Below are 57,671 nucleotides of genomic sequence, written 5' to 3'. Positions count from 1 at the left end.
ACGTGCTACAATGGTCGGTACAAAGGGTTGCTACCTAGCGATAGGATGCTAATCTCAAAAAGCCGATCGTAGTCCGGATTGGAGTCTGCAACTCGACTCCATGAAGTCGGAATCGCTAGTAATCGCGGATCAGAATGCCGCGGTGAATACGTTCCCGGGCCTTGTACACACCGCCCGTCACACCATGGGAGTTTGTTGCACCAGAAGTAGGTAGTCTAACCGTAAGGAGGACGCTTACCACGGTGTGGCCGATGACTGGGGTGAAGTCGTAACAAGGTAGCCGTAGGGGAACCTGCGGCTGGATCACCTCCTTAACGAAAGATTGGTGACTGGTAAGAATCCACAACAAGTTGTTCTTCGAAGATGTATCTGAGGGTCTGTAGCTCAGTTGGTTAGAGCACACGCTTGATAAGCGTGGGGTCACAAGTTCAAGTCTTGTCAGACCCACCAAATCTGATTGCAGTAGCTTGGATTGAAAGATATGTCGTTCATTAAGTGATAAGCTGGGGACTTAGCTTAGTTGGTAGAGCGCCTGCTTTGCACGCAGGAGGTCAGGAGTTCGACTCTCCTAGTCTCCACCATACATTACGAAGTAATGTAAAAAACGAAAGTTAAATTCCAAGATAGCTTATAGAATTTAGTAAGTAGATAGCTTATTAAGTTCTGTGATTTATCACAGTTTACTACGCACCGACGAGGTGGTAGTTAATCATTAACAGATTAGTAGAATTGAGTCTGAAATAAATTGTTCACTCATTCTTTGATTTAAACGTTTCGATGTTTAAGTTGAATGAAATGAGAACTAGCAAAAACACTGAATCAAGCGTTTTGGTATATGAATTTAGATTGAAGCTGTACGGTGATTAAGTTCACGAAACAACAAGCTGTATGAATTAATGTTTACATTGATTCTGTTGCTACACCCACTTGTAGGTGTAACGACTGTTTGGGGTTGTATAGTCAAGTAATTAAGTGCATGTGGTGGATGCCTTGGCAGTCAGAGGCGATGAAAGACGTGATAGCCTGCGAAAAGCTCCGGGGAGGCGGCAAATATCCTTTGATCCGGAGATTTCTGAATGGGGGAACCCACCCGCTATAAGGCGGGTATCATAAGCTGAATACATAGGCTTATGAAGCGAACGAGGGGAAGTGAAACATCTCAGTACCCTTAGGAAAAGAAATCAATTGAGATTCCCTTAGTAGCGGCGAGCGAACGGGGAGCAGCCCATTAAGTTGTGTGTGTTCTAGTGGAACGCTCTGGGAAGTGCGAACGTAGAGGGGGATATTCCCGTACACGAAAGGGCACACACAATGATGACGAGTAGGGCGAGGCACGTGAAACCTTGTCTGAATATGGGGGGACCATCCTCCAAGGCTAAATACTCCTGACTGACCGATAGTGAACCAGTACCGTGAGGGAAAGGCGAAAAGAACCCCTGTGAGGGGAGTGAAATAGATCCTGAAACCGCATGCATACAAGCAGTGGGAGCCGACTTGTTCGGTGACTGCGTACCTTTTGTATAATGGGTCAGCGACTTATATTCAGTAGCAAGGTTAACCGCATAGGGGAGCCGTAGAGAAATCGAGTCTTAATAGGGCGTTTAGTTGCTGGGTATAGACCCGAAACCAGGCGATCTATCCATGAGCAGGTTGAAGGTTGGGTAACACTAACTGGAGGACCGAACCCACTGTCGTTGAAAAGCCAGGGGATGACTTGTGGATAGGGGTGAAAGGCTAATCAAGCCTGGTGATAGCTGGTTCTCCCCGAAAGCTATTTAGGTAGCGCCTCGGACGAATACCATTGGGGGTAGAGCACTGTTTCGGCTAGGGGGTCATCCCGACTTACCAAACCGATGCAAACTCCGAATACCAATGAGTACTATCCGGGAGACAGACTGCGGGTGCTAACGTCCGTAGTCAAGAGGAAAACAATCCAGACCGCCAGCTAAGGCCCCAAAATCATAGTTAAGTGGGAAACGATGTGGGAAGGCATAGACAGCTAGGAGGTTGGCTTAGAAGCAGCCACCCTTTAAAGAAAGCGTAATAGCTCACTAGTCGAGTCGGCCTGCGCGGAAGATGTAACGGGGCTAAAACTATGTGCCGAAGCTGCGGATTTGACTTTAAGTCAAGTGGTAGGGGAGCGTTCTGTAAGCCGATGAAGGTGTATTGAGAAGTATGCTGGAGGTATCAGAAGTGCGAATGCTGACGTGAGTAACGACAAAACGGGTGAAAAACCCGTTCGCTGAAAGACCAAGGGTTCCAGTCCAACGTTAATCGGGGCTGGGTGAGTCGACCCCTAAGGCGAGGCCGAGAGGCGTAGTCGATGGGAAATTGGTTAATATTCCAATACTTCTGTGTAATGCGATGAGAGGACGGAGAAGGTTAAGTCAGCCTGGCGTTGGTTGTCCAGGTGGAAGGTTGTAGGCATGTATCTTAGGCAAATCCGGGGTACTCTATGCTGAGAACTGATAGCAAGCTGTACTTGTACAGTGAAGTGGCTGATACCATGCTTCCAGGAAAAGTCTCTAAGCTTCAGTTACACAGGAATCGTACCCGAAACCGACACAGGTGGTCAGGTCGAGTAGACCAAAGCGCTTGAGAGAACTCTGCTGAAGGAACTAGGCAAAATGGTACCGTAACTTCGGGAGAAGGTACGCTGCTGACGGTGATGGGACTTGCTCCCTGAGCTATTGGCAGCCACAGAAACCAGGCCGCTGCAACTGTTTATTAAAAACATAGCACTCTGCAAACACGAAAGTGGACGTATAGGGTGTGATGCCTGCCCGGTGCTGGAAGGTTAATTGATGGGGTTAGCGTAAGCGAAGCTCTTGATCGAAGCCCCAGTAAACGGCGGCCGTAACTATAACGGTCCTAAGGTAGCGAAATTCCTTGTCGGGTAAGTTCCGACCTGCACGAATGGCATAATGATGGCGGCGCTGTCTCCAGCAGAGGCTCAGTGAAATCGAAATCGCTGTGAAGATGCAGTGTACCCGCGGCTAGACGGAAAGACCCCGTGAACCTTTACTGCAGCTTGACATTGAACTTTGACCTTACTTGTGTAGGATAGGTGGGAGGCTTTGAAGTACGAACGCTAGTTTGTATGGAGCCGTCCTTGAAATACCACCCTGGTAATGTTGAGGTTCTAACTCTGCCCCGTAATCCGGGGCGAGGACCATGTCTGGTGGGTAGTTTGACTGGGGCGGTCTCCTCCTAAAGAGTAACGGAGGAGTACGAAGGTGCGCTCAGCGTGGTCGGAAATCACGCGTAGAGTATAAAGGCAAAAGCGCGCTTAACTGCGAGACCCACAAGTCGAGCAGGTACGAAAGTAGGTCTTAGTGATCCGGTGGTTCTGTATGGAAGGGCCATCGCTCAACGGATAAAAGGTACTCTGGGGATAACAGGCTGATACCGCCCAAGAGTTCATATCGACGGCGGTGTTTGGCACCTCGATGTCGGCTCATCTCATCCTGGGGCTGAAGCAGGTCCCAAGGGTATGGCTGTTCGCCATTTAAAGAGGTACGCGAGCTGGGTTTAGAACGTCGTGAGACAGTTCGGTCCCTATCTACCGTGGGCGCTGGAAATTTGAGAGGATCTGCTCCTAGTACGAGAGGACCAGAGTGGACGAACCTCTGGTGTACCGGTTGTGACGCCAGTCGCATCGCCGGGTAGCTATGTTCGGAAGGGATAACCGCTGAAAGCATCTAAGCGGGAAGCCTACCTCAAGATAAGATTTCCCTAGGAATTTATTCCTCTAAAGAGCCGTTCGAGACTAGGACGTTGATAGGTTGGGTGTGGAAGCACGGTGACGTGTGAAGCTGACCAATACTAATTGCTCGTGAGGCTTGACTATACAACACCCAAACAGTTGTTGTATTCAAGATAAATTCAATACATAACTTGATTTAGTGTCAAAACTAGTTACAATACCGACTCGATTAAACTAATCCGTTAATAACTCTTTCGGTACTAAGTGGCAAAAAACGTAAGACCACCCAAAACCAAAACAGTTTGCTGGCGACAATAGCAAGAGTGAACCACCTGATCCCTTCCCGAACTCAGAAGTGAAACCTCTTAGCGCTGATGGTAGTGTGGCACTTGCCATGTGAGAGTAAGTCATCGCCAGCTTTTAAATCTAAACACCCCCTCCGCTTACGCTGAGGGGATGTTTTTTTATTGCGGGGGCGAAAATAACTGGCGACAATTTATAACTTAGTTAAATGAAATAGAAATTATTTTAGGGTTGCCTTAGTCCTTATTCAATCATGTTTGATTTAACTTAATCTCAAATTATTTCATTCATTATTTATTTGTTAAAAGTTATAGAAAATCTCTCGATTTAATAAAATAGTTTGATTAAGTTCACTTTAATCCTCCTTACTTGAAGATAAACTTTATTTACATAAAATCTATATTATGGTTACATTAGACATATTTTTATAATGAAAAATCTAATTCCATTTGGGGATTTGATCGGGGTTAAAAGGAATGAGTATGAATAAAAAACAACTTACTTTAAAGTTGTCTGCAATTGCTGTCTCTGTGTTATTAGCTAGTTGTGGTGGTGGTGGCGGTGGCTATTACGGTTCAAATGATAATAGTTCCTCTGGCGGCAATGGACAGACTCCTGTAACAGCAGTAAATATTACCAATATTACTTTATATGATACGAATAATACCGTAACAAACTCGATTACTGCGGCTGGTGCAACTGCTAAAGTAAAAGTGACGGATACATCAGGGAAGGGCATCAGTGGAGCAATCGTTACTTTCGCTGGTGAAGGTGTCTCTTTTGGTACAACAAATGGTGCAGTACTGACGAATGCTGATGGGGAAGCAAGCATTTCGATAAAACCGCAAGATTTAAATGCAACAGGCGCATATCAGCTTTCTGCGACAACAAACTATAATGGTGCTTCTGCTGCGACGAAGCCTTATAGCTTTGTATTACAAGCTGCAAATATTGTTTTAGTTGGAATGGCTGCCGCTGCAACACAGTTAGAATCAGGTGCATCCACAAATATTACTTTGAAAACGCAAGACGCAAGTACGAAGGTTAATCAAAATAATGTTACTGTAAGCTTTAGTGCGACATGTGGAACCTTTGAGCCAGCCAGTGTTGTTTCATCAAATCAGGGTGACGTAACAACGTCATACAAGTCGATTGGTAGCGATGGAAAGTTATGTGAGGGTCAACAAACGATTCGAGCATCAGGTTCAAATATTCCAGAATCAAAAGTTGATGTAAATATTGCTGCGATTGAAGCAAATTCTTTAGTTTATACAACATCAAATTCAGTAAATTTAGGGATTAAGAGTAGTGGAACGGCTGCTTCAGGCCAAATAGAGTTTACACTTTATGCAAATGGAACACCTGCAGCAAATAAAGATGTGAATATTGAACTTGTACGTGGGGCTCCTGAAGATCTAAGCTTTATTTCTTTAGGTAATCGTGCAGTTAAGACCGTGAAAAGTGATCCTAGTGGTAAAGTTGTTGTTACTTTATATCCAGGAAATATACCTGGTCCAGTAGAAATAAAAGCTACTCTAGTTTCAAATCCGACAGTCTCTGCTTTATCTAAAAATGTTTCGGTTTCAACAGGTCGAGTGACACAGTCAGGTTTAAGCCTGTCAATGTCTAAAAATTCTTTACAGAATGATAAAGATGGGGATACTGCGACAATTGTTGCAAGAATGGTTGATCGTACTGGAAATCCTGTACCAAATGGTACAGTAATTAGTTTCGTGTCTGAAGGTGGCAGTATTACTCCAAATTGTGCATCTGTGAATGGTTCATGCTCGGTGACCTTATCTACTCAGAATCCTCGTCCGCTTGATAATCGTGTTACTGTATTAGCATATGTAGAAGGTGACAAAGCATTTACGGATGTGAATGGTGACAATATTTATACTGCTGGCGTTGATACATTGGTCAGTAATATTGGTGATTTTTTCCGTGATGACAATGAAGATAATACATACAATGCCAATTTTGGTGAGTTTATCTACAAGCGTAGTGCAGGTATTCTAGATTGTGCAGCATCTTATATTGAGCAACCGAATATTCCTAAAACCTGTGATAACAATCTAGGTGGTATTGTTCGTCAGCAATTATTGTTTGCTTTTGCGCATGATACTCCAACGTTTGTTTGGAATAGCGGATTTGACACAAGAACAGGAAGAATTTTAAGTGGAAATGGGGATTTCAGTTTCCAAATCTTTGGTAATAGTGAAAAGAAAGTCCCTATGCCTTCTGGTACGACCGTTGCCGTAACAGTGAAAGACAATACTGATTTTAAACCTTCTGCTACTTTGAAAGAAAAAGTAGGGGATACAACCAAAAAGATTCTTACCGTTTCTAATTCAGAGCCTAATAAAGCTGTGACTGTAAAAATTAATGGGACAGAATATTTGGTGGATGTTGGTGTAAATGGTACTGGGACGAAAGAATTAGATTCTAGTATTAGTGGTACACCTGAAGTTGTATATGAGAATCAAACTTGTGAAGCAGAAATGAGAAGTGGAAATCTTCCTGTGCCAGCTCTCATGGAGTTATTGACCCCATCTACATTTGGTAGTCCTAATAATGATATTGTCAAATATACAGTTCGATTAAGAAAATGTACGGCTGGTGATGATGTGAAAATTATAGTTGGTGCTCCGAATAAAACCACGACTTTGCCATTAGATATAAATTAATTTACTAGTTAAATAAAAAGGAAGCTAAAAGCTTCCTTTTTATTTAAAGTGGTTAATATTAGGCAATCTTCGTTGAACCTTATAAAGTTGTAAATATTTTAATTTTATCAAAGAATGTTGCTGGAGCTAGATAGATATTTTTAATGGTTTTACAACCCTGTACCGACACTCACCGTCGCTGTCGGGCGAACTTGGAAAGAGCTACAAGCTGAGATAGAGAGAATACATAACAGGACAATGGCGAGTTTTGACATGGTTCTTGATCTATTGAAAAAGAACCATCATCTTATAAAAACAAAGGTTTAACTATTTAGATCAGGTAATAAAATGTAATGAATTTAATCGTCCAGTAAATCCATTTGTTTCGCAATTTGATATAGATTATTTGAACGGTTACCCGTACGGCAGAACATTAAAATTGGTTTTGGCAGTTCATTATAATGATTGGCGAATGTACGGACATCGAGTTCAGTGATTTGCCCAGCAACAACCGGTTGATAGACATAGTCTAGACCTGCAGTACGCGCTGATTCTTCAATCTGTGCACTGGTTGGCTGCTCAGGACCGCCTTCCATATCTGGACGGTTGTTAATAATCGATCTAAATCCTTTCTCAACCACTTGCTCAATATGCTCAGGGCCAATTTGACCTGCAAAACCAACATTCTCTGTCATCTTGTCACTCCAAAAACAAACAAAACATTTTATGCTCTATCATAGCATTAAGCTCGATCTTGAGTTTAAATGTCTGTAGTAAATAAATGATGATAAGTAAAAGATAAGGCAATGGAGCGCGCATGCACACCTACACTGTTGAGCCGTTGTATGTTCCAAGTGGCGATGAAACCATCGCTGCGGATTTTTATCTGCCTAAAGCCAATACCAAAGCTGCGGTGATTATCATGGCGCACGGTTTTGCAGGCTTGCGTCAATTCAAACTGGTTCAATATGCACAGCGCTTTGCTCAGGCCGGTTATGCAGTCATTTTATTCGATTATCGTAATTGGGGGGGCAGTACAGGCAAGCCGCGTGAATTGGTTTCACTCAGTGCCCAGCTTGATGATTGGAAGACCATGATTCAATATGCCTCGAATTGTAAATTGATCGATAATCGACGTATTGTTTTATGGGGAACCTCTTTAAGTGGTGGATATGCCCTAAGCTTGGCGACGGATCTGAAAAACATTCAAGCCGTTATGGTGCAAGTGCCTTATGTTGATGGGGCTGAAACAGCTAAGCTTTATCCCCTACAGCGCTATCCAGAGGCATTGAAGCGTTCCAGTCAGGACTATATGGGTTCCAAGATGGGACTGGTGCCTAAAACGTTGCCTGTGGTCGATCAATATCGATTGTGCTTTCTACCGACTTCAGATAGCTACTACGGATATCACTCGATTGTAAATCCAGATTACTACTGGAGTGGGGAAGTTCCGGCACGGGTGTTCTTTAATTTAATGCGTTATCGCCCGATTCAGTTTGTACGTAAAATTAATATCCCTGTTTTATTTATCGCGGCTAAGCATGACTCCCTGATTCCAATTGAATCGAGTCGGGAAGCTGCGACCAATATTGCGCCATTTGTGAGCTATCACGAATGGGAAATGAAACATTTTGATGTTTATCATGGTTCTTGGTTTGAAAAAGCAGTCACAACCCAATTAGAATTTTTACATCAACATATTGGAGTGATGTAGATGATTATTGTCTGTGCATCATGTGGTGCAAAAAATCGTGTACCCGAAGAAAAATTGGCGGTTCATCCCAACTGTGGGCAATGCCATAAAGCGTTATTGCCTTTAGAGCCGATTGAACTCAATGAACAAAATTTCAGTAATTTCATCAGCAATTCAGATCTGCCTGTATTGATTGACTTGTGGGCTGAGTGGTGTGGTCCCTGCAAGATGATGGCACCTCACTTTGCTCAAGTGGCAAAGCAAAATCCCTATGTGGTTTTTGCCAAAATTGATACTGAAGCCAATCCACGTTTAAGTGCTGCATTTAATGTACGTAGCATCCCAACGTTGGTGCTGATGAATAAGACCACTGAATTGGCGAGAATCAGCGGGGCATTACGTGCACCCGAGTTACAACAATGGCTAGACCAGCAATTACAGCAACACCAAGGACATTAACATGAGCGAACGCCCAACTCATCCAGAAGGGACTTTATCACTACAAAACATTGCCATGCCCGCAGATACCAATTGGAGTGGTGATGTTTTTGGCGGCTGGATCGTCTCTCAGATGGATCTCGCAGGAGCGATTCATGTTGAACGTTTTAGTAAAGGACGCTGTGCGACAATTGCGATCAATCAGATGACCTTTCTGGTACCTGTTAAGGTCGGGAATGTGATTAGCTGTTATACAAAAATTTTGAAAGTTGGCAGTAGTTCTGTACAAGTCCAAATTGAGGTATGGAACAGTCATGATGATTCGCGTGAGCCAGTTCGTATTACCGAAGGCGTATTTACTTTTGTTGCGGTGGATGTAAATGGTAAGAAACGCTTGATTTCAGAAGAGATTAAACAGGCATTTGCGGCAAGCTAAGTTCTCTTTTATCGAGTGAATGAAGCCAAGACTATTTTTGATTTGGAATGAAGCATGGCAGAAGAATTAGTTTTGCAGCAAGGCCATAAGGCCGAGCAATATCAAAGTATCCTTCCTCAGATTCAGGCAATTGTTGAAGATGAAAGCGATGTGATTGCCAATCTCGCCAATATCTGCGCGGCGTTAAAACAGCAATTTGGCTGGTTTTGGATTGGCTTTTATCTAGTCAAAGACAATGAATTGGTTCTAGGACCATTCCAAGGCCCAATTGCCTGTACCCGTATTGCCAAAGGTCGTGGCGTATGTGGTGCAGCATGGCAACAACAGCAAGTGATAGTGGTGCCAGATGTAGATCAGTTCCCAGGACATATTGCCTGTAGTTCTGCCTCAAGATCGGAAATTGTTTTGCCGATTATGAAGGCTGGGGAATGTGTGGGCGTGTTGGATGTCGATAGTGATGAACTGAATCAATTTGATCAGATTGATGCGGAATATTTGCAGCAGCTGATGCTGATCATTGAAAAATTTATTTAAGTATTTAAAAAATAAAGCCCAAATTCGTTTGGGCTTTATTTTTTGTGTGCTGCTTAGAACATAGTATTGGAATTCTGGCTCTTTTCAGGAATATTTTGTATCACATCCCAATGCTCTACAATTTTGCCATTTTCTACACGGAATATATCAATAATCGCTCGACCTCGATCGCTGTCATTCTCTGTAGAATGCACATGCAGGACGACTAAATCTCCTTCAGCAATTACTTTCTTGATGACATTCTTTGCCTGAGGGTTATTGCTAAATTTTTGGCTAAAGAAGTTTACAAATGGTGCCTTACCGTCAGGTACATTCGGATTATGTTGAATATATTGATCCCCAATATAACGATCGGCATATTGTTTCACTTGGTGTTTCAAGAAAACACCTTCATAAAAATCAGTGACAATTTTCTTGTTTTGTTCAGCTAAAGAAGGGATCTGTTTTGAAGGAGTTGAAACGGATGAATCAGCGGCGAGTGCTTGAGCAGAATAACTTGCTAGATTGAGCGCTATCAGAAAATGAGAAAGGAGGAGTATTTTTTTCATTTTTAGCATCAGAACACAAAGAGTGATCTTTGCATCCTGATGCTAATACTGTCACTAGAATAGTCTAGATCGGTTATTATTTTTTACGTTTTGGTAACCAAGCCCAAAGCATTTGGCATTGGATTGGTTCATTGCCAGAATCATCAATCACGGTAATAGGGACCAATAACTCGCCTTTTTCATTATCTGCGATAAACTTTTGTTGATCAGCTGATAATGTTGCCGTTGCTGTTAAACCGCCTTGCGCAACTTTTAAGTAATCAACATGCAATGATTTGATCAACAAAATCCGATCATCTGGTACATGTAAACCCGTTAAAAATCCAGTCGCAGTTTCACCCAGTAGTGCCATGGCTGCAGCATGTACACCTTTAATATGATTTTGCATATTACGCTGGTTTTCAATACGAACAGTCACGTGGTCTTTATCGACTTCTAAATAACGAATATTCGCTGTTCCGACCATTGGAACTACACGACCAAATGCCTTGCTCCAGAGCGTGCTACGAATGCCTTTCGGAAATTTAGATGTGGTTTTAACCAGCTTATAAAGACGGTTATCTTTTGCCATAGTGAACCTATTGCTTAATCTTTGAAATTATTAAATTGCAGTGGCAGACCAAATTGTTGTTCACGTAAAAAGTTCATCACTTGTTGCAAAGTATCGCGCTTTTTATCCGTAACACGGATTTTGTCTCCTTGGATAGAAGATTGCGCTTTGATGCCGCTTTCTTTAATGGCTTTATTAATTTTTTTTGCGGTATCTGAGTCAAGTCCATCTTTTAACTTGATCACTTGCACCACATTTTTACCCGAAGCGGTGGCTTTTTGTGGATCTAAAGCCTGTACATCAATTTTGCGTTTATAAAAATGGTTTTCAAGCATGGTATAGACTTGTTCACATTGGAAATCGCTTTCAGTTGAAATTTTGATTTCTTTATTTTTTTCATTTAACTCAATTGAAACGTCTTGTCCACGGAAGTCAAAACGAGTCGCAATCTCTTTTTCTGTGTTTTGCACAGCATGATTGACTTCAAATAACTCTAATTCAGAAACAATATCAAAAGAAGGCATGGTTAGACCTTTACAAAGGGAAAGAATATTTGAGATGCTAAGGGGGTTTTCTTCATTTGCCAAGTGTTGTTTACATCAAAGGAGTGCACAATGATCCGTAAACAAGAAATTACAACATTTGAGTTCCCAGAAGGCGCAGTCATCTGGGATGTCCGTGATACCAAAGCGTATGCAGAGGCTCATGTTAAGGGGGCGGTGAATCGTCCAATTGCTGAGATCACTGCGGACAGTCTGACTCAAGTTACAGCGGATCAACCGATTTATATTCTATGTGGTGGCGGCAGCAAAGCACCGCGTGCAGCAGAGCTTTTAGACGGTATTGATGGTTCTCGTGAATATGTTGTATTGATGGGTGGCACACGCGCAGCGCGTGATGCGGGCTTGCCTTTAGAACAAGGTGCTTAAATCACTCAAAAGATTGGCCAAAATACAGCTGTATTTTGGCCAATTCAACATTCTAGATTTCAGTTATTTTAAAATTAAAAATATTTAACCAGAATAATAAGGCTTCTTGGCTTTTACTTTCTTCTGAAAGCGTTGAGGATTCAACTTATCCAACAGGTTTTGAGGCACTGGACAAAGCTCACCTAAAACAAGGGCTGCCAATACTTCGCTACACAACGGCGCAAACAAGAATCCCTTTGAACCTAGGCCTGCAAAGGTAAATATCTGTCTATCATTTTGTATTTTTCCGACCAAAGGGAAATAATCTAGACTTTGTGCACGCACAGACGCACGACCTTGCCAATGTTCTACCGTAGGGAGTTGCTGCGCATATTCTGGGAACACGCTGTGGATAAGTTCATAGTTATGCACATGGTCTTCAGCCAAGACGTCAACATCGTCTCGATTGGGATAAAAAGATGCACCTAAGATCAGTTGTGCAGCATCCAGTTGCATACAATAACCGCCATAACTATAGGCTTGATCTAGAGCTAAAGCTTGCTCGCGATTTTCAACCCAACTGACCTGTCCACGAATTGGTTTTAATGGGGGATAGTTTTCAAAGAGCTCAGCACTTTGCTTGGCACAGCAAACAATCACATCATCGGCTGTTGCGATGAGTTGCTGTTCTTGCCAAAGCTCAGTTTGCTTGTCTGTGCTTTTTAAGCGAGAAATTTTTGCTTTTATGCATTGAATATTCGGATGCTGCAATATTTCATCACGCAGTTGCTGTGGAGAAACTGCACCTGCCTGATGAAGCGTCAAGCTTGGATAATCTGTTTCAGGTGTAGCATTCTGCTGATCGTGTACCGATAACACCGCTTCAGGATATTGTTCCGCTAAGCCAAGCAATTCATCTGCATTTTTTAAAGCCATTTGCTGGACTTGAATGGATCTAAATGCTTTGAAACGTGAATAGAAATTCAAGGCATGTTGCCAGCTTAAGGTCATCAGATGTTCATGGGCTTGCTCAATTGGACACAGCTTGGGGTTGAGTAGAGCAAGGGGATTGCCCGATGCACCTGAGAGTGGCTCATCTTGTTCGTAGATCGTGACTTGATGGCCACGTTGAGCAAAGGCCCATGCGCAGCTTAAACCTGCGATTCCAGCGCCAATGATGGCAATTTGACGAGGTCTTGAACTAGATGCTATTGGTGCTCGTTCAGATTGAACCTTAATTTCTGCTGCATCAGCAGGGTCGGTTAGCGTTTGTGACGGATCAGACCAAATGGCTTTCAACATTTCACGTTTATGCCCGAAGCCACGTGGGCGGCTAATGTGCACACCATGTTGCTTGAGTCCACGTTTCAGTACACCAGCCACACTAAAGGACGCAAATGTCGTTCCGTAGTCTGATAAACGCACGATGTGATTGAGTACATTTTCCTGCCACATGTCAGGATTACATGAAGGCGCAAAACCATCAAGAAACCATGCATTCACGGCTTGGGTTTTCGGGATACTAGGGAAAATATCCTGTGCATCTCCCAACCATAAATCAATACTAAAACGTTGTTCTGGAAAACTTAAGCGATGGCAGCCTGCAATGGGCAATGGATATTGCTGAATCAGCTGTTCTGCAAGTGGCTTAAGTTCAGGCCAGACATTCAGTGCGCGGATCAGATCGGCTTTGCTCAGTGGAAATTTTTCGACGCTGATCACATGTAAATGGCTGTGATTATCTGGACGAACCTGCTGCCAAAGTTGCCACAGGGTCAGAATGTTTAAGCCCGTACCAAAACCTGTTTCGCCCACACAGAAGTATTGAAAATCTTCCAGTTCTGACAGACGTTCAGTGAGGTCATTGCCATTTAAAAACACATGCCGTGTTTCAAGCAGGCCGTTATCTTTAGAAAAGTAGACATCACCGAACTGTTTAGAAATGGGAACTTCGATAGCATCGATCAGTTCCCAATCTAATTCGGCTGTTTGTATTTTTGCGGAATGAGACATAAATAAAGAAGTGGTTTTTACCACTGACGGCGACGTTTAGTATGAATATAACTGGCAATCAAGAAGCCCAGAATCACACCCACAGCAATGGTCATTGCGCCGTATAAAAACATTTGTGCGCTGCGTTCACTTTGTAATACCTGAACCTGTACGGTGAGGTTGTCATTTTTTAACTGTAATTCTTGATTTTGAGAGAGTGCTTCCAGATTGGCGTGCTCAAGTTGCTTCAAGCGGCTGGCCTGATCTTGAATCATGGCTTTGACTTTTGCATCTTGTTGTTGCTTGGCTTTGGCAATTTGCTCGGCGGTCAGTGGTTTGGCCGCTGTCGCAGTTGTATTGGTGGGTGCAGCGGCAGGTGCATTGGCTGCTGGGGTTGGACTTGCTGCGACTGGGGCAGCAGGTGTTGCAGGCTCAACCGCCCAAGCAGTAGAGCTGAGTAAGCATAAAGCCAATACGCTTTTGACGACAAATTGCATGACTTACCCTTTTGGAAAAGCTTTGTTGAATGGTTTTACATCAATATTGCTGTAAATCCCTTCCTTTAAAAATGGCTCTTCTTCAATCCACAGATCCAATGCTTCACGGCTGTCAAATTCGACAATCATGGTACTGCCCCAAAAACCAGCTTGTGGATCATTTGGATCTTTCGGATGTGCACCTGCCGCAATTAAACGTCCTTCATCATCTAACTTTTGCAGACGTTCAATATGTTGTGGGCGGGTGGCTAAACGTTTTTCCAAAGTACCTTCGCGATCAGTACAAGTCAGCACAAAATATGGCATGGCAGTAGCTCGATGATTTAAAATCTATTCAGTGGTTTTAAAATGCTTTCTTAAGAAAAACAGTATAGCAGCTAGGTAACTGATAGAAACGATAATATCGCCGAAAGCGGTGAATTCGCCCCAATATTTTCCTTGCATATAGACAAAACCAAAGAAGAAATGCAAAGCCGCAAGCAAAAAGAATTGTCCGCACCACGCCCAGTTCAATTTGATCCAGCCTCTTGGGCTGAGTTCGAGCAACGAGCCTAAAAGTTTTTGGATAATTGGCATGCGTTCTTTATTAAATAATGGCGTCACCAGGAAGCCTAATCCAATGCCGATATTGATAATGATGGCTTTCATTTTGATGTAGGTCACATCGCTGAAAATCAGGGTGATTCCACCAAAAACCACCGACATGACGACAATAAACCACTGCATTTTTTCCAATTTAAATTTTTGGAAAAAGAACAGACAACCATAAACGACAAGCGTCGAGATCAGTAATGCACAAGTTGCAACAAGAATATGATTTTGATCGAGATTTCCAGAACTACCCACTAACTGTAGCAGCGGATGATGACTATCTTTAGGATCGGTGGTTTTATAAAAATAAAAGAAGATAATAATCGGTAGATAGTCGAGCAACGCTTTCATGTTACAGTACGATGATGAAATAGGTCAGATAGCATAATACAAACCATGTTCGGTGTCGATTTACACACACATACACTCATTTCCGATGGTACCTTCTTCCCAGAGCAACTGGTACAGACGGCTGTCGACTTAAAAATTCATACTCTTGCCATCACAGACCATGACACTATGGATGGCTTGCTGCGCGCTCAAGATTATGCACAAGCACATGATATTCAAATTATTTCTGGGGTGGAAATTTCTAGTCAATGGTCTCGACCAAATACCAAGAAGAGTTATGGTGTACATATCGTTGCCTTGAATATGCAAGATGACGCGCCGATCAAAGCCATGCTGGAACAGCAAAAAAAAGTCCGTGCTGAACGGGCAAAAGTGATTTGTCAGCTCTTAGAAAAATGTATCGATTTTGATATTTATCCTGATGTGATTGCCCAAGTCGATGGGGAAGCAGATCGGGTGACTCGAACCCATATTGCCAAAGCCTTAGTCGACAAGAATATTGTCAGTCGTCCACAGCAGGCCTTTGATCGATTTCTGAAAGAAGGTAAAAAGGCTTTTGTGAAATTTGAAGGTATGGGCTTAAAAGAAACCATTGATGTGATTCATGCCAGTCAGGGTTTCGCCGTGCTTGCTCATCCGACCCGTTATGATCTGTCTGCCACCAATATCCGTTATTTGATTGAGCTCTTTGCCGAGTCGGGTGGTGATGCGGTGGAACTACCACCGAGTATCGAACCTGCTTCGACACGTCAAATGGTGGATCGGATGATTCAGCAATTTGATCTGGCGGTTTCAATTGGCAGTGATTTCCACGGTGAGAATATGCCGTGGATTAAATTGGGACAAACCCCACATGTAAAAGAAGGGCAAAAAGGGATTTGGGAACGCTTTAAATCATCGGTGATATGAAAAATTAGAATCTGCTCTGAGCATCATTATTTTAGTAATTATGCTGTTGAAAGTAATCGGTTAAATAATCTAAAAAATGCTGCACTTTTGGCGCGATCAGTTGCCGATGTGGAAACACGGCATAAATTGCCGTTGCTTCAACAGGATAGTCGGGCAAAATCTGCACCAGTTTGCCTGCGGCAAGATCATCCGCAACATGCCAGATCGAATGATTGGAAATACCCAGGCCGGCTAAGGCCGCTTGCCGAACGCCTTCTCCTGAATTGGTCGCAAAATATCCCTCGACATGAATCTGTTCAACTTGACCTTCTGCATTGACTAAATGCCAGTGATTGGTCAGACCCTGACCATGCTGTTGCAAGATACAGCGATGCAATTTGAGTTCTGCCAAGCTATGGGGCTGACCATATTTTTCCAGATAGCTGGGTGAAGCACAGAGTAAGCGTTGATTGGTACTCAAGCGTTTGGCGATCAAGCTGGAACTTCTTAACTGACCAATGCGAATGGCCAAGTCCATGCCTTGCTGAATCAGGTCGATGTTTTGATCATTTAAATCTAAGTAAATCTTCAGCTCAGGATGTAAGTGGGAAAATGTGGCAATCACGGGCATTAACACCTGAGTACCAAACGTGGCTGAAGTGCTAATCCGCAAAGTCCCCGTTAAGGCTTGATTTTGGGAGGTGAGAGCTTGCTGTAAATGAACAAAATCGTTGATCCAGCCACGTCCATGCTCAAGTACGGTTTTGCCTTCCTCTGTTAAAGTCAATTTTCGTGTGGTGCGATGAAATAAACGCAGTTGTAGGCTTTGTTCTAGACGTTGTAATTTCTGACTGGCCACTGACACCGAGATATTGGCATCCTGTGCGGCTTTGCTGATCGAGCCCAAGTCTGCAACACGAATAAAAAACTGAAAATCTTCTGTATTCATTATCAATAAAATCAGAAAAGTATTTCTTGATTATCGTGGTTTTTCGAATAAATCCCTAGCGCTATTTTTGTACTTAAGCAATCACAGGTTGAAGAGACAGATCATGAAATATCATTTCTTAGGAAACTCAGGTTTAAACGTTTCAGAACTGGGATTTGGCGCAGGAACCTTAGGTGGGCAGGGGCAAATCTTCTCTGCTTGGGGACAAGCCAGTCAAACAGAAGCCAATCAAATGATCGGGGCTTGTCTGGATGCCGGTATTAATTACTTTGATACGGCCGATGTGTATTCTGATGGGGAGTCTGAACGGATGTTGGGCAAGGCTTTGGCATCTGAACGTCAACACAATATTATTTCCACTAAAGTCGGAATTCGTAGTTCAGAGCATCTAAATGATGCAGGATTTAGCCGACATTATTTATTGTCCGCAGTTGAACAGTCCTTAACTCGCTTGGGAACGGATTATATCGATGTGTTGCAGTTACATCAGTTTGATAGTTTTACTGCATTGCCTCAGTTAATGAAAACTTTAGATGAGTTAGTGCGTAGTGGCAAAGTACGTTACATCGGCGCGTCTAATTTTGCAGGCTGGCAATTGATGAAAGCCCAAGCGATTGCTGAACAATATGGCTATGAAAAGTTTGTGGTCAATCAGGTTTATTATTCATTGATCGGCCGCGATTATGAATGGGAACTGATGCCCTTAAATGATGACCAGCACATTGGCGCAGTAGTGTGGAGTCCTTTGGGTTGGGGCAGATTGACAGGTAAATTTGATCGAGAGAATCCGATTCCAGCACAAAGCCGCTTACATGATACCGCGCAATTTGCGCCACCAGTGAATGAAGCGCATCTCTATGCTGTGATTGATGTGCTCAAACAGATTGCAGTTGAAACTGGCGATACGATTCCGCAAATTGCCTTAAACTGGTTATTACAGCGCCCAACGGTGTCCAGTGTATTGATTGGCGCACGTAATCAAACTCAACTGCAAGATAACCTTGTTGCCAAAGATATTCAGTTGTCGATTGAACAGATTGAACGTTTAAATCAGGTCAGTGCGGTCTATCCGCCCTATCCTTATTATCCCTATTGGAATGGACAGTTTACTGAGCGTTTTAAATCCATCGTCCCGTCCCAATTTATTTAACTGATGTTAAGTCGCATAAAAATGCCCTCATTGGAGGGCATTGCAATTAGAGTAAGTTATGGTCATGCGCCTGAATCGGCGGTGGGGTTGGTCGACCTAAAGTTCCAAGTAATTCAATTTCAATCGAACGGACCATCGCATCCAGCGGTAAGTCATTGCTTTGTGTACCGAAAGGCTCTTCTATTTCAGTACTTAAAGCATCCAGACCTAAAAAGGTATAGGCCAAAATACCGACCAATAGCGGTGTCACCAAGCCCAATAACGAGCCAAGACTGAATGGCAGCATAAAGCAGAAGAAATACACGGTACGGTTCAGTAAAACCGAATAGGCGAATGGAATTGGGGTGTTGGCAATCCGATCACAACCCGTTTGCATTTCACTTAATGCGGCCACATGGCGGTTCATCTGGGTATAAATAATATCCGAGATTTCACCTTCTTTCATGGCCTGTAACAGTTCCCATTGAATTAGACTCAAGGTGTACTGTGGCGCATTATGTTGTTGATAAAGTTGGGTCAGTGCTTGTTGGCTCAGACCACTGGTTTCAGTCAACTCGGTTGGATTGGCGGTTTGATGACGCAGACGATCACGTAGCACATTGGCAAACACAATCACGTTTTGAATGATACGTTCACGACGTGCCTGAGTCAGCACGCGGCAATCACGGTCAAAATGGCGCGCCGTGGCAATCAACACGCCCCAGAGTTTACGTGCTTCCCACCAGCGGTCATAACAAGCGGTATTCTTAAATCCCAAGAAAATGGACAGCACCACACCAATCAACGTGAAGCCGACTAATGGAATTTCCGGGAAACGATATAGATTGACATACTCGACCCCACCAATGATGGCAGAGATCAGCATCACGAAACCGAGAGAGGGCAAAATTTTGGGTAAAATTGTCCCTCGCCATGAGAATAAAACTTTAAAAATACTCGGCTGGTCACGGACAATCATGTTATTTGAATCATTAATTTTATGTCTTGATATTCCTGTTTGATTTAAGCTTTGTCAAGGCGAGATTGCTTGGTTTTAATAGGGTTGAGTAGTTGTTGTTCAGAAAATGAAAAATAGCCTTCAGTTGAAATAATAAAATGATCGATCAGGTGAATTTCCAGCAGTTTGCAGGCTTGTTTGAGTTGTTGGGTCAGATAAATATCTTCAGTTGATGGTTGGGCAGTGCCATAGGGATGATTGTGTGCCACCACGATTTGACAGGCTTGTTGCTGCAGGGCATAGCGTAGGGTTTGATTCAGTGAAACAGCGCAGGAATGATGGGAACCGAAGAATAGCTTTTTAAAATGCAATTTTCTGAGTTCGGCATCTAAACACAGTACCGCAAAAACCTCCTGTTTTTCACCTTGCAGTTCATAACGTAAATAGTCGAGCACTAGGGTTGACGTATCCAGACAAAGCCGTTGTTGCTGGAAATGATTATTCAGATAACGCCGCCCAAGTTCCTTCACGGCCATCAGCTGTGCATATTTGGTGGAGGCTATGCCATTAAATTGTGATAAATCTTCAAAATTGGCATCAAATATCAAATTAAGTCCGCCAAAATGTTGAATCAAAATACGCGCCAATTCCACCGCAGAGTGCTGTTTTGAGCCTGAACGCAGAAAAATCGCCAACAGTTCCGCATCGGATAAGCTTTGCGGTCCTTGCGACAAAAGTCGTTCTCTTGGGCGCTCTTGTTCAGGCCAAGTTTTAATAGATTGGTTCAATTGTTAATTTCCTTTTGATTTTATTGTGATTATTTTTTTAACGGGCAAAAATAATTACGCGCCTTTTCCTTTTATATTGCATCATGTCAACACGATTTTCGATCATCGTCAGTGCTGAAATGTTGAGGGTGCTACTTGGGTATCCACTTATTTAATGCTATTGTGAGCGCCACTGCAACAGTAAGGTATCCTGTTTGTGAGCTTCGATCTAAGTGTTATTCCCCATAAAAACATTATTTTAGCGGTTACAGGTGGTATTGCTGCCTATAAAAGTGCCATCTTGGTGCGCCGTTTAAAAGATTTCGGTTTTGATGTCCGAGTGGTCATGACCCATGGCGCACAAGCATTTATTACCCCACTTACTTTTCAAGCACTTTCAGGCAATCCTGTGCATACCGAATTGCTTGATCCTGAAGCCGAAGCAGGCATGGGACATATTGAATTGGCACGTTGGGCCGATTTGGTTCTAGTGGCACCTGCCAGCTGTGACAGCATTGCAAAATTTGCCAATGGCTTGGCGGATGATCTGCTCAGTACTTTATATCTGGCAACCAAAGCACCTGTATGGGTTGCACCGGCCATGAATCAGCAAATGTGGGCAGCAAAAGCCACACAGCGCAATCTGCAAACGTTGGTCGAAGATGGTGTTCATGTGATCATGCCAGATGCGGGTGAACAAGCCTGTGGAGATGTGGGTCTAGGCCGTATGCCTGAGCCCGAAGATTTGGCTCGCCAAGTTGCAGCCTATTTCCATAAAGCACAACGTGCCTTGGCCGAAAAGTTTGGTTTATTAGCAGGCAAGCGCGTCACCATTACTGCTGGGCCAACGCGTGAAGCGATTGATCCTGTACGTTATATCTCAAACCACAGCACTGGAAAAATGGGCTTTGCTCTGGCAGCGGCGTGTTATGCAGCAGGGGCAAAAGTCACCTTGGTGGCTGGCCCTGTTAGCTTGGATACGCCGAATGGTGTGCAACGTATTAATGTCAGTTCTGCAATGCAGATGCTTGATGTCAGCATGAACCAACTCAAAGACGGTTGTGACATCTTTATTGCAACGGCAGCAGTGGCGGATTATCGTGTGGCACAAGTGGCTGAGCATAAGATTAAGAAAGCCGGTGATGAGCTTGCGGTGGCTTTGGTCAAAAATCCAGATATCGTAGCGACCATTGCACAGCAGGAACAACGTCCATTCATGGTTGGCTTTGCTGCTGAAACACAAAATGTTGAAGAATACGCTGCTGGTAAGTTAGTGGCGAAAAAACTCGACATGATTGCCTGCAATGATGTGTCACGTCCAGATATCGGCTTTGCCTCAGATGAAAATGCCATGACTGTATTTTTTGCCCAGTCTTATCACATGAAAAAGCGTGAGTTGGAGAAGGCATCAAAGCAAGAGATTTCGCAGCAGTTGGTCGAGTCGATTGCCGATGCTTTACGCCGTCGTCTATAAACCTGAACACGATCTTTTTTTATCAAAATGCAACGATTCCGTTGCATTTTTTATGTATGCTAAATCAGCAATTGCCATTGTTGTTTTTAAGTCAAAGCACAGTGTTTTGCGTCGAGAAATTAAACATAGCCACAGTTTTTGATAGGATATCCGAATGATTAAAAAAACTTTAGCCACCGTTGTGATGTTATCCGCTTTTGCATTTAGCCATACGGCAATGGCTGCGGGTTTAGAAGATGACATGAAGACGCTGGGCAAAAATTATAAAGCGTTTAACCAAGCTGCAACGCCACAGGCCGCAACAGCAGCTTTGGATAATATGCGTACTGCCGCGACCCATTCAAAACAGTATAAATTGGCGCCGAATACCACTGAAAAAGTGCCAGCATCTACCGCTTTATTTGATCAAATTATTGTAGAAATTGATAAAGCCAAATTGCTGGTTCAAGCCGGTAAGCTGGATGATGCTAAGAAGCAAGGTAAGAAGATTGCTGAATTACGTGACCAAGGGCATAAATATTACACCCATTAAGCGATAAAGGTCGCTCATCGACATGATAGAGCCGTACTTCCAAGAAGTACGGCTTTTTTCATCGGGATTTGAGACGCTAGAAAGACAAAGTTAAGACTGAGCATGATTCAGATTTTCATGGAATGGCAAAGTTGCTACAGTGAAAACATGAATGATGAGAGGTGATGATATGTCCTCACAACAACGTAATTATGAGCGTATTGCTCAAGCGATTGACTATATTCAACAGAACTTTCAGCAACAGCCGCAACTGGATGAAGTCGCTGCACATATTCATTTAAGTCCTGCACATTTTCAGCGTTTATTTACTGAATGGGTCGGTACCAGTCCGAAAAAGTTTTTGCAATATATTAGTGTTGAACATGCCAAGAAGATTTTAAAGCAAGAGCAGGGCAGTATTTTTGATGCAACCTTTGCCACAGGTCTGTCCAGTACCAGTCGATTGCATGATCTGTTTATTCAGATTGAAGGGATGACCCCGGCCGAATACAAACATGGTGGGCAGAGCCTGACAATTCACTATCAGTTCGCAGAGACCTTGTTTGGCGAAGTACTGATTGCATCCACACATAAAGGTATTTGTGCACTCAGTTTTGTGGACAATCGGATTGATGCTCTGATGCAGTTAACAGCGCAATTTCCTCAAGCTGAATTTATTGAACAGATTGATGCATTTCAGCAAAGTGCTTTAGCCTTGTTTCAAAAGGACCAACTACAATTGGCAGAGATTAAACTGCATTTAAAAGGCACCGAGTTTCAGCTTAAAGTGTGGCAAAGCTTGCTCAAGATTCCGATGGGACAGCTCTCTACCTATGGTGAGTTGGCAAAAGCTATTCAGCATCCCAAAGCTGCACGAGCGGTCGGCACCGCCATTGGTAGCAATCCTGTGGCATTTCTGATTCCCTGTCATCGGGTAATTCAATCCACAGGTGCTTTCGGTGGTTATGAGTGGGGAGCATTGCGTAAAACAGCATTGATCGGTTGGGAGGGTGTACAAACCCATGCAGCCATCTGAATTGACACAAATCCAAACCGTGATTGATAAGATTCAAGCTGCGGATTGGGAGGCCATCACTGAGCAAATGCACCAACAGGGTTTTGCCCTGATTGAGCAGGTTTTATCGACCGAGCAGTGTGAAACGCTGCAACAGGCATATCCGCAAACCGAACTGTATCGTAAAACCGTAGAGATGCAGCGTTATCGTTTTGGTCTCGGTGAATATAAATATTTTACCTACCCATTGCCGAATCTGATTGAGCGAATACGGCATGAGATCTATCCCTATTTGGTAGCGATTGCCAATGCATGGTTTCGGGTGTTGAAGTTAGAACATTCATTTCCGTCCACCCATCCAGAATTTCTACAGCAGTGCCATCAACAGGGGCAAATGCTGGCAACACCACTGATTTTGAAATATGGACAAGGCGGCTTTAATACGCTGCATCAGGACTTATATGGTGAGGTGTATTTCCCGATACAATTGGTGATTGTATTGAGTCAGCCGAATGTGGATTTTAGTGGCGGAGAATTGGTTTTTACCCAACAAACGCCCAGAGCGCAATCTAAGGCCATGGTGGTGCAACCACAGCAAGGTGATCTGTTGATTTTTACCACCCACTTTAAACCTGAAAAAGGTAGTCAGGGTTATTATCGGGTCAATATGAAGCATGGGGTTAGCCCCATTCATCGAGGTGAACGTTATAGCCTTGGGATTATTTTCCATGATGCGCTGAGTTAATCTGATGTGGAGACATTGTGAATTAACACAGACCGAGTTACATCAGAAACTGAAACAGCAACAGATTGTATTTGCAGGCAATGCACAGCTTAAGATTTATGGCAGATTGACCTGTGCCTCAGGGAAGCGCATGCTGAAAAACAATCGGGTATTTTTTGTCGATGAGCAAGAAGCAATTGCACAGGGTTTCCGACCATGTGGACATTGTATGCAGCAAGCCTATAAGAAGTGGAAAGATGCAACTATTTGATATTGAAGCTGATCCAAAGCAGAATCATTTGCCTTATGACGGTACGGTACAGTACTACGGCAAAGTGGTGCAGACCACGGCGGCAGATCATTATTTTGATCAACTGATGCAGACCATTGCATGGGAAAATGATCAGGCACTGATCTTTGGAAAGTTATTGACGACTAAACGTAAAGTGGCGTGGTATGGGGATCGGCGCTTTGAATATACCTATTCCAATATGAATAAATATGCCTTGCCGTGGACCAAGGAGTTACTGGAGTTAAAACAGCTGGCCGAAGAGTTAAGCGGTGAGACATTCAACTCTTGTTTGCTCAATCTTTACCATAGTGGTGAAGAGGGGATGGCGTGGCATAGTGATGGTGAAACGGATTTAAAAAAAGATGGCGCGATTGCCTCATTTAGTTTTGGTGCCGAGCGTAAGTTCGCATTTAAACATAAGCAGAGCAAAGAAAAAGTCGAACTTTATTTAGAACATGGCAGCTTATTGGTGATGAAAGGCACCACGCAGACCTATTGGTTGCATCGCCTACCGCCGACTAAAAAAGTCAGTACGCCGCGGGTGAATCTGACCTTTAGAACTATTGTGGAATAAGCCTATTTCAGATTAGACATAGTGATAAAGTTCAACATCAGAAAAAGTTGCATTAAATGCTTCAATCAGGTGATTAATCTGTTCAGTTTGATCGGGAACCAGCATCCAATAAGGATTTTCATTCGAGATCAGCAGTAAGGCCAGACCATGTTGTTCTGCAACCGCATAGATATTGTCAAATAAAATGGCATAGATATGTTCAGCAAAATCAATTTCATTCTGCTGTTCTGGGGCGCTCTCTGCATATTCAGCAAATAATTGCTCGACTTCAGCTTCAATACGATTATTCAGTTGTTCAATATCGACTTGGGCTTGTTGTAGTTGATAACACTTGTCGGTGTCATTGTCATAATATTCTTTTAACTCAACATATTGAATGTTGGAATGTAAGGTATTGACCCAATGGATAAATTGATGAAAATCGTGTGCATGGGCAGGATAAGGCACCTGTGTCAGTTCAGGAAAGACCTGTTGGCATAGCGAATAAAGTGTTGTGGTCATGGTTTATTCTCGTTTTATTCGGATCTTTTTTATTATGATAAAAAAGCCACAGCAATTGCTGTGGCTTTTTTGCTTCGCGATGAAAGCTTATGCTTGACCTTGCGCATCTGCATCCGCTTGGAGGCGTTGCATGTTTGCTTCGAATTCAGCATCAAAGTTGATCGGTGTAAGCAGCAATTGCGGGAAGCTACCTTTCGTTACCAAATCATTCACTGCTTCACGTAAGAATGGGAACAGGATATTTGGGCAGTAAGCACCTAAGATGTATGGAAGGCGATCTTCTTCTACACCATCAACCAAGAAAATCCCTGATTGAGTTACATCAACGATGAACGCAGTTTCATTTTCATTGTTTGCTTGAACCACAACTTTTAAAGACACTTCATAATGAGTTGGATCAATTTTTTCTGCAGCAGAAGATAAATTGATGTTCAGTTCAGGTTGCCATTGCTTGGTAAAGACTTGTGCACCTGGAACTTCAAAAGAAATGTCTTTGGTATAGATACGTTCTAACGCGAGTTGTGGTTGAACTTGTTCTTCGCTCATTGTTTTTCCTTAAATCTTGGATTTAGATGTTGTTAAGCTAATAATTGGTCGAGTTTGCCTTCACGCTCTAAAGCATAAAGTTGATCAAAACCGCCAATGAATTGGTCTTTGATAAAAATTTGCGGCACAGTACGGTGATTGGTACGTTGCATTAACTCAAGACGAACTTCTGGTGCTTCATTGGAAAGATTAATTTCTTTATAAGCAACACCCTTGCGCTCAAGTAATTGTTTTGCGCGTACGCAATATGGGCAAGAAAGTGTTGAATAAATGGTGACATTTTCAGTAGTCATTTTATCTCTCCTTAAGCTTTGGTTTTGCTTTTCACTAAAGGTAAGCCTTGAGCTTTCCAATTGCTAATACCACCGTCTAAACGGTAGCTGTCGGCATGACCAACTTTTTGCAATGCTGAGCCTGCAACCTGACCTAAGTTACAAATGAAGACCAAGGGACGATCACTTGCTTTTAATTCATCGACATGACTTGTAATCTGGCTGTATGGAATGTTACGGCTACCGCTGATGTGACCATCACGGAAATCTTTTCCATCACGTAAGTCGATCAAGATGGCATTTTTTGCCTTGACCAAAATACCTAGAGATTGTGGTGAAATTTTACGACCATTGCGTTGCCCTTCTAAAATAAAGAACAACACGATTAACACGCCGAGCGTACCAAATAAGAAGGGGTGATTCCCCATAAACTCTAACCAGCGTTCCACAAGTCACCTAAAGTTAAAATCAAAATTGACCCTGAGTATAACTTATCTCAATGGTGATCAAAATCTTTAGTTCAAGGGCAAGCAGCGAAGAAAATTAACTTTTTTGCTGCGCTTCTTGAATTTCATCCAGTAAACGTAAATAGCTGTCTAAACGGCGTGGCAAAATCTCGCCTGCATCAACCGCTTGTTTCAGCGCACAATTTTTCTCATGGGTATGGGTGCAGTTGCGGAACTGGCACAGTCCTAAATGCGCTTCAATCTCAGGAAAACCCGTGCGTACCTTTTCTAAACTGAGATGCCATAGTCCAAATTCACGGATTCCTGGGGAATCAATCAATGCACCGTTTGTTCCAAATTTAATCAAACGAGTGGACGTGGTGGTGTGCTGACCCAGTGCCGAGTTCTCAGAAATGATATTGGTTTTCTGGGCAGCATCGGGAACGATGGTATTGATCAGTGAGCTTTTGCCGACACCGGATTGTCCCACGAAAGCCACCGTTTCATTGTCCAAACGCGCAGACAGGGCCGATAAGTCACCCTGCGAATGACAAATTAAGGTTTCATAGCCCAAAGATTCATATTCACTCAATAATGTCAGAATCGGATCATTTTCAGTAAGCAAGTCAGATTTATTCAACACCAACAAGGCTGGAATATTGGCATCGGCACAGGCCACCAGATAGCGGTCAATCAATGTTGGTGCGGGTTCTGGTAAAGGTGCAAATACAATCACAATCAAACTGATATTGGCTGCGACGGGTTTCACTTTGTGATAACGGTCGGGGCGAGTCAACAACGATTGTCTTGGATAAATCGCGGTGATAATGCCTAAACCTGTAATCGGATCAGCTTGCCATTTAACCCGATCGCCAGTCACCAAAAGTTCTAGGTTGGTACGGGTGTGACAACGCCAAATGCTGTCGAGTTCAATCGGTTTCCAGAACGGTTCTGGTTCACCTTCAGCCACTTGTGGTTTTTCTGGGTGCTGTTCAGGCACAGATAAAGCTTGTACTTCGAGTTGACGACCATAATGCTGAACAACCAGTCCATCCAGATCTTGCGATGTATCAATGTCGTCTTGACGTGATTTATGCTGTTTCTCAATACGACGTTGCTGTTGTTCGGTTAAACGACGCTTACGAATTAAAGCCATTCATATCCCAAAAAATCCACACTTTGAAGACCGCAAAAATAGCACGAAGCCACTATAGAATTACAGCCAAGATGTAATTAATTTGCTACTATTGATGTTTTTAAGCACTTTAGAATCGCCATCCATGAGTAGCACCCCTGATACACGATTAATTTGGATCGATCTGGAAATGACAGGTCTTGATACCGATAACGACAAGATTATTGAAATTGCAACAATTATTACAGATGACCATTTGAATATCTTGGCTGAAGGACCTGTTTTAGCGGTACATCAATCTGATTTGATTCTAAATGCAATGGATGAGTGGAATACCAAGCAACATGGCCAGTCGGGTCTGATTGAGCGAGTACGCCGCAGTAAGTTAAAGGCTCAAGATGCCGAACAGCAAACCCTTGAGTTCTTAAAGAAATGGGTGAGTCCAAAATCATCACCAATGTGTGGGAACTCGATTTGCCAAGATCGCCGTTTCTTGCATCGTTTGATGCCTGAATTGGAACAGTTTTTCCATTACCGTAATTTAGATGTGTCTTCGGTGAAAGAGTTAGCAAAACGCTGGAGACCTGAAATTATGAGTGGTTTAAAGAAAAATGCATCCCACTTGGCGATGGATGATATCCGTGATTCGATTGCAGAATTGAAATACTATCGTGAATACTTTTTTATCATGAATAACGATAAGTAATCGATTATTGGGGAATACATAAAAGGAGCTGAGGCTCCTTTTTTAATGCGTGAAAAAATTTGGGCTTGCTCAAAAAATCGCTTAAACTCGGTGTTTAATTGCAAACTATAAAAAAGAGAGCGTACATGCAAAGTACTAACCCCATTTTAACACGGGTAGAAACTTATCAAGATTTGGCTGAGCCAATGACTATTCAGGGCGCGATTCAAAAATCAGTCCTGTTAACGGTGATTGCTGCTATTTTAGGCATGGCCTTATTTTTCTACTGTGCGATGACAGCCAATCTGTCGATTGCCTATGCTGCTACGATTATCGGTGCAGTGGGTGGTTTAATCCTTGCCTTGATCACCACATTTAAATCTAATACTGCACCGGCTTTAGCGATTCCTTATGCCTTATTTGAAGGGGCGTTTTTAGGTGGGGTGTCGTTTATTTTCCAGTTGAAGTATCCGGGTGTTCCTTTACAAGCATTGCTTGCGACTTTCGTGACCACCTTGGTGCTGTTTGCTTTATATAAATTTCAGATCATTCGTGCCACTGAAAAGTTTAAAGCAGTTGTGATTTCAGCTTCGATTGCCATTGCCTTGGTATTTGTGGTGCAAATCATTTTACGTTTAGCATTTGGTTCGAGCATTCCTTATATCTTTGAAAGCAACTGGTTAGGTATTGGCTTTGCTGCCTTTGTTGCGGTCATTGCATCATTAAACCTGATCTTGGACTTTGACTTGATTGAAAATGCGGCTGCACAACGCGCACCAAAAGCATTTGAATGGATCTGTGCCATTGCCTTATTGGCAACATTGGTGTGGATGTATTATTCATTCTTGCGTTTATTGAGTCTGCTTCGCGGTGACGATTAAGTTCTGATTTAAGTAAAAATACAAATCGTCTTCTCTTGAAGGCGATTTTTTTATGCAAGATTGTAAAAAAGATGGATTATGCAATTCCGCAAGCGACGGAATATTGGCATGATGTGGTGAAAATTTTTCGAGTGAGAATAAGATGTCACAAGGACTTTTAGCTGGTAAACGTTTTTTGATTGCCGGTATTGCAAGTAAATTATCGATTGCTTTCGGTATTGCTTCTGCGTTACACCGTGAAGGTGCTGAGCTTGCGTTTACTTATCCAAATGAAAAGCTGAAAAAACGTGTCGATGATTTTGCAGCACAGTTTGGTTCAACACTGGTTTTTCCTTGTGATGTTGCTGTTGACGCAGAAATTGACAATGCTTTTGTTGAATTGGCAAAACACTGGGATGGTTTAGACGGTGTGGTACATTCAATCGGTTTTGCACCTGCACATACGCTTGATGGTGACTTTACTGACGTGACCGACCGTGATGGTTTTAAAATTGCACATGACATTAGTGCTTATAGCTTTATTGCGATGGCTCGTGCGGCTAAACCATTATTGCAAGCGCGCCAAGGTTGTTTATTGACTTTGACTTATCAAGGTTCTGAGCGTGTGATGCCGAACTATAACGTGATGGGTATGGCGAAAGCATCGTTAGAAGCGGGTGTTCGTTATTTAGCATCAAGCTTAGGCGTAGATGGTATTCGCGTGAATGCAATTTCTGCGGGCCCAATCCGTACTTTAGCCGCATCAGGCATCAAGTCTTTCCGTAAAATGTTAGATGCCAATGAAAAAATTGCACCGCTAAAACGTAATGTGACCATTGAAGAAGTGGGCAATGCAGCATTATTCCTTTGTTCGCCGTGGGCTTCAGGTATTACAGGCGAAATCATGTATGTTGATGGTGGCTTTAATACGGTTGGTATGAGTCAAAGCATGATGGATGATGAATAATTAGATTGATCTAAATGATTTGATAAAGCCGCTTTTATAGCGGCTTTGTTTTTTTAACACTATGATGAAAGTCTAAAAAATATAAGCCATCTTTTGAACTCACTTATTATGTTTTTCTATACTGTTAAATCATTGTTCAGGATCTTTAGCGAATAAATACGCATTTGATTTCTTTAGATGACGGATCACTTCAAATACATCTGGTTCAACTACGCACTTTTGCTCAGGTATAAAAAATACACAAGAAAGCTTTTGTGCAATAGCGATGATTTGTTCAATATCTAGAATAAAATTACCACGGATATCTATTCGGAACTGAATATCTTCTAACTTTCCTTTCTCATACCATACTTGAACATCAGTTCCTTTTTCACAACCAAAACTTAACAAGTCTTCATGCCATGATTCAGATAATGGGTAATATTTTATAATTTCTTCTTTTACATCATTTTTTGTTGAATTTTTCCAAGTAAAAGAAACATCATAATGACCTTCTGGATTATAAAAGCTCGCTAATTCTTTCCCATTGGTATCGAACCAACTTTTGGGTATTAAGCAGACTTTAAATTGCCATGCCGCCATAGGATTTTCTCTTATCTCATTTTTGAGTGAATGCTACGCGTGTCAAATTTCATTTAAATATTTTATCTTGCTATGTATTTATGAGGAAAGTACTTCTCTTACCTTTTTAGAGTCAATTTCTTTCCAGCGAGATACGTTTTTACCGCTAGAGGTAGTCTCAACAAGTAATGCAATTCTGTAGTCTTGATCATATTTTCGTTTTTTAAATAGCTCATGTAGATAGACGGCAAAATCTTCGGCTAATTGTAATGAATCAAGGGAAAAACTTTATCAAACGTATTCACCAGATCCAGAATAATCCAGATCTGGTGAAAGAATAACAGCTCAGAACAATAGTGCTAGGGCTATTGTTTCGGTAGTTCTTTTACAGGACTTCCACCCATGGCTTGCATTAATGTCACATAGGCATTGTATTGATTCTGCTTGGTTTCTACCAAGCTGAGTCGTGCATTACGTGTGGTTTCCTGCGCATCCAATAAGTTCTTTAACGCAATCGCTCCATTGCGATAACGCACTTCGGTTAAACGTTCAGTTTTATCTGCCAGCTCAACATTACGTTGCTGTAACTGTACTTGCTGATTTAGCTGAGTGCGATTGGATAAGGCATTTTCGACATCGGCAAAAGCTTGGTATAGCGTTTGACGGTATTGAGTAATGGCTTTTTCATACTCAAGATCACTGATCGCAATGTCTTTCTTCATATCATTATATTGAAGGAAAGGCAGGCTAAGGCTCGCACCCAAAGTTAAAGCAGGATTCTTTAACAGTTGCGTTAAAGACGTGCTGGAAGAGCCAACATTCCCAGTCAAATTAATCGAAGGATAATAGCTGGCTTTAGTTGCATCCTTATTGGCTAAAGTCTTGCGCAAGCGTAACTCAGATGCTTGTAGGTCTGGGCGACGCGATAAAATATCAGCAGGGAGTCCGACCGCGATATTCGGTAAAGCATTGCGAGGTAACTGTGCAGGTTCTTGAATATTCAGTTGTTGTACAGGTTCATGCAACAGCACTGCAAGGGCAGTACGTGCTTCAACACGCTGCTGTTCAATCTGACTGAGACTGGCTTTTTGGCTTTGTACCGATTGTTCAGCTTGGGTGAGGTCCAAACCAGATACTGCACCTGCTTTATATTGCGACTGTACCAAAGAATAGGTTTTTTGAGTTGAGGCCAAATTTTGCTGAATGGTTTGATAGCGTTCATTCAGATAGCCCAACTGCCAATACAGCTTTGCTGTCGTGCCAACCAAGCTTTGTGCAGTCGCTTGTAAATCTTGTTCAGTGGCTAAGGCTTCCCAACGACTGGCTTCGGTTTGACTGGCAAGCTTGCCAAATAAATCGAGCTCATAGCTGACACCAACGCTGGTCGATAAACCACGATCAGAGCCATCGCCAGAATGCAGATCAATATTATGACCTGCGGAAACACTAGAACTGGTTCGAATCCCTTGTTTGTTTTCAGCGAGACCCGCTTGTAGTCGAGCTTGTTGCAGGGTGATACCTGCGACACTTAAGTCACTATTTTTAGCGAGCACTTGATCGACCAATTGATTCAACTGAGTATCGTTAAATAGCGTCCACCATTGATCAGTTAGATGGATACTTTTACTTTTTTGTGCATCATATTGGAACTGTTGTGGCACTTGGACGGTTGGTGCGTTATAGGGTGTTTTAACCACAGCAGAACAGCCAGCTAAGGAACCAGTGAGTACCAGTGCAAGTCCTAATTTTGTGAATTGAAAAGACATACTCAAATTCCTTATTCTCTCGCTAAAGCAGCAACTGGATCGAGTTGTGCTGCATTTCGTGCTGGCAAGAAGCCAAATACAATACCAATCATGCTTGAGCAGACAAAGGCTGCAACAATTGAAGTGGTCGAATAACTCATTTCAATGATGCCTTTGGCAAAGTGTCCGATGATCTGTCCAATCCCTAAAGATAGCAGTACACCCAAGATACCACCCAATAAACAGACCAGAATTGCCTCAATCAGGAATTGCTGCAAAATATCGCTTTGTCGAGCACCGACCGCCATCCGTACCCCGATTTCTTGCGTCCGTTCAGTCACAGAAACCAGCATAATATTCATCACGCCAATACCACCCACCACCAAGGAGATGACAGCAATCGCTGAAATCAGCAAGGTCATGGTTGCAGTGGTTTGCTGGATGGTTTCACGAATACTGTCAGAGTTTTGGGTAAACACATCTTGTGCGCCGTGACGCTGTTCCAGTAAGGTGAGAATCGCATTTTCAGCAGCGCTACTTGGGTATTCATCTTTAATACGGACGATGATGCTACGTACATTGGACTGACCCAGCATACGGCTCATGACAGTCGAGTAGGGCAGATAGACATTGAGGCTGTCTGAATTTCCCATAAAGCCTTGTTGGGCATCAATCACACCAATAATTCGACTCGGTACACTGCCTAATAGCAACACTTGACCGACAGGATTGGTGCCATCTGCAAAGAAGGTCTTTTCAGTATTGGTATCAATCACCACATCTTGGGCGCGTTCAGTCACACTTGCCTTATCGAAAGGCTGTCCTGATTTAAAGGTCATACCACGGACATAGAAGAAATCAGAACTGACCCCATTCACTGTTGCCGCGGCTTCGGTATCTTTATAACGCAGGGTTAAACTGGTATTGGCAGAAGGACTGACCCCATCCACATAGGGCTGTTCAGCCAATGCTTCGGCATCGGCAGGCACCAGTGTTTTGGCTTGTGAGGTCCGTGAGTTATCACCAAAGCCACGACCTTGATAGACGGTGATGGTATTGGTACCCAGACTACTAATATTTTCTAAAATTTGCTTCTGCGAGCCATTACCTAGCGCCACGACCGAGACCACGGATGCAATCCCGATAATAATCCCGAGCATGGTCAAAAAGGTACGCATGCGGTGCGCATTCATGGCGAGTAATGCCATACGGAAGGCTTCACCAAGACGGTCAAAGAACGAACGCCAAGCAGAGGTTTTCTTCTGCGGGTTACGCTGTAGAGTTTGATGCTCCAGTTCTGGATCACTATGTTCAGGTGTGTTGGCACGATCTGAAATAATGTTTCCGTCACTGATCTCAATAATACGGGTCGCATTTTTGGCAACATTGAGATCATGAGTGACCAGAATAATCGTATGGCCTTTGGCATTCAGCTCACGCAAAATGCGCATCACCTCAATACCGCTATTCTTATCCAATGCACCTGTGGGTTCATCGGCAAGAATCACATCACCGCCATTCATCAATGCACGAGCAATCGAGACACGTTGTTGCTGACCACCAGATAGCTGGCTAGGGCGATGATGTAAACGTTCTTCCAGCCCCAGTTCAGATAATAGTTCAGCAGAACGCTCTTGGCGAAGATGACTGTCTACACCTGCATAAATGGCCGGGACTTCGACGTTTCCTGAAGCACTCAGATCACCCAATAAATGATAGCGCTGGAAAATAAAACCAAAATATTCACGGCGTAATTGTGCCAGTTCATCTGGTTCTAATTGGCGTGTTTCTCGACCATTGACCTTGTAACTTCCTGCGCTGGGCTTATCAAGACAACCCAAGATGTTCATCAAGGTGGATTTACCCGAACCTGATTGCCCGACAATCGCAACCAACTCACCTGCATAAATTTTTAAATCAATGCCTTTGAGAATCTGTACGGTGCCTTCACCTGCAGGAAATTCACGGGTGAGCTGACTGACCTCAAGCAGTGGTTGTGATGAATGTGTTTGATTTTGAGTCATATTACATTCTCATTGCACGTTGATTGCTACGTTTGGCTGCTTCATTTGAACTGTCTGAGGCATCTGCAATCACCACTTGATCACCTTGTTTTAAGCCTTTCAGCACTTGTGCAGTGACACGGTTATTCAGACCAATCAACACAGGTTGCGGCTGAGCTGTACCATCTGCTTGTAATACACGCACCATACCTGTTGAGGCTTTACCCTGTGCAACCAGCGCTTTTTCTTCTTCACTGAGCTCTAGGCGTTTTGGACGTTGCGCTTGGTCAGTATCCGATTTTTTTGCAGATTCTGTAGATTTATTGGTATTGGCTTGACCACCTTTAGCACGGTTGCCACGTTGGGTTTGAATGGCTGCCGCAGGGATGGTTAGTGCATTCTTTGCTTCTGCCAGTACAATATAAACCTGTGCGGTCATATCAATACGGAGTTTGCCATCTTCATTCGGTACATCAAATAAGGCGTTGTAGTACACCGCAGCATTCGAAGTTGATGAACTGCTGCTACTGGTGGTTTCCGTATTAATTGAATTGGGTGCAGGTTCCACTTGGCGTAATTTAGCGTAATGCTTTTTATCACTATTGCCTAAAGTGGTGAAATACACGGTTTGGCCTTTTTCAACTTTCATGACATCGGCTTCAGAAATCTGTGCCTTGATGGTCATGGTGTCGAGTTTGGCCAATTTCACAATCGTTGGTGCAGTCTGGTTGGCGTTTACGGTTTGACCTTCTTCAGTCACAATCGCCACAATGGTGCCATCCATCGGTGCCACGATACGGGTATAACCCAAATCTTCTTTCGCAGTTGCCAAGGTTAGGCGCGATTGCTCGATTTGTGCATTAATCGATGCAATTTGTGCTTGTGCGGTTTTAAAATTTGCCAACGCAGTTTCAAGTTCAGCACGGGAGGTTGCATCTTGGCTAAACATGGCTTGTTGGCGTTTGTATTCCGCTTCGACCTTGGCAAGATTGGCCTGTTGTACTGCCAGCTGCGCTTGTTGATTTTTAATACTGGCATCGGCTGTTTTGAGTTCGTTCTCTTGGCGAATTGAATCAATTTGTGCGATTAACTGACCTTGTTTAACTTGGTCACCTAATTGCACATACATTTTTTTTACCTGACCCGATACCTGCGCACCCACACTGACCATTTTGGTGGCTTCCAATACACCAGTTGCCAATACCGAATCTTCGATATCACCGCGAGAGACTTCTGCACTAATATATTGTGGTGCTTGGGCTTTAGGTTTGAAGAACATCCATCCGAGCGCTGCAATGATCAGCACCCCGATAGCGATCATGATGATTTTACGAGGCTGGATTTTTTTAGCATTTGTTTTTGGCATGGCAGGAGGTCAAAAGTGAAAAACTGAACTTAGTATAAAAGTGAAATAAGGATAAAGCGTGAATATTTTTAATCTAGAATGAGAATTATTTGCTTTTTTGTCGAGAAGTTATTCTATAAAAATCTGATAAATACTGTGGACCCCGATGGTTGCATTCGTTGCAAGAGCGATACCACCTTGTGCAGGCAGCGCATATTCACGTGGGTTAATTCGAATCAGAAGCGGCGCAAATTGCTCACTAAAATAACGTACGGTTGGGATAGCGGTGCCCGCACCCATTTCAATGACGATAGGGCGGTGCTGGGATTTTAGAAAAGCTTTTAAGCGCTTTGCCTGCTGATCATGTTGATGGCTGATCCAACCCATATCATTGAACATTAAAATATTCGGTCTTGCCAGACCGCCACAGTGTGGACATTGTGGCAATTGCCCGAGCCATTGACAGTTATCAGTATCAATTTCAGGCCGTAACTCGTCTGCATCCCAAATGCTGGCTGTACAAGCGTCTAGACACTGTAAATGATGGATGGAACCATGGCATTCATAGATTTGATCAGGAGCAAAACCTGCTTTTTGAAATTGACCATCGACATTCGAGGTAAATACAAAAGTAGGGAGTTCTAATATTTCAGCCAGTTGCTTCAGTTGTTGAAAACCAGAATGGGGTGTGGTCTGACGATACAGTGCCAGACGGTGTCCGTAAAATCCCCAAGCCAAACGGGGATACCGTTTAAACGCGGCTGGATTGGCAATTTCGGTAAAATCAATGCGTTGCTTCCCTAGTTCGGGATAGGCTTGCCACATGCCTTGATTACCACGAAAGTCGGGCATACCAGAGTCAACGCCCATACCTGCCCCAGCGCTGATGATCAGGCTGTCCGCATATTGGAATAGACTTTTGATCTGCTTGATTTGGTCGGGGCTTAAATGGAATGACATCGACTGATCCATTATTTTTATAATCTGAAGGAGATGTTTGCTTTAAGCCGGTTGAGCAAACAGGGTGGTACCACACAATTCAGCTAAAGCTTGGAGCATCAGTTGTTCAGGATTTTCTTTGGACATGCCTTTAATCGCAGCATCAATGCGCAGCAATAAATCAGACCACGTCAGAAATTGCCTTGGGTTGAGGCGGCGTAATGCTTGTTGATATTGCGAGACTTTGGTTTTCCAGATCCCGAGTTGAATGGCATTATGGGGTTGTTCAAACAACTGCATTAATAAGCGCATTTCTTTGCTTAGGGTCCATAAGATCAAACTATCAGGCTCACCTGCAGCAATTAGATATTGATAGATTTTAACCGATTGTGCCAAGTTTCCAGCAAGCAAGGCATCACTTAAATCATAAGTCGTATACCGTGATTGATCCTGTAAGCAGGCATACAATTGTTCAATCTGAATCTGCTGGATATCAGGAAAAGTATCCGCAACCCGCATTAAACTGTTTTTCGCTGCCAACAAATTATGTTCATGATGCTGCATCAACCATTGCCATGCATCATTATTCAGTTGAATCCCGAGTTTTTCAGCTTCTATGCTTAAGATGCGTTGTCGATCTTGCGGATAGGTCGCGGTCAGCGGAACCACCACGCCATTGGCTTCGACCACTTGGAAAAAAGCTGATTTTAAACTGCTGCTGTCCTGTTTCGGTAAAACAATCAGCAAAAGATTATGTTCATTATGTTGAATATAGCTTTTCAGCAACTTTAGGCCATTGGCATCAGGTTTGATATTGCCATGTACTTCAATCGCAAGCTGTTGCGAGAACAGGGATAAACTATTCAGTGCGTTAAAGACATTTTTCCAGTCATTCACGCTACTGATGTCATAACGCTGCCGCTCAACTTCTTGCTGTTGCCAGCTTTTACGGAATGCATCAAGCAAGTTTTGTTCAAGCAAAGGCTCTTGGCCATGCATGATCCATGCACCGCGAGCTTCATGAACCCGTTTTAAGGCTTGAACATAATCCAGTTTCATAGTGACAAATTAAGGCTGTGCTTTAGGTAAACGATTGGCTGCGATTTGACGCGTAATTTGCTGCGCCACATCATCAATCACAATACGATTTAGATAAGCTTCTTGTTGGTTATCGGTGTTGACCGTCGCCACGTCGTATTGATAGGTACGTGAAGCGGTTAAAGTACGCGGTTCAGTAATTTTCTTACCTTGACGGTCTTCAATCTGGAAGGTCACAGTTAAACGTAGCAATACTTCAGTCAGTTTACCGTTCAGCAATTGGCGGCGCGGGGTGTAATCTAAAACACGAAGGACATAGGCATCATTGGCATTACTGAGTTGTACACCAGTTGCACCAAGATAAATGCTGAGCTGGTTTTCAAGCTGATCGGTATTGTCAGGCAGAACTAAAGTTAGTTTGTTATACACCAAAGGTGCTGCTGTAGGATTACTTCCTTTTAGATGAAAGCCACAGCCGACCAAGCCTGCACTTAGACCTAAAGTTAAAACGATAGCAGCTAAACGTTGAACTAAATGCATGCTTTGTCCTTATAATATTCCATCAAATATGGAAGATTTAATCTTGATAAATTGACCACATTTTAGAATCAAAGCCCGTTGAATGACAGCGGGCTTTGATGGGGTTTTGTTTCGATAAATTCATGCCTCTTGTTCGAAGAGGGAATTTAAGCGGGAAATTAAACCACTAAATTAACAAGTTTATTCGGTACTACAATTTCTTTCTTGCTTGGGCCAGTCAAGAATTGTTGTACTTCTGGTAATGCTTTTGCCAATGCCAATAACTCATCTTTAGAGATATCGACTGCGACGTCTAACTTACCACGAAGTTTACCATTCACCTGTACAACAATCGTTTGAGTATTACGGGCTAATGCTGACTCATCCACTTGCGGGAATTCAACAGCTGTTAACTCCAAACCAAACTGAGTTAACAAGGTTTGGCTCAAGTGTGGTGCGAATGGTGCAAGTAAGGTCAATAAGGTAGTAATTGCTTCACGTGCGACAGCAACATCGTTGTCATCTTTCGCTTCAAACTTATTGCTGGCATTGAGTAATTCCATCAATGCAGCAATTGCCGTGTTGAACGCATGACGACGTTCGATGTCATCACCCACTTTCTGAATGGTTTCATGGGTTTTACGACGTAAATCTTGCGCATCTTTCGACAAGTTTGCACTATCGATCGTTGTTGCTGGGTTGCCTTTTTCCAAGAAACCAGCAGTCAAACGCCATACACGTTTCAAGAAGCGGTTAGCCCCTTCAACACCGGCATCTGACCATTCGAGTGATTGATCTGGTGGCGCAGCGAACATCATAAAGACACGAGCCGTATCTGCGCCGTATTGGTCAATAATCGCTTGCGGGTCAATACCGTTGTTTTTCGACTTTGACATTTTTTCTTGTCCGCCGATCACAACTTCCTGACCATCACCTGAATATTTTGCAGACAGGATACGACCTTTTTCGTCACGCTCTAATTCGATGTCAGCAGGGTTAAACCAGGTTTTCTTGCCACTTTCAGCTTCACGATAGAAGGTATCTGCCAACACCATGCCTTGGGTGAGCAAGTTGGTGAATGGTTCATTACCTTGTACCACGCCTTCATCACGCATCAATTTATGGAAGAAACGTGCATAAAGTAAGTGCAGAATTGCGTGTTCAACACCACCGATATATTGGTTTACTGGAAGCCAGCTTTGCGCCGCTTCAGGTTTTACCATACCACCCGTAAAGTCTGGAGATGCATAACGTGCATAGTACCAAGATGATTCTACAAAGGTATCCAAGGTGTCTGTTTCACGACGCGCATCGCCGCCACAGCTTGGGCATTTGGTTTCATAGAATTCAGGCATCTTGTTCAATGGGTTACCCGAACCATCTGGAACCACATCGGTCGGTAATACCACTGGCAATTGATCTTCTGGAACGGTAACTTGACCACAGCTGTTACAGTTGATCATTGGAATTGGGCAACCCCAGTAACGTTGACGAGAAACACCCCAGTCACGTAAACGGAATTGAACCTTAGAATTAGCTAATGCTTGTGGTTCTAATTTTGCAAGGAAGGCATCAAAAGCGGCTTGGAATGCTAAACCATCAAACTCGCCAGAATTCACTAATTTGCCATCTTTAGAACCGTACCACTCTTGCCATTCAGCAGCTGAGTATTCAGCATCATCAGCACCTTTGGCATCGATGACTTGCTTGATCGGCAAGTTAAATTTATTGGCAAATTCAAAGTCGCGTTCGTCATGTGCAGGCACTGCCATTACAGCGCCTGAACCGTATGACATTAATACATAGTTGGCAATCCAAACAGGAAGGTCTTCACCGGTCACTGGATGCTTAACAAATAAGCCTGTTGCCATACCTTTCTTTTCAGCAGTGGCTAAATCAGCTTCTGCCACTGAACCCATGCGGCATTCTTCAATAAATGCAGCCAATTCAGGATTATTTTCAGCAGCTTTCAGCGCAAGCGGGTGTTCTGCTGCAACAGCAACATAGGTCACACCCATCAAGGTATCTGCACGCGTGGTATAAACCGTTAAGCCATCTGCATAAATTTCAGTATTGGCAGAAGGGAAGGTAATCTCCATCCCTGTCGAACGACCAATCCAGTTACGTTGCATGGTCAAGACTTGTTGTGGCCAACCATCTTTCAAGGTATCTAGATCGTCTAATAATTCTTGTGCATAGTCGGTGATGCGGAAGTAGTACATTGGAATATCACGTTTTTCAACCAATGCACCTGAACGCCAGCCACGACCATTTTCAACTTGTTCATTCGCAAGGACAGTCTGGTCAACAGGGTCCCAGTTCACTGTTGAAAGCTTACGATAGATCAAGCCTTTTTTATAAAGTTGTACGAATAACCATTGTTCCCAGTGATAGTACTCTGGCGTACAAGTCGCAAATTCGCGATCCCAATCGACAGACAAGCCCAATTTTTTTAATTGGTCACGCATGTAGGCGATGTTTTCAAAAGTCCATTTGGCAGGTGCAACCTGATGTGCAATCGCTGCATTTTCAGCAGGTAAACCAAATGCATCCCAACCCATGGGTTGTAATACCGTTTCACCTTTTAAACGATAAAAACGGCTGATCACGTCACCAATGGTGTAGTTACGCACATGCCCCATGTGCAGTTTGCCACTTGGGTAAGGGAACATCGACAGGATATAGCGATGTTTGCCCTCTACAGTGTCTGCAACTTTAAAAACTTTGCGATTGTCCCAGTCTTGTTGAACTTGAGGCTCAATGGCACTTGCTTGATATTCGGAGTCAATGTGAGAAGTCGTCATAGGGATATGCGATACAACAAAAAAGTAAAGTTAAGATTGCTGCACAGCATAGCGCAAAATTGTAGGAAATGTCAGTTTTTAGATCGGGATTTTATCTGCAAGGCCGCCGTGTTGAAGGTGACCTTGCAGGATTATGTATGGGTTTAGCGATCAGATGATGCCGCTGCAGGCGGTGGGCTTTGTGGTTTAACCGAGTTAGCCGGAGCGGATGGCGCTGTCTGCGGTGCTTGCTGTGTTACATTCGGTGTGGCTTCAGGATTCGCTTGATGGCCTTGCTGAGTCGTTGGATTGCTGCTTTGATGGCTATTGCCATATGTTGAAACTTTGTCCAAGCGTTTGGCACCTTTGGGTGGTGGCGTTGTGGTGTAATGGGTTGAACCTTTTGCATCCACCCATTTGTAATATTGTTGTGCGTAGTTTTGGCTGGAACACAACAATAATGCCGTGCCTCCAATCGCATATAGGATTGTTTTTAAATAAGATGATTTCATTTTTGATCTCCCCAAATGAATGTTGTATATCTTCGATCAAAGTGCCTAAATAAACAGTTTACAATGCCTATTTTTCATTAAAAAGAAAATAGTTTTTTGATAAATGGGCGTTTTGACAAGACCAAATAATTCCGTGAAATGTGTCTAAAAAAACAACAGCTAAAAAATATTCGTTAAAATCCTTTTCTTTGTTCTTGACATTGCTTATGAAAGAAACAAGAATGCTTTCTCAAGTTTTATATGTGTTTATTTGATCACCCTTCGAATAAATGTCATGGCTTGCAATGGACATTCTTTCTAGCCGAGAGAATGATTTTTTGAAATATGCTTATCCCAGCACATTTTGATTCGAGATGTCATCAAGTTTATACGGCTGATGAGTCTCAGAAAATTTTTCCTATTGCAGCAAAAACGAGTAGAATACGCACACTTATAAGAAGTGCAAAAGTTAATGAATGAACACAATTTATGTCTCCCATAAATTGTGCAAAATACTAGGGTGAATCACGTTGGAACTTTTATCTGGTGGTGAAATGCTCGTTCGTGCGCTTGCGGACGAAGGCGTAGAGCATGTTTTTGGGTATCCAGGCGGCGCTGTATTACATATTTATGATGCGCTATTTCAACAAGACAAAATTAACCATTACCTCGTGCGTCATGAGCAAGCTGCCGGTCATATGGCAGATGCATACTCACGCGTAACAGGTAAGACAGGTGTAGTACTGGTCACTTCTGGGCCGGGCGCAACCAATACCGTCACTCCAATTGCAACAGCCTACATGGACTCAATCCCAATGGTGATTCTGTCTGGTCAGGTTGCAAGCCATCTGATTGGAGAAGATGCATTCCAAGAAACAGATATGGTTGGTATTTCTCGTCCAATCGTAAAACATAGTTTCCAAGTGCGTCACGCTAGCGAAATTCCTGCAATTATTAAGAAAGCATTCTATATTGCTGCGTCTGGTCGTCCGGGTCCAGTTGTGGTTGATATTCCGAAAGATGCAACCAATCCTGCGGAAAAGTTTGCCTACGAATATCCTGAAAAAGTGAAGATGCGTTCATATCAGCCGCCTTCACGTGGTCACTCGGGTCAAATTCGCAAAGCGATTGATGAGTTGATTACGGCTAAACGTCCAATGATCTATACCGGTGGTGGTGTGGTTCAAGGCAATGCGTCTGGCTTATTGACGGAGCTTGCACATTTGTTGGGTTATCCAGTCACCAATACGTTGATGGGCTTAGGCGCTTTCCCTGGTAATGATCCACAATTCGTGGGCATGTTGGGGATGCATGGTACTTATGAAGCCAATATGGCGATGCATAACGCAGATGTAATTTTGGCTATTGGTGCACGTTTCGATGACCGTGTAACCAACAACCCTGCAAAATTCTGTACCAATGCAAAAGTGATTCATATTGATGTTGATCCAGCAACCATCTCGAAGACCATTATGGCGCACATCCCAATCGTGGGTGCAGTAGAGCCAGTGCTTCAAGAAATGTTGGCACAACTCAAACAAATGAATGTATCTAAGCCAAACCCTGAAGCAATTGCAGCATGGTGGTCTCAGATCAATGAATGGCGCAAAGTACACGGCTTACGTTATGAAGCAGGTCAAAATGGTGTAATGAAACCTCAGCAAGTGGTTGAGGCATTAGATCGTGCGACCAATGGTGAAGCCATCATTACTTCTGACGTGGGGCAGCATCAAATGTTTGGTGCGAACTACTACAAATACAAACGTCCACGTCAGTGGATCAACTCTGGTGGCTTAGGCACTATGGGTGTTGGTTTACCGTATGCAATGGCTGCAAAGCTTGCATTCCCAGACCAGCAAGTGGTTTGTATTACTGGTGAAGCATCGATTCAGATGTGTATCCAAGAATTATCGACCTGCAAGCAATATGGCTTGAATGTAAAAATTCTCTGCTTAAACAACCAAGCTTTGGGCATGGTGAAGCAATGGCAAGACATGAACTACGAAGGACGTCATTCAAGTTCTTATGTAGATTCATTACCAGACTTTGCCAAGTTAATGGAAGCGTATGGTCATGTCGGTATTCAGATTAACCATGCTGACGAGCTCGATTCTAAATTAGCTGAAGCGATGGCAATTAATGATAAATGTGTATTCATTAATGTCATGGTTGATCGTACAGAACATGTTTATCCAATGTTGATTGCAGGTCAGTCCATGAAGGATATGTGGTTAGGTAAAGGGGAGCGTACATAATGAGACATATTATTTCTGTACTCGTTGAAAACGAAGCTGGTGCGCTTTCTCGTCTTGTTGGCTTATTCAGTCAACGTGGCTACAACATTGAAACACTCAATGTTGCACCGACAGAAGATGAAACCTTGTCGCGTTTGACCTTAACGACTTATGGCGATGATCATAAAATCGAGCAGATCACCAAGCAACTGAACAAATTGGTTGAAGTGGTAAAAGTGGTTGATTTATCTGAAGGTTCACATATTGAACGTGAGTTGATGCTCATCAAAGTCAAAGCATTGGGTGCGGCACGTGCGGAAATCAAACGTACGGCTGATATCTTCCGTGCTCAGATTGTGGATGTAACACCAACGACATATACCATTCAGATCGCAGGTACCACTGAAAAGATTGATGGTTTTATTGATGCACTGGCTGAAAATACCATTCTGGAAGTTGTACGCTCTGGTGTATCAGGCATCGCGCGTGGCGAAAAAGTTTTAACAATTTAAGTTTTTAAAAACCCTCATCCCAACCTTCTCCCAGAGGGAGAAGGAGTTCCCTCTCCTTGGGGAGAGGGTTAGGGTGAGGGGGAAATACCCAACATATTTTAAAGTTTTCATGGAGAAAACAGATGCAAATTTTTTACGATAAAGACTGTGACTTATCAATCATCCAAGGCAAGAAAGTTGCAATCATTGGTTATGGTTCACAAGGCCATGCGCACGCACTTAACTTGAAAGATTCTGGCGTAGACGTAACTGTTGGTTTACGTGCTGGTTCTACTTCTTGGAAAAAAGCTGAAAACTCAGGTCTTAAAGTTTCTGAAGTTCCAGCTGCGGTTGCTCAAGCTGACTTAGTCATGATCTTGACTCCAGATGAGTTCCAATCTCAACTTTATCGTGACGTGATTGAACCAAACATCAAAGAAGGTGCAACTTTAGCTTTTGCTCATGGTTTCTCTATTCTTTATAACCAAGTTGTTCCACGTAAAGACTTAGACGTAATCATGGTTGCGCCGAAAGCACCTGGTCACACTGTACGTTCTGAATACCAACGTGGTTCAGGTGTTCCTGACTTAATCGCGATCCACCAAGATGCTTCTGGTAATGCACGTAACGTTGCACTTTCTTATGCGTCAGGCGTAGGTGGTGGTCGTACAGGTATCATCGAAACTTCTTTCCGTGAAGAAACTGAAACTGACTTATTCGGTGAGCAAGCAGTTCTTTGTGGTGGTGCAGTTGAATTGGTTAAAATGGGCTTCGAAACTTTGGTTGAAGCTGGTTATGCACCAGAAATGGCTTACTTCGAATGCTTGCATGAACTTAAGTTAATCGTTGACTTGATGTTCGAAGGCGGTATCGCGGACATGAACTATTCAGTATCTAACAACGCTGAATATGGTGAATATGTGACTGGTACTGAAGTAATCAACGAACAGTCTCGTGAAGCAATGCGTAATGCGTTGAAACGTATCCAGTCTGGTGAATATGCGAAGATGTTCATCCAAGAAGGTGCGTTGAACTACCCATCAATGACTGCACGTCGTCGTCAAAATGCTGCACACGGTATTGAAGTAACAGGTAACAAGTTACGTGCGATGATGCCTTGGATTCAAGCGAACAAGATTGTTGATAAAGAGAAAAACTAATTTCTCGAATCAATTGATTTGAACGCGAAGACCCACTCTATTTGAGTGGGTTTTTTATGTTTGTTGATAACAGAGTTATAACACTACAGAAGAAAAAATAAGCTTATATTGTTTGTGTTTTAACCGTTTTGCTGTGGGGTAATCATCACAATTTAAACTAAAAATTGCTGCATGCTTTGGGGTGTCTGCACGGTAAAAAACAAACACATTGTAATGACTTAAAAATAAAAATGATCTGGTAAAAATAAATGAGTCTTTTGGTCAAAAAAATGAAATAAAAAAACAAGACTTTTCATTGGTTTGAAATGATTGTATGCTTTTATTCTATTGATTTATAAAGTGAAAAAGACTTGACCTTATGCTAGATGATGTTATTGTTAAGGAAAGTTTATGAATACAAGATTCATGACTTCTTTAGGTGTGAAACGTCGTTCGGATTTCGAGCATTTTGCTCATCATATAAAAAAAAGTACTGAATAATCATGGAAGTCCTTTATGGTTCACGTTGATTACGATAGCACATTGGTCATCGTTTCCATTTTGGTTGCAGTCGTAACTTGTTACGTTGCAGTATCGATGGAAGAACTCGTCTTTAAAGGTGCTTATAAAAAGTTTGAAAAAAGCATTTTGATTGCGAGTGGGCTAATCTTGGGGTTGGCGATATGGTCAATGCACTTTGTGGGAATGCTGGCTAGCCATTTGCCAGAAGGCTATTATTTTGACATTAATTTAACCATACTGTCCTATCTTATCGGGGCGGCAGCGTCGATTTTTGCTGTTTGGTTGACTTCACGCCCCACTTTACCAATCCCTCGCTTAATCCTTGGTGCGGTGTTTATGGGCCTGGGAATATCAGGGATGCATTATACGGGGATGGCAGCATTGAAGGTAGAACATCATGCCATGCATTATGATCCGCTTTTGGTCTTGTGTTCTGTTCTCATCGCAATTAGTGGTTCGGGTTTAAGTTTCTTTTTCATTTTCAAATATAAAACTTCAGTGATGTACCGCACCTTACTAAAAGTTGTCGTTGCTGTCCTCATGGCCTTAAGTATTGTTGGGATGCACTATACTGGCATGGCGGCAACCTATTTCGATGAAAGTCTGGCGCAAATACTGACTTCTGAGCAGACCGAACAAAGTGTGTTGTTGTTTACCATTATTTTTATTACCAGTCTTGTTCTCGTGGCAGGTTTTGCCGTTGCCGTATTGGAAGCGCGACTGGAAGAAAGAAATGAACAACTCACTTTAATCAACAAAGAACTGGCAACCCAATCTTTACATGATGCACTAACCAAGCTCCCGAATCGTTTGTATCTGACTGAACATGCAGAAGTGGTGTTTAATCATCATCGTTTAAATGCGCAAAAAGCTGCATTTCTATATATTGATTTAGATCGTTTTAAGTCCGTGAATGATGCTTTTGGTCATCATATTGGTGATCAGCTACTGATTCAGATGGCAAACCGTTTATATAATAAAATGGATTCAAGCCATAAGTTGTTTCGGATTGGGGGCGATGAGTTTGTTTTAATTTCCGAGAATACCGATATCAATGAAGCAATGCAGCTTTCAGAAGATATTCTGCATTATATTCAGGAAACTTATCTGATTGCGGCAAAGGATATTAATATTTCTGCCAGTGTCGGGATTGCGATGTACCCTGAACATGGCACCAATGTACAAGACTTATTGATTAATGCCGATGTCGCCATGCTGATCTCTAAAGATCAGGGGCGCAATACCTATACCATGTTCCATTCCATGTCAGATCAGCAAGATGTACGTAGTCAGTCCAAACTGATCAATGACCTGTATAAAGCGGTCGATGAGCAACAATTTGTACTGTTCTATCAACCTAAATTTACCTCGAGTTATGAGGTTTGTGGTGTTGAAGCCTTGATTCGCTGGAAGCATCCAACCCTAGGACTGCTGACCCCGCAAATGTTTATTGAAGGGGCAGAAAAAACTGGTTTGATTATTCCGATGGGATACTGGGCACTGGAACAAGCCTGTCAGCAAATCCAGAAATGGGAACGAAGTCAAAGTCCGTTTTATCCAATTGCCGTTAATCTTTCTGCACTACAATTCGAAAATAAAAAGCTGTTTAGTGTCCTTGAACAATTATTAGAACAATACCAAATCCAGCCACATCACCTCATTCTTGAAATTACTGAATCCACAGCCATGCATCATATTGATTCCAGCATTCGTACGCTGGAACGCTTACGTAAGCTTGGTATTCGTATTGCCATTGATGACTTTGGCACGGGCTATTCAAGTTTCTTGTATTTAAAAGACTTACCTGTCGATGAGCTTAAGATTGACCGCGGTTTCCTGATTGATTTAAAACCGAATTCGAAAGAAGAGGCAATTCTCGAAAGCATTATCCATCTGGCAGCAAAATTAGGATTGGTGGTGACCGCAGAAGGCGTCGAAACACAGCAGCAGGCTGATATTCTGACCAGTTTGGGCTGTAACCAGTTACAAGGCTATTTGTTAGGCACGCCAGTCAATGTTGAAGGTTTGGTATTGCATCGGTATCAGCATTTTGCCTGATCATGTTGGATGGACATGAAAAAAGCTGCCGATGATGGCAGCTTTTTTGTTTGAGAATGATACAGCTTAGTTAGAACGTGGGGCTAGCCACTGGGTCACCACAGGCCAGACCAATTCAGGTGCTTGACTGCCTGAGACCAGCCCCATATGCCCACCCGGCACAATTTCAAATTGCTTGTCGCTGCTGCTGATTAAATCCATCAATGGGCGGACTGCTTCTGCAGTTACGATGATGTCGCTACTACCGCCAATGGCCAGTACTGAACAATCAATATCTTTTAGATTTGCGCGTTGTTCACCAAATTGAACTGAACCCGTCGATAATTCATTATCAATCCAGAAACGCAGAATAATATCGCGCATCACACCGCCTGGATACGCCAACATATTGTCGACAAAAGAGCTTGAAGTGGCATGGTTAATTACAAATTGGCGATCATTCAGGTTCTTTAACAGTTCCCAGTAGTTTTTAAAGTTTCCAATCGGATCGGTGAGTTTAAATCCTAGCGTGTTTTGCCAACCATGAATATGAAAGACACGGCTCGGCACTTGGTGAATACGGAATTTGGTATTACTTCGAATCCACTGTGCAGGCACTGTCAGGCGCTGATAAAACTTACCCATATAACCTGACTTATGCGTATTGATGGGTGAAGCCAAGATCATCAGATTCTGGATATTTTTATCTTTGAAAAGAGCGGTATAACACAAGGATAAAGCTCCGCCAAGACTCCAACCAAACAGTGACAGTTGTTGCTGACCGCTATGCTCACGAATTTTTTCGATAAAGTCAGGCATAAAGGTTTTCACATAAGTGCCAAGATTATATTTGGCCTGACGTAGACTCGGTGTGCCCCAATCAATCAGATAAACATCAAAACCTTGGGCTAGAAAATAACGCACTAGGCTACGATTTGGGAATAAATCATAGATCAGCATATTGGCAGCCAGTGGGGGCACAATCACCAAAGGAATACGATGTTGGGTGCTGCTATCAGTTGCTACTGTATAGTGACGTAGGCTGATGATTTCACGTTCATACACAATATCAAAAGGGGTTTTGCCTGACAGCGCGAGTTGAGGTCCACGCAAGATCCGATCTGTCGCATTGGAAAATATTTTGCGTGCTTGAAGGCTGGTGCGGCTGTTCAGCATTTTTTTCGCAGTGGGATGGTGAAGAAAACTGCGTTTAACTTTTGGCAATTGAGTCATGTGAACCTAAAGCTCTAAGGTTGCTATTCAGTAGGCGCATATTAGAAGAAAAAATAAATTTGCTCAGTGACTCATTTGCTGAACTTACCTTTCAAAATGATCAATTCAGCATAACTAGGCAACGTTGCTTTATCGAGATGGACTGATATTTTGTAAAGTATGCTTTACATTTTGTGCTGGGTTTATTATCTTTGTGTAAAGCTTACTTTACATGGTGCGGTATGAATCATCCTCGGAATCTGTTGCAACTCCTGATCGCCATTACAATTTATGTGGTGGTTTTAATCGGCTCATTGAAAGCCTTAAATTTGATTGATACACAATGGCTGAAAATTGTTATTTCATTAACGCCAATGTTGCCAGCATTCGTCATTGCATTTGTGATTATTCAACAATTCAAACGTTTTGATGAACTGCAACAGAAGATACAATTACAGGCGCTCGGCATCAGTTTTATAGGCACATCTTTGATTACGTTTAGTTATGGTTTTCTGGAAAATGTCGGATTTCCAAAACTCACAATGTTTATCATTTGGCCGATGATGGCCATGCTTTGGTCGATTGCGACCGTTGTAGGAACTTGGAAATACCGATGAAAAATAAACTACCTGAGTTAAGGAAGGACAAAGGCTGGTCGCAAAGTGATTTGGGGGATTATGTCAGTGTGTCACGACAAACCATCAATGCAATTGAAAAGGGGCGTTATGACCCAAGTCTATCGCTCGCTTTTAAAATTTCCCATGCATTTGGGCTGAGCATTGAACAGATTTTTATCTTTGAAGAAAATGAAGTCTGAAGGTCTTGTCACTTAAGCTGCTGTTTGTAGATGTACTTCAATCACAGTAGCTTATTGTGTCTATTCTTAAGCATGTGATGAGATATCGGATTTGATAGAGATGTGCAGACTATTCGAGTTCTAACTGTTCATCGTCCTTGGTTAGTTTAATTTTGAGTTTTTTATATTTACGTTTATTTGGATCGAGTGCAGAGTTTAAGACTTCACTAGAAAAGCTTGGGTTTTGCATCAGTGTGGTATAGGCCTTATACCCGAGAACAATTCGCGTTGGTCGATATCCATTCCGTGTCACATAATAATGAATCATTTGATTTAATTCAGTTAATAGACAGATATCACTCATTATTGTTGATCATCTTGAAGAGATCTATACAGCATAGTCTATATAAGAAAACTTATCTAGCTGATGTTCATTGCATTTTCCTGAAAATGCATTCTTGTCATCAAAATGTCATCTCAAAACATTATCGTGATTTATATAATAAAAATTGAATAACAATAAAACTGACGAGCACTCATCGAAACAGGTTTAAATCATGGCAAATAAAGGGGAAGAGGTTTAGAAAAACGAGGAGCAATTGATATGCGGGACAAAAAACCACTCAATCATCGTTTGAATGTTCTACTGTCGGCATATCAAACATTCTTGGCAGCTAAAGGCTTGGTCAACAGTGAGTTTAGCCGTCTGATCTTTGTTGAAAATTATACTGAAACACTGAAATTCAAAATTTATGATGATAATTTAAAGAAACAGCTGATTGATGAGTTGGAGCGTTTTAGTTCTTTCCAATAAAAGAATGCTGCTAGGTCTGCATTCATTCCTTATTATAAAAAATAGTTCAAGTTCAGTGCCTACATTATCTTAATGATTTTCATCAGATATTTTAAAAAGAAAGTTTTAATACAAATATATGGAATTGCATATATATGGATATTCATATATAAAAGGTCCATTCTCTTATTAAAAGATCAAGTGCAATGGACGACATCACGATTTACCACAATCCTGCGTGTGGAACTTCACGCAATACACTGGCTTTGATTCGCAATACAGGGATTGAGCCAACCGTGATTGAATATTTGATTCACCCACCAACGCGCGATGAGTTGATTCGCTTAATTCAGGATACAAAGTTAACGGTCAGAGAGGCGATTCGAAGCAATGTTGACCCTTATCGTGATTTGGCACTTGATCGTGAAGATTGGAGCGATGCTCAACTGATCAATTTTATGCTTGAGCATCCCATTCTGATTAATCGTCCCTTTGTGGTCACAACTTTGGGCACACGTCTTTGTCGACCATCGGAACGTGTACTCGATATTTTACCATCCCCTCAAAAAGGCGCATTTCGCAAAGAAGATGGGGAACAGGTAATTGATGAACAGGGTCAGCGGATTTAGTAAATCTATGTGTGCTGCATTGAAAATTTAAATAGGAAACAGAAATGGAAGCCGTCACTTTTTTTAAGTGTTTATCGGATGACACCCGTCTCAATATCGTGATGTTGATTGCCCAGCACCAAGAGCTATGCGTGTGTGATCTGACCGAAAAATTACAATTGAGCCAACCCAAAATTTCGCGTCATCTGGCGTTATTACGTGCTTCGGGTGTGTTGCAAGATCGCCGTCAGGGACAGTGGGTCTATTACCGTATCAATCCGCAACTACCCGCGTGGGGGCACGAGATTTTGTCGGTGTTAGATACCCAAGCGATGACTATATTTCCAAGCCTACAAAGCTTGGTATCAAAAAGCTGCTGTGATTAAAATGCCATGAAAACGCTTTCCTTTTTAGATCGTAACCTGACGCTCTGGATTTTTATCGCCATGGCTTTGGGCATTGTAATTGGTGTGTTTGTCCCACAAGCCTCAGTCAGCTTAAACCAGATGAATGTGGATTCAGTCAATATCCCAATTGCGCTGGGTTTGATTTTGATGATGTATCCACCGTTGGCCAAAGTGGATTACGCCACGCTGCCGCAAGTGTTTAAAGACAAAAAAACCTTAACTTTGTCCTTAGTACAGAATTGGATTATTGCACCTGTGCTGATGTTTGCATTAGCGATTATTTTTTTGCATAGTGATCCAGAATATATGACAGGACTGATTTTGATTGGTTTGGCCCGTTGTATTGCGATGGTGTTGGTCTGGAATGGGTTGGCGTGTGGTGATAATCAATATGTCGCTGCTTTGGTCGCTTTCAATAGTATTTTCCAGATTTTATTCTTTAGTACCTATGCCTGGTTATTCCTCACCTTTTTACCGCCGTACTTTGGTATTGCTGGGCAAGTGGTCCATGTTGATTTTTGGACCATTACCCATGCGGTATTGGTGTATCTCGGTATTCCATTTTTGTTTGGGTTTTTGACTCGTTTGATCTTGGTCCGTGTTAAAGGGGTGGACTGGTATCAAGGTGTCTTTTTACCCAAGATCAGTCCACTCAGTTTGTTGGCTTTATTGTTTACGATCGTGGCAATGTTTAGTCTAAAAGGTGGGGATGTTGTGAGCTTGCCTTTAGACGTGCTTCGTATCGCGATTCCATTGTCTATTTACTTTATCGTGATGTTCTTTATTAGCTTCTTTATGAGTAAGTGGATGGGGAATGACTATGCCAAAACTACAGCCATTTCATTTACAGCAGCGGGCAATAATTTCGAGTTAGCACTGGCGGTTGCGATTGCCACCTTTGGTCTCGCATCACCTGTGGCATTCACTACAGTAATCGGGCCATTGGTCGAAGTTCCTGTATTGATTACGCTTGTTAGTGTGTCTTTGTGGCTAAAAAAGAAGTATTTTTCTGCTGCTCTGCATTAATTTATTGCTTAGATCATTCTATTTAAAATATAAATAGGTGGGATTAAAAATAAAAAGCCTCAGTTGCCTAATTCGGGGTATCGACAACTGAGGGTAAACCGGGTTGCTATAATAAATATAGCTAATTTTTTATTTGATGATGAATTTAGTCATTCATGATCAATATTATGGTTTGGATAAAAAGCCTCAGTTGCCTAATTCGGGACATTAGCATCTGAGGTGAAACTAAGTTTTTATAATGTAGCTTGCTTTTTTTAATAATGGAACAGTTTGGGTTAAATATGCACAATTTGTCTAATTTTATGGATGATCCTGTTAGTTGTTTTGAAACTTTAATATTTTAATAATCTTATTTATATAATTTCTTGGTTTTTTCCATATAATAGTTCCTGATAGAAACTCGTTGTTCACGAATATAATCACTTGGTTTTTTCCCCGTCCAACCAAAAAATGCTCTAGAAAATGCACTAATATGACTATAGCCGAGTAAATCAGAGATCTCCTGAATATTACGGTTTGAATCGATAAGCTTTTTGGCAAGTTCAAACTTCCTTGTCTGGAGCAGGGCCGAAAAGGTGGTGTTGGCAAGCGCTAATTCTCTTTTCAGAGTTCTTTCTGATATTTTGAGTTTATCTGCTACATCCGTTAAGCTGGGGAAACCTAGACCAGGGGTAAATTTAAGTTGTTGGTTTACTTTTAAAATAATTTTATTGTCCTGATCTTGATAAAAAAGGTATTCCTTATTGACCATTTCCATCGCAAGTTGATAAGCACTATTCGAGCTAAAGGTTAATGGTAGATCTAAACATTTTAGATCAAAACTAATTTGATTATAGTCTTGGCTAAAATGGAAAATAGGTAAGCGTTTTTCATAAAGAGCGTGATAATCTTCTTTATCCCATGTCACATGAATGTTGACCCCTGTTAAATTGAAGTTCGTGATCATTTGTAAGTTGTTAATAATATCTACGATGGCACTTTCGATAAAAAATTTATTGACGGAATTTTTTTTGCTTTCATTTAAATGGGTTGGAAGTTGATAGAGGGGATTGAAACGAATAATAATTTTATTATTTTTATTGAGAATGGATAAATCCATTTTATGGATGCGCATACTATAATATTTTTGTAAATCAATCAGTACCTTTCCAATTGTGCTATTACTAATTAGTATGAATCCAAGTGCACCATGAACGGTCAATTTACAATTTAGACCAAATTGATAACCGACCCCTTTATCAGGTAAAAGTTCGATTAGACGAATGATAATATCCGTCCATTGACTGAAACTAATACGTTCATGATTGTTATTTTCAGCAAGCAAAGATAAAGGAATTTGGCAATATCGAAGCACTTCACTTTTTGGGACACCAAAAGTTGTCGCAGTATCCACAAGGAGTCGCAAATAATCATTGTGGATGTTAAGCATCTGTTTTTTCATACATTTTAAAATAAAATTAAGAGAATAAGCTGAGACACTTATACATCAGCTTAATATACAGTTGTGCTGTATTCTTAAAAAAGTCCCATTATGTAAAATATATTTAGACTATTTGTGCTTTATTATGCTTTTTTGGAATAACTCACTAAAATTACCAAAAATGTGATGCAATTGTTAAAAATGTTGCTCTATTGTTAAGAGAGTATAAGCGTTGTTTATTTAAATTTGTACGGGTTAGAATTCTCTAAAGAAGTACATATTATGAATAAAATCTATCGCTTGGTCTGGAATAAAAGTCTAAATCTATGGACCGTCGTTTCAGAAAATGCCCGTGGCGTAACAAAAAAACGAAATGTCACTACAAATATAAGTCTTAGCACGACAAGCTCCTCGCAGCGACAATATCAACAAATTTTGCTTAAACCCAGCTTAATTGCCATTGCACTGAGTTCAATTTTCTTTAGTTCAGGTGCATTTGCTGCTGCAAATACGGCAGGCGGCACTTCGAGTAATGGCTCGAGTGTAGCGATTTCACCGACTGCAACGCAATGTAGTGGTCTGGGCGGGGAAGCCAGTATTAGCAATGGGACTACTGGTAATGGTGGTGGTAGTGTTGCAATGGGATGCGGGAATAGTATCTCGGGAACGAACTCTAATTGGCAGCAAGCAATGGTCAATCGTCGCGGTGCGGGAAATGTTGCGTATGGGACTGGTGTGCCGACAGGAAATGCTGGAGGAGTACTTACGGGTTCAACCGCTGTGGGGCGTCAAAACACCATTACTGGACAGGGCGGGGCAACCGTAGTCGGAACCGCTAATAATTCGAGTACAAGCGGTAACTTTCATAATGTTTTGTTGGGACAGGGCAATAGTACTGCTGGGACGGGTGGTTACAATATCTTAATGGGGATTGGTAACCAAGTGGTGGATGCTCCGAATGCAACACCTGATGGTACAGGTGTCGGGACCAATAGTATTTCGATTGGTGTGGCTAACCGTGTAACAGGGCAAACGGCAATTGCGTTTGGTCGTCAAAGTTATGCCGATGCTGATTACTCCATTGCGCAAGGGAATACTGCAACAGTTAACCGAGGAGCTACTGGTGGGATTGCACTAGGTAATTCCGCTACTGTCTCTGGTGCTCAAGGGATTGCCATAGGTAGTGCTGCTGGGGTTAGGAACTATGATCCTGCTACTGCTGCACAAGCAATTGGCGAAGACTCTGTTGCAATAGGTACTGGTTCAAAAGGGCGAGGAAACTCCTCTACAGCTGTTGGTGCTTTAGCAGAAGCTGCTGCGAATGCAAGTGCATTAGGTGATAGTGCTAAAGCCATAGGTGCATCATCGGTGGCAGTAGGTAGAACCAGTCAGGCGATTGAAGCTGGGGATACCGCAATTGGCCAGAATGCTTATGCCCGTGGTCGAGTAGTGAATGGTGTGACGTTATCTGCAACAGCGTTGGGCTTGGGGGCGCGTGCTGATGGTTCAGATGCAACAGCTGTTGGTAATGGTGCTTTGGCTACAGCTCAATTTAGCTCAGCTTTCGGTAATGATGCTCAGGCTATAGGTGATGTTTCAACGGCTGTGGGAAATACTACAATTGCGAGTGGTATGAGTAGCACAGCTGTTGGGGATAATGCCCGTTCTACAGGTAGTTTTTCAAGTGCGATGGGGACTTATGCACAATCTTCTGGTGAGGAATCACTAGCAGTAGGGGGAGATGCTCAGGCTATTGGAATTCGTTCCAATTCGATTGGAGCGACTTCAAGAGCACGCGGTGACAATGATATTGCAATTGGTTATAGCGCAACAACAACTGATGGTGGTAGCAATAACATTGCTATGGGGAATGGCGTAACTACAGGTGCAACAGGTCAAAACGTTGCAATTGGTTCGGATGGCACCACAGCCAATTCTAGAACTGGCGATGGTGGAGCTGTTTCTATTGGCCGTGGTCAGCGTGCGACTGGAGATGGAGCTGTTGCCATTGGTGATCCAAATGTTGTCAATGGTGATGGTGCTGTTGCGACAGGCCGTAACAATACCGCTGCTGGAGATACAGCCGGAACAACAGCTGCCAATGGTGCGGTTGCGGTAGGTAATGAAAACCAAGCGATTGGTCAAGGTTCGGTCGCGTTAGGGAATACCTCTACAGCAGCAGCGGCAGGTGCAATTGCCTTGGGGGATACTGCCAATGCTCAAGCAACACGTGGTGTGGCGCTCGGTTCTGGTGCAACGGCAACCAATGCGGATGATGTTGCTTTGGGTGCAGGTTCAGTCACTGCAGCAGCCAATCCAACCGCCAATGGCACAGTTGGGGGTGTCACATACGATTATGCAGGCACAACGCCAAGTAGTGTGGTCAGTGTTGGAAGTGAAGGCAATGAACGTCAAGTGACCAACGTCGCGGCGGGTCGGGTCAGCGAAACCAGTACCGATGCAATTAATGGTTCTCAGCTTTATTCAACCCAACAAGCCTTAGGCAACCTTGCTGATTCAACGGCCAATCATTTGGGTGGCGGTTCAACCGTAAATCCAGATGGCACAATTTCAGCACCTAGCTATATCGTCAATGAAACTCCAATTAACAATGTTGGTGATGCGATTGAAGCCTTGGATCAAGGTTGGAACCTTCAAAGCAATGGTGCTGGTAATGCAGCAATCAAAGCGGGTGATACGGTTGATATCGGTACGGTTGCGAATGAAGAAAATCTCAGCGTGACTAAAGACGGGAATACCATCCAATACGGTTTAAACCGAAATCTGAAAGTGGATAGTGTGACTGCGGGCGATACAGTGATTAACACGGATGGTGTGACCATTAACAATGGCCCAAGTATCACCAAGTCAGGGATTGATGCAGGGGGGAATAAAATTACCAATGTTGGTCCTGGTACAGACGGCACAGATGCGATCAATAAAGACCAACTTGATGCAGCAACTGCTGCAGGTAAAAGTACAGTCAGCCAAGGTAAAAATATCACAGTCACTGAGACCGTCAATCCAGATGGCAGTACTGATTATGAGGTTGCAACCGCAAATGACGTTGACTTTAACAATGTCACCGTAGGTGGTGCTAACGGTGTTCGTATTGATGGCACAACAGGAAAGATCAGTGGTGTTGCAGCAGGTGAAGTCAGCGCAACCTCGGATGAAGCGATTAATGGTAGCCAATTGGCGGGCACGGCCAAGAGTGTATCGGATGCTTTAGGTGGCGGTTCAACAGTTAATCCAGATGGCACAGTCAGCGCACCAATTTATACCGTGAATGGTGTAGAAAGTAATACGGTTGGTGATGCAATCGAAGCCTTGGATCAAGGCTGGAATTTACAAAGTAATGGCGCTGGTAATGCAGCAATTAAAGCGGGTGATACGGTTGATATTGGTACAGTCAATGGTGAAGAAAATCTTACCGTGACTAAAGATGGGAATACCATCCAATACGGATTAAACCGAAATCTGAAAGTGGATAGTGTGACTGCTGGCGATACGGTGATTAATACGGATGGTGTGACCATTAACAATGGCCCAAGTATCACCAAGTCCGGCATCAATGCAGCAGGTAACCCAATTACCAATGTTGGTGCAGGCGTGAATGATACCGATGCCGTGAATAAAGGCCAGTTAGACGATGC

The 57,671-nt window shown here is 42.6% G+C and carries 56 protein-coding genes, 2 tRNA genes and 3 rRNA genes (1 of these 61 cut by a window edge); 33 read left to right on the top strand and 28 right to left on the bottom strand.

Annotation, left to right across the window (positions count from 1 at the left end; all coding sequences use genetic code 11):
• From F993_RS05510 to F993_RS05535, 6 genes are all read left to right on the top strand, one after another.
• Positions 1-314, top strand: a 16S ribosomal RNA gene (locus F993_RS05510) (it extends 1,224 nt beyond the left edge of the window).
• A gap of 59 nt (positions 315-373) precedes the next feature.
• Positions 374-450, top strand: a tRNA-Ile gene (locus F993_RS05515).
• Positions 451-505: 55 nt separating this feature from the next.
• Positions 506-581 (top strand) — tRNA-Ala (locus F993_RS05520).
• Positions 582-958: 377 nt separating this feature from the next.
• Positions 959-3,850: ribosomal RNA gene (locus tag F993_RS05525) — 23S ribosomal RNA — on the top strand.
• Positions 3,851-4,010: 160 nt separating this feature from the next.
• Positions 4,011-4,125 (top strand): 5S ribosomal RNA (rrf, locus tag F993_RS05530).
• Together the 16S, 23S and 5S rRNA genes with 2 tRNA genes alongside form the textbook arrangement of a ribosomal RNA operon.
• A 366-nt stretch (positions 4,126-4,491) precedes the next feature.
• Complete coding sequence (locus F993_RS05535; protein ID WP_004655935.1) at positions 4,492-6,696, top strand: Ig-like domain-containing protein; 2,205 nt, start codon at positions 4,492-4,494, stop codon at positions 6,694-6,696.
• A gap of 338 nt (positions 6,697-7,034) precedes the next feature.
• Here the strand turns inward: F993_RS05535 and F993_RS05540 are convergent, their stop codons facing one another.
• Positions 7,035-7,370 (bottom strand): protein tyrosine phosphatase family protein, encoded by a 336-nt coding sequence (locus tag F993_RS05540; protein ID WP_004655934.1) that lies wholly within the window; start codon positions 7,368-7,370, stop codon positions 7,035-7,037.
• A gap of 122 nt (positions 7,371-7,492) precedes the next feature.
• On the opposite strand from F993_RS05540, the gene F993_RS05545 reads away from it, so the two are divergent.
• The 4 genes from F993_RS05545 to F993_RS05560 are packed head-to-tail and all read left to right on the top strand — an operon-like array spanning position 7,493 to position 9,776.
• Entirely contained in the window at positions 7,493-8,389 is an 897-nt protein-coding gene (locus F993_RS05545) for an alpha/beta hydrolase (RefSeq protein WP_004655933.1), read from the top strand.
• Positions 8,390-8,827, top strand: a complete 438-nt coding sequence (gene trxC / locus F993_RS05550) for a thioredoxin TrxC (protein ID WP_004655931.1) — start codon at positions 8,390-8,392, stop codon at positions 8,825-8,827.
• 1 nt (position 8,828) lies between these two features.
• Entirely contained in the window at positions 8,829-9,242 is a 414-nt protein-coding gene (locus F993_RS05555; protein ID WP_004655929.1) for an acyl-CoA thioesterase, read from the top strand.
• Between the two features lie 54 nt (positions 9,243-9,296).
• The gene (locus F993_RS05560) at positions 9,297-9,776 is read left to right on the top strand and encodes a GAF domain-containing protein (RefSeq protein WP_004655928.1); all 480 of its coding nucleotides are present in this window, start codon (positions 9,297-9,299) and stop codon (positions 9,774-9,776) included.
• A gap of 53 nt (positions 9,777-9,829) precedes the next feature.
• Here the strand turns inward: F993_RS05560 and F993_RS05565 are convergent, their stop codons facing one another.
• The 3 genes from F993_RS05565 to F993_RS05575 form a co-directional block, all read right to left on the bottom strand.
• Positions 9,830-10,333, bottom strand: coding sequence for a nuclear transport factor 2 family protein (locus F993_RS05565; RefSeq protein ID WP_004655926.1), 504 nt, complete (start codon positions 10,331-10,333; stop codon positions 9,830-9,832).
• Positions 10,334-10,400: 67 nt separating this feature from the next.
• Positions 10,401-10,895 (bottom strand): DUF4442 domain-containing protein, encoded by a 495-nt coding sequence (locus tag F993_RS05570; protein ID WP_004655924.1) that lies wholly within the window; start codon positions 10,893-10,895, stop codon positions 10,401-10,403.
• Between the two features lie 14 nt (positions 10,896-10,909).
• Positions 10,910-11,398 (bottom strand): YajQ family cyclic di-GMP-binding protein, encoded by a 489-nt coding sequence (locus F993_RS05575; RefSeq protein WP_004655922.1) that lies wholly within the window; start codon positions 11,396-11,398, stop codon positions 10,910-10,912.
• Positions 11,399-11,488: 90 nt separating this feature from the next.
• Here F993_RS05575 and F993_RS05580 point away from each other — a divergent pair, with 90 nt between their 5' ends.
• Positions 11,489-11,803: a rhodanese-like domain-containing protein gene (locus F993_RS05580; RefSeq protein WP_004655921.1), complete on the top strand. Its 315-nt coding sequence runs from the start codon at positions 11,489-11,491 to the stop codon at positions 11,801-11,803.
• An 84-nt stretch (positions 11,804-11,887) separates the two neighbouring features.
• On the opposite strand, the gene mnmC is transcribed toward F993_RS05580, so the two are convergent.
• The 4 genes from mnmC to F993_RS05600 are packed head-to-tail and all read right to left on the bottom strand — an operon-like array spanning position 11,888 to position 15,213.
• A complete protein-coding gene (gene mnmC, locus F993_RS05585) occupies positions 11,888-13,795 on the bottom strand; it encodes a bifunctional tRNA (5-methylaminomethyl-2-thiouridine)(34)-methyltransferase MnmC2/FAD-dependent 5-carboxymethylaminomethyl-2-thiouridine(34) oxidoreductase MnmC1 (protein WP_004655919.1) in 1,908 nt (635 codons plus the stop codon).
• Positions 13,796-13,812: 17 nt separating this feature from the next.
• Positions 13,813-14,271 carry an SH3 domain-containing protein gene (locus F993_RS05590; protein ID WP_004655917.1) on the bottom strand — a complete coding sequence of 153 codons (459 nt, stop codon included), beginning with the start codon at positions 14,269-14,271 and terminating at the stop codon, positions 13,813-13,815.
• A gap of 3 nt (positions 14,272-14,274) precedes the next feature.
• Entirely contained in the window at positions 14,275-14,577 is a 303-nt protein-coding gene (locus F993_RS05595) for a YciI family protein (RefSeq protein WP_004655915.1), read from the bottom strand.
• A 24-nt stretch (positions 14,578-14,601) separates the two neighbouring features.
• Positions 14,602-15,213 carry a septation protein IspZ gene (locus tag F993_RS05600; RefSeq protein ID WP_004655913.1) on the bottom strand — a complete coding sequence of 204 codons (612 nt, stop codon included), beginning with the start codon at positions 15,211-15,213 and terminating at the stop codon, positions 14,602-14,604.
• Between the two features lie 45 nt (positions 15,214-15,258).
• Between F993_RS05600 and F993_RS05605 the strand changes: the two genes are divergently transcribed.
• Complete coding sequence (locus tag F993_RS05605) at positions 15,259-16,122, top strand: PHP domain-containing protein (protein WP_004655912.1); 864 nt, start codon at positions 15,259-15,261, stop codon at positions 16,120-16,122.
• Positions 16,123-16,153: 31 nt separating this feature from the next.
• On the opposite strand, the gene F993_RS05610 is transcribed toward F993_RS05605, so the two are convergent.
• On the bottom strand, positions 16,154-17,050 hold the full coding sequence (locus tag F993_RS05610; RefSeq protein ID WP_004655909.1) for a LysR family transcriptional regulator: 897 nt from the start codon (positions 17,048-17,050) through the stop codon (positions 16,154-16,156).
• A gap of 103 nt (positions 17,051-17,153) precedes the next feature.
• Here F993_RS05610 and F993_RS05615 point away from each other — a divergent pair, with 103 nt between their 5' ends.
• Entirely contained in the window at positions 17,154-18,200 is a 1,047-nt protein-coding gene (locus tag F993_RS05615; protein WP_004655907.1) for an aldo/keto reductase, read from the top strand.
• 46 nt (positions 18,201-18,246) lie between these two features.
• On the opposite strand, the gene F993_RS05620 is transcribed toward F993_RS05615, so the two are convergent.
• Both F993_RS05620 and radC read right to left on the bottom strand, forming a co-directional pair.
• Positions 18,247-19,158 carry a bestrophin family protein gene (locus tag F993_RS05620; RefSeq protein WP_004655906.1) on the bottom strand — a complete coding sequence of 304 codons (912 nt, stop codon included), beginning with the start codon at positions 19,156-19,158 and terminating at the stop codon, positions 18,247-18,249.
• 44 nt (positions 19,159-19,202) lie between these two features.
• On the bottom strand, positions 19,203-19,925 hold the full coding sequence (gene radC / locus F993_RS05625; protein WP_004655904.1) for a RadC family protein: 723 nt from the start codon (positions 19,923-19,925) through the stop codon (positions 19,203-19,205).
• 196 nt (positions 19,926-20,121) lie between these two features.
• Between radC and coaBC the strand changes: the two genes are divergently transcribed.
• The 6 genes from coaBC (at position 20,122) to F993_RS05655 (ending at position 24,494) form a co-directional block, all read left to right on the top strand.
• Positions 20,122-21,378 carry a bifunctional phosphopantothenoylcysteine decarboxylase/phosphopantothenate--cysteine ligase CoaBC gene (coaBC, locus tag F993_RS05630; RefSeq protein ID WP_004655902.1) on the top strand — a complete coding sequence of 419 codons (1,257 nt, stop codon included), beginning with the start codon at positions 20,122-20,124 and terminating at the stop codon, positions 21,376-21,378.
• Between the two features lie 154 nt (positions 21,379-21,532).
• Positions 21,533-21,910, top strand: coding sequence for a cytochrome b562 (locus F993_RS05635; protein ID WP_004655900.1), 378 nt, complete (start codon positions 21,533-21,535; stop codon positions 21,908-21,910).
• Between the two features lie 169 nt (positions 21,911-22,079).
• Positions 22,080-22,925, top strand: a complete 846-nt coding sequence (locus tag F993_RS05640) for a methylated-DNA--[protein]-cysteine S-methyltransferase (RefSeq protein WP_004655899.1) — start codon at positions 22,080-22,082, stop codon at positions 22,923-22,925.
• Complete coding sequence (locus F993_RS05645; RefSeq protein ID WP_004655897.1) at positions 22,912-23,649, top strand: 2OG-Fe(II) oxygenase; 738 nt, start codon at positions 22,912-22,914, stop codon at positions 23,647-23,649. Before F993_RS05640 ends, F993_RS05645 begins: the two co-directional genes overlap by 14 nt.
• Before the next feature lie 4 nt (positions 23,650-23,653).
• Positions 23,654-23,899: an Ada metal-binding domain-containing protein gene (locus tag F993_RS05650; RefSeq protein WP_004655895.1), complete on the top strand. Its 246-nt coding sequence runs from the start codon at positions 23,654-23,656 to the stop codon at positions 23,897-23,899.
• Complete coding sequence (locus F993_RS05655) at positions 23,886-24,494, top strand: alpha-ketoglutarate-dependent dioxygenase AlkB family protein (RefSeq protein WP_004655893.1); 609 nt, start codon at positions 23,886-23,888, stop codon at positions 24,492-24,494. Before F993_RS05650 ends, F993_RS05655 begins: the two co-directional genes overlap by 14 nt.
• Before the next feature lie 12 nt (positions 24,495-24,506).
• Here F993_RS05655 and F993_RS05660 read toward each other — a convergent pair whose 3' ends face one another.
• From F993_RS05660 to rsgA, 5 genes are all read right to left on the bottom strand, one after another.
• Positions 24,507-24,995, bottom strand: coding sequence for a hypothetical protein (locus F993_RS05660; RefSeq protein WP_004655891.1), 489 nt, complete (start codon positions 24,993-24,995; stop codon positions 24,507-24,509).
• A gap of 87 nt (positions 24,996-25,082) precedes the next feature.
• Complete coding sequence (gene secB / locus F993_RS05665) at positions 25,083-25,541, bottom strand: protein-export chaperone SecB (protein WP_004655889.1); 459 nt, start codon at positions 25,539-25,541, stop codon at positions 25,083-25,085.
• A 32-nt stretch (positions 25,542-25,573) separates the two neighbouring features.
• Positions 25,574-25,834: a glutaredoxin 3 gene (gene grxC, locus F993_RS05670; RefSeq protein ID WP_004655887.1), complete on the bottom strand. Its 261-nt coding sequence runs from the start codon at positions 25,832-25,834 to the stop codon at positions 25,574-25,576.
• A gap of 11 nt (positions 25,835-25,845) precedes the next feature.
• Complete coding sequence (locus F993_RS05675) at positions 25,846-26,262, bottom strand: rhodanese-like domain-containing protein (protein WP_004655885.1); 417 nt, start codon at positions 26,260-26,262, stop codon at positions 25,846-25,848.
• A gap of 94 nt (positions 26,263-26,356) precedes the next feature.
• Positions 26,357-27,415, bottom strand: a complete 1,059-nt coding sequence (rsgA, locus tag F993_RS05680) for a ribosome small subunit-dependent GTPase A (protein WP_004655882.1) — start codon at positions 27,413-27,415, stop codon at positions 26,357-26,359.
• A gap of 124 nt (positions 27,416-27,539) precedes the next feature.
• On the opposite strand from rsgA, the gene orn reads away from it, so the two are divergent.
• The 3 genes from orn (at position 27,540) to F993_RS05695 (ending at position 29,906) form a co-directional block, all read left to right on the top strand.
• Positions 27,540-28,100 (top strand): oligoribonuclease, encoded by a 561-nt coding sequence (gene orn, locus F993_RS05685; RefSeq protein WP_005184949.1) that lies wholly within the window; start codon positions 27,540-27,542, stop codon positions 28,098-28,100.
• A 125-nt stretch (positions 28,101-28,225) separates the two neighbouring features.
• Complete coding sequence (locus F993_RS05690) at positions 28,226-28,960, top strand: Bax inhibitor-1/YccA family protein (protein ID WP_004655878.1); 735 nt, start codon at positions 28,226-28,228, stop codon at positions 28,958-28,960.
• Positions 28,961-29,102: 142 nt separating this feature from the next.
• A complete protein-coding gene (locus F993_RS05695) occupies positions 29,103-29,906 on the top strand; it encodes an enoyl-ACP reductase FabI (protein WP_004655876.1) in 804 nt (267 codons plus the stop codon).
• 129 nt (positions 29,907-30,035) lie between these two features.
• Here F993_RS05695 and F993_RS05700 read toward each other — a convergent pair whose 3' ends face one another.
• The 9 genes from F993_RS05700 to F993_RS05740 form a co-directional block, all read right to left on the bottom strand.
• Positions 30,036-30,488, bottom strand: coding sequence for a hypothetical protein (locus F993_RS05700; RefSeq protein WP_004655874.1), 453 nt, complete (start codon positions 30,486-30,488; stop codon positions 30,036-30,038).
• Positions 30,489-30,832: 344 nt separating this feature from the next.
• Entirely contained in the window at positions 30,833-32,233 is a 1,401-nt protein-coding gene (locus F993_RS05705) for an efflux transporter outer membrane subunit (RefSeq protein WP_004655872.1), read from the bottom strand.
• A gap of 11 nt (positions 32,234-32,244) precedes the next feature.
• Entirely contained in the window at positions 32,245-34,236 is a 1,992-nt protein-coding gene (locus F993_RS05710; protein ID WP_004655871.1) for a MacB family efflux pump subunit, read from the bottom strand.
• Between the two features lies 1 nt (position 34,237).
• Entirely contained in the window at positions 34,238-35,581 is a 1,344-nt protein-coding gene (locus F993_RS05715) for a MacA family efflux pump subunit (RefSeq protein ID WP_004655868.1), read from the bottom strand.
• Between the two features lie 108 nt (positions 35,582-35,689).
• Positions 35,690-36,520 carry an SIR2 family NAD-dependent protein deacylase gene (locus F993_RS05720; protein WP_004655866.1) on the bottom strand — a complete coding sequence of 277 codons (831 nt, stop codon included), beginning with the start codon at positions 36,518-36,520 and terminating at the stop codon, positions 35,690-35,692.
• A gap of 42 nt (positions 36,521-36,562) precedes the next feature.
• Positions 36,563-37,558 carry a DNA polymerase III subunit delta gene (gene holA / locus F993_RS05725; RefSeq protein WP_004655864.1) on the bottom strand — a complete coding sequence of 332 codons (996 nt, stop codon included), beginning with the start codon at positions 37,556-37,558 and terminating at the stop codon, positions 36,563-36,565.
• Between the two features lie 9 nt (positions 37,559-37,567).
• Positions 37,568-38,077: an LPS-assembly lipoprotein LptE gene (locus tag F993_RS05730; protein ID WP_004655862.1), complete on the bottom strand. Its 510-nt coding sequence runs from the start codon at positions 38,075-38,077 to the stop codon at positions 37,568-37,570.
• 158 nt (positions 38,078-38,235) lie between these two features.
• On the bottom strand, positions 38,236-40,860 hold the full coding sequence (gene leuS / locus F993_RS05735) for a leucine--tRNA ligase (RefSeq protein WP_004655860.1): 2,625 nt from the start codon (positions 40,858-40,860) through the stop codon (positions 38,236-38,238).
• 143 nt (positions 40,861-41,003) lie between these two features.
• Positions 41,004-41,351 (bottom strand): DUF4124 domain-containing protein, encoded by a 348-nt coding sequence (locus F993_RS05740; protein ID WP_004655858.1) that lies wholly within the window; start codon positions 41,349-41,351, stop codon positions 41,004-41,006.
• Positions 41,352-41,860: 509 nt separating this feature from the next.
• Between F993_RS05740 and F993_RS05745 the strand changes: the two genes are divergently transcribed.
• The 4 genes from F993_RS05745 (at position 41,861) to F993_RS05760 (ending at position 47,774) form a co-directional block, all read left to right on the top strand.
• Entirely contained in the window at positions 41,861-43,585 is a 1,725-nt protein-coding gene (locus F993_RS05745; RefSeq protein ID WP_004655856.1) for an acetolactate synthase 3 large subunit, read from the top strand.
• Positions 43,585-44,076, top strand: a complete 492-nt coding sequence (gene ilvN / locus F993_RS05750; RefSeq protein WP_004655854.1) for an acetolactate synthase small subunit — start codon at positions 43,585-43,587, stop codon at positions 44,074-44,076. Before F993_RS05745 ends, ilvN begins: the two co-directional genes overlap by 1 nt.
• Positions 44,077-44,198: 122 nt before the next feature.
• On the top strand, positions 44,199-45,215 hold the full coding sequence (gene ilvC / locus F993_RS05755; RefSeq protein ID WP_004655853.1) for a ketol-acid reductoisomerase: 1,017 nt from the start codon (positions 44,199-44,201) through the stop codon (positions 45,213-45,215).
• 495 nt (positions 45,216-45,710) lie between these two features.
• Entirely contained in the window at positions 45,711-47,774 is a 2,064-nt protein-coding gene (locus tag F993_RS05760; protein ID WP_004655847.1) for a putative bifunctional diguanylate cyclase/phosphodiesterase, read from the top strand.
• A gap of 66 nt (positions 47,775-47,840) precedes the next feature.
• Here F993_RS05760 and F993_RS05765 read toward each other — a convergent pair whose 3' ends face one another.
• Complete coding sequence (locus F993_RS05765) at positions 47,841-48,986, bottom strand: alpha/beta fold hydrolase (protein WP_004655845.1); 1,146 nt, start codon at positions 48,984-48,986, stop codon at positions 47,841-47,843.
• Positions 48,987-49,207: 221 nt separating this feature from the next.
• Between F993_RS05765 and F993_RS05770 the strand changes: the two genes are divergently transcribed.
• Both F993_RS05770 and F993_RS05775 read left to right on the top strand, forming a co-directional pair.
• Complete coding sequence (locus tag F993_RS05770; protein WP_004655843.1) at positions 49,208-49,582, top strand: hypothetical protein; 375 nt, start codon at positions 49,208-49,210, stop codon at positions 49,580-49,582.
• Positions 49,579-49,782: a helix-turn-helix transcriptional regulator gene (locus F993_RS05775; RefSeq protein ID WP_004655841.1), complete on the top strand. Its 204-nt coding sequence runs from the start codon at positions 49,579-49,581 to the stop codon at positions 49,780-49,782. The genes F993_RS05770 and F993_RS05775 overlap by 4 nt, the downstream gene beginning before the upstream one ends.
• Positions 49,783-49,891: 109 nt before the next feature.
• On the opposite strand, the gene F993_RS20635 is transcribed toward F993_RS05775, so the two are convergent.
• Positions 49,892-50,125 carry a hypothetical protein gene (locus F993_RS20635; protein ID WP_004655840.1) on the bottom strand — a complete coding sequence of 78 codons (234 nt, stop codon included), beginning with the start codon at positions 50,123-50,125 and terminating at the stop codon, positions 49,892-49,894.
• Positions 50,126-50,365: 240 nt separating this feature from the next.
• Between F993_RS20635 and F993_RS05785 the strand changes: the two genes are divergently transcribed.
• The 4 genes from F993_RS05785 (at position 50,366) to arsB (ending at position 52,595) form a co-directional block, all read left to right on the top strand.
• On the top strand, positions 50,366-50,575 hold the full coding sequence (locus tag F993_RS05785; protein WP_004655838.1) for a hypothetical protein: 210 nt from the start codon (positions 50,366-50,368) through the stop codon (positions 50,573-50,575).
• Positions 50,576-50,760: 185 nt separating this feature from the next.
• Positions 50,761-51,183 carry an arsenate reductase (glutaredoxin) gene (arsC, locus tag F993_RS05790; RefSeq protein ID WP_004655837.1) on the top strand — a complete coding sequence of 141 codons (423 nt, stop codon included), beginning with the start codon at positions 50,761-50,763 and terminating at the stop codon, positions 51,181-51,183.
• A gap of 44 nt (positions 51,184-51,227) precedes the next feature.
• Positions 51,228-51,548, top strand: a complete 321-nt coding sequence (locus tag F993_RS05795) for a metalloregulator ArsR/SmtB family transcription factor (RefSeq protein WP_004655835.1) — start codon at positions 51,228-51,230, stop codon at positions 51,546-51,548.
• A 6-nt stretch (positions 51,549-51,554) separates the two neighbouring features.
• Positions 51,555-52,595: an ACR3 family arsenite efflux transporter gene (arsB, locus tag F993_RS05800; protein WP_004655833.1), complete on the top strand. Its 1,041-nt coding sequence runs from the start codon at positions 51,555-51,557 to the stop codon at positions 52,593-52,595.
• A gap of 349 nt (positions 52,596-52,944) precedes the next feature.
• Here arsB and F993_RS05805 read toward each other — a convergent pair whose 3' ends face one another.
• On the bottom strand, positions 52,945-54,036 hold the full coding sequence (locus tag F993_RS05805) for an AraC family transcriptional regulator (RefSeq protein ID WP_004655831.1): 1,092 nt from the start codon (positions 54,034-54,036) through the stop codon (positions 52,945-52,947).
• 261 nt (positions 54,037-54,297) lie between these two features.
• Between F993_RS05805 and F993_RS05810 the strand changes: the two genes are divergently transcribed.
• The coding region (locus tag F993_RS05810) for an ESPR-type extended signal peptide-containing protein (RefSeq protein ID WP_004655829.1) at positions 54,298-57,671 on the top strand (3,374 nt) is incomplete at its 3' end.

It is taken from the genome of Acinetobacter proteolyticus, assembly GCF_000367945.1.
GTDB classification, from domain to species: Bacteria; Pseudomonadota; Gammaproteobacteria; order Pseudomonadales; family Moraxellaceae; genus Acinetobacter; species Acinetobacter proteolyticus.
This window is presented reverse-complemented; position numbering and strand designations above follow the sequence as displayed.

Excerpts from the sequence above, each read along its gene's own strand:
- F993_RS05535 (WP_004655935.1), top strand. The coding sequence starts at position 4,492 with ATGAATAAAAAACAACTTACTTTAAAGTTGTCTGCAATTGCTGTCTCT.
- F993_RS05540 (WP_004655934.1), bottom strand. The coding sequence starts at position 7,370 with ATGACAGAGAATGTTGGTTTTGCAGGTCAAATTGGCCCTGAGCATATT.
- F993_RS05545 (WP_004655933.1), top strand. The coding sequence starts at position 7,493 with ATGCACACCTACACTGTTGAGCCGTTGTATGTTCCAAGTGGCGATGAA.
- trxC (WP_004655931.1), top strand. The coding sequence starts at position 8,390 with ATGATTATTGTCTGTGCATCATGTGGTGCAAAAAATCGTGTACCCGAA.
- F993_RS05555 (WP_004655929.1), top strand. The coding sequence starts at position 8,829 with ATGAGCGAACGCCCAACTCATCCAGAAGGGACTTTATCACTACAAAAC.
- F993_RS05560 (WP_004655928.1), top strand. The coding sequence starts at position 9,297 with ATGGCAGAAGAATTAGTTTTGCAGCAAGGCCATAAGGCCGAGCAATAT.
- F993_RS05565 (WP_004655926.1), bottom strand. The coding sequence starts at position 10,333 with ATGCTAAAAATGAAAAAAATACTCCTCCTTTCTCATTTTCTGATAGCG.
- F993_RS05570 (WP_004655924.1), bottom strand. The coding sequence starts at position 10,895 with ATGGCAAAAGATAACCGTCTTTATAAGCTGGTTAAAACCACATCTAAA.
- F993_RS05575 (WP_004655922.1), bottom strand. The coding sequence starts at position 11,398 with ATGCCTTCTTTTGATATTGTTTCTGAATTAGAGTTATTTGAAGTCAAT.
- F993_RS05580 (WP_004655921.1), top strand. The coding sequence starts at position 11,489 with ATGATCCGTAAACAAGAAATTACAACATTTGAGTTCCCAGAAGGCGCA.
- mnmC (WP_004655919.1), bottom strand. The coding sequence starts at position 13,795 with ATGTCTCATTCCGCAAAAATACAAACAGCCGAATTAGATTGGGAACTG.
- F993_RS05590 (WP_004655917.1), bottom strand. The coding sequence starts at position 14,271 with ATGCAATTTGTCGTCAAAAGCGTATTGGCTTTATGCTTACTCAGCTCT.
- F993_RS05595 (WP_004655915.1), bottom strand. The coding sequence starts at position 14,577 with ATGCCATATTTTGTGCTGACTTGTACTGATCGCGAAGGTACTTTGGAA.
- F993_RS05600 (WP_004655913.1), bottom strand. The coding sequence starts at position 15,213 with ATGAAAGCGTTGCTCGACTATCTACCGATTATTATCTTCTTTTATTTT.
- F993_RS05605 (WP_004655912.1), top strand. The coding sequence starts at position 15,259 with ATGTTCGGTGTCGATTTACACACACATACACTCATTTCCGATGGTACC.
- F993_RS05610 (WP_004655909.1), bottom strand. The coding sequence starts at position 17,050 with ATGAATACAGAAGATTTTCAGTTTTTTATTCGTGTTGCAGACTTGGGC.
- F993_RS05615 (WP_004655907.1), top strand. The coding sequence starts at position 17,154 with ATGAAATATCATTTCTTAGGAAACTCAGGTTTAAACGTTTCAGAACTG.
- F993_RS05620 (WP_004655906.1), bottom strand. The coding sequence starts at position 19,158 with ATGATTGTCCGTGACCAGCCGAGTATTTTTAAAGTTTTATTCTCATGG.
- F993_RS05635 (WP_004655900.1), top strand. The coding sequence starts at position 21,533 with ATGATTAAAAAAACTTTAGCCACCGTTGTGATGTTATCCGCTTTTGCA.
- F993_RS05640 (WP_004655899.1), top strand. The coding sequence starts at position 22,080 with ATGTCCTCACAACAACGTAATTATGAGCGTATTGCTCAAGCGATTGAC.
- F993_RS05645 (WP_004655897.1), top strand. The coding sequence starts at position 22,912 with ATGCAGCCATCTGAATTGACACAAATCCAAACCGTGATTGATAAGATT.
- F993_RS05650 (WP_004655895.1), top strand. The coding sequence starts at position 23,654 with ATGTGGAGACATTGTGAATTAACACAGACCGAGTTACATCAGAAACTG.
- F993_RS05655 (WP_004655893.1), top strand. The coding sequence starts at position 23,886 with ATGCAACTATTTGATATTGAAGCTGATCCAAAGCAGAATCATTTGCCT.
- F993_RS05660 (WP_004655891.1), bottom strand. The coding sequence starts at position 24,995 with ATGACCACAACACTTTATTCGCTATGCCAACAGGTCTTTCCTGAACTG.
- secB (WP_004655889.1), bottom strand. The coding sequence starts at position 25,541 with ATGAGCGAAGAACAAGTTCAACCACAACTCGCGTTAGAACGTATCTAT.
- grxC (WP_004655887.1), bottom strand. The coding sequence starts at position 25,834 with ATGACTACTGAAAATGTCACCATTTATTCAACACTTTCTTGCCCATAT.
- rsgA (WP_004655882.1), bottom strand. The coding sequence starts at position 27,415 with ATGGCTTTAATTCGTAAGCGTCGTTTAACCGAACAACAGCAACGTCGT.
- orn (WP_005184949.1), top strand. The coding sequence starts at position 27,540 with ATGAGTAGCACCCCTGATACACGATTAATTTGGATCGATCTGGAAATG.
- F993_RS05690 (WP_004655878.1), top strand. The coding sequence starts at position 28,226 with ATGCAAAGTACTAACCCCATTTTAACACGGGTAGAAACTTATCAAGAT.
- F993_RS05695 (WP_004655876.1), top strand. The coding sequence starts at position 29,103 with ATGTCACAAGGACTTTTAGCTGGTAAACGTTTTTTGATTGCCGGTATT.
- F993_RS05700 (WP_004655874.1), bottom strand. The coding sequence starts at position 30,488 with ATGGCGGCATGGCAATTTAAAGTCTGCTTAATACCCAAAAGTTGGTTC.
- F993_RS05705 (WP_004655872.1), bottom strand. The coding sequence starts at position 32,233 with ATGTCTTTTCAATTCACAAAATTAGGACTTGCACTGGTACTCACTGGT.
- F993_RS05710 (WP_004655871.1), bottom strand. The coding sequence starts at position 34,236 with ATGACTCAAAATCAAACACATTCATCACAACCACTGCTTGAGGTCAGT.
- F993_RS05715 (WP_004655868.1), bottom strand. The coding sequence starts at position 35,581 with ATGCCAAAAACAAATGCTAAAAAAATCCAGCCTCGTAAAATCATCATG.
- F993_RS05720 (WP_004655866.1), bottom strand. The coding sequence starts at position 36,520 with ATGTCATTCCATTTAAGCCCCGACCAAATCAAGCAGATCAAAAGTCTA.
- holA (WP_004655864.1), bottom strand. The coding sequence starts at position 37,558 with ATGAAACTGGATTATGTTCAAGCCTTAAAACGGGTTCATGAAGCTCGC.
- F993_RS05730 (WP_004655862.1), bottom strand. The coding sequence starts at position 38,077 with ATGCATTTAGTTCAACGTTTAGCTGCTATCGTTTTAACTTTAGGTCTA.
- leuS (WP_004655860.1), bottom strand. The coding sequence starts at position 40,860 with ATGACGACTTCTCACATTGACTCCGAATATCAAGCAAGTGCCATTGAG.
- F993_RS05740 (WP_004655858.1), bottom strand. The coding sequence starts at position 41,351 with ATGAAATCATCTTATTTAAAAACAATCCTATATGCGATTGGAGGCACG.
- ilvN (WP_004655854.1), top strand. The coding sequence starts at position 43,585 with ATGAGACATATTATTTCTGTACTCGTTGAAAACGAAGCTGGTGCGCTT.
- ilvC (WP_004655853.1), top strand. The coding sequence starts at position 44,199 with ATGCAAATTTTTTACGATAAAGACTGTGACTTATCAATCATCCAAGGC.
- F993_RS05760 (WP_004655847.1), top strand. The coding sequence starts at position 45,711 with ATGGTTCACGTTGATTACGATAGCACATTGGTCATCGTTTCCATTTTG.
- F993_RS05765 (WP_004655845.1), bottom strand. The coding sequence starts at position 48,986 with ATGACTCAATTGCCAAAAGTTAAACGCAGTTTTCTTCACCATCCCACT.
- F993_RS05770 (WP_004655843.1), top strand. The coding sequence starts at position 49,208 with ATGAATCATCCTCGGAATCTGTTGCAACTCCTGATCGCCATTACAATT.
- F993_RS05775 (WP_004655841.1), top strand. The coding sequence starts at position 49,579 with ATGAAAAATAAACTACCTGAGTTAAGGAAGGACAAAGGCTGGTCGCAA.
- F993_RS20635 (WP_004655840.1), bottom strand. The coding sequence starts at position 50,125 with ATGAGTGATATCTGTCTATTAACTGAATTAAATCAAATGATTCATTAT.
- F993_RS05785 (WP_004655838.1), top strand. The coding sequence starts at position 50,366 with ATGCGGGACAAAAAACCACTCAATCATCGTTTGAATGTTCTACTGTCG.
- arsC (WP_004655837.1), top strand. The coding sequence starts at position 50,761 with ATGGACGACATCACGATTTACCACAATCCTGCGTGTGGAACTTCACGC.
- F993_RS05795 (WP_004655835.1), top strand. The coding sequence starts at position 51,228 with ATGGAAGCCGTCACTTTTTTTAAGTGTTTATCGGATGACACCCGTCTC.
- arsB (WP_004655833.1), top strand. The coding sequence starts at position 51,555 with ATGAAAACGCTTTCCTTTTTAGATCGTAACCTGACGCTCTGGATTTTT.
- F993_RS05805 (WP_004655831.1), bottom strand. The coding sequence starts at position 54,036 with ATGAAAAAACAGATGCTTAACATCCACAATGATTATTTGCGACTCCTT.